At 65.3% G+C, this 56,165-nt stretch carries 56 protein-coding genes (2 of these 56 running past the window's edge); 33 read left to right on the top strand and 23 right to left on the bottom strand.

All coding sequences use genetic code 11. The annotated features are described in order from the left end of the window. The 4 genes from R4P47_RS01990 to R4P47_RS02005 form a co-directional block, all read right to left on the bottom strand. A protein-coding gene (locus R4P47_RS01990) for a CsbD family protein (protein WP_008718579.1) crosses the window boundary here: on the bottom strand, window positions 1-70 show its beginning. The gene continues 101 nt to the left of window position 1, outside the view; the window shows 70 of its 171 coding nt (coding positions 1-70); its start codon is at window positions 68-70; the stop codon falls past the left edge of the window. Window positions 71-187: 117 nt separating this feature from the next. Next, the gene (locus R4P47_RS01995; protein ID WP_068283468.1) at window positions 188-994 is read right to left on the bottom strand and encodes a transglutaminase-like domain-containing protein; all 807 of its coding nucleotides are present in this window, start codon (window positions 992-994) and stop codon (window positions 188-190) included. 83 nt (window positions 995-1,077) lie between these two features. After that, complete coding sequence (locus R4P47_RS02000) at window positions 1,078-2,097, bottom strand: LLM class flavin-dependent oxidoreductase (protein WP_317532151.1); 1,020 nt, start codon at window positions 2,095-2,097, stop codon at window positions 1,078-1,080. A 79-nt stretch (window positions 2,098-2,176) separates the two neighbouring features. After that, window positions 2,177-2,758: a TetR/AcrR family transcriptional regulator gene (locus R4P47_RS02005; protein WP_230074079.1), complete on the bottom strand. Its 582-nt coding sequence runs from the start codon at window positions 2,756-2,758 to the stop codon at window positions 2,177-2,179. A gap of 95 nt (window positions 2,759-2,853) precedes the next feature. Here R4P47_RS02005 and R4P47_RS02010 point away from each other — a divergent pair, with 95 nt between their 5' ends. The 8 genes from R4P47_RS02010 to R4P47_RS02045 all read left to right on the top strand — a co-directional run bounded on the left by R4P47_RS02010 (window position 2,854) and on the right by R4P47_RS02045 (window position 11,390). Then, complete coding sequence (locus tag R4P47_RS02010) at window positions 2,854-3,996, top strand: acyl-CoA dehydrogenase family protein (protein WP_094668771.1); 1,143 nt, start codon at window positions 2,854-2,856, stop codon at window positions 3,994-3,996. Window positions 3,997-4,047: 51 nt separating this feature from the next. Then, entirely contained in the window at window positions 4,048-5,658 is a 1,611-nt protein-coding gene (locus tag R4P47_RS02015) for an acyl-CoA carboxylase subunit beta (protein ID WP_269594282.1), read from the top strand. Then, on the top strand, window positions 5,655-5,879 hold the full coding sequence (locus R4P47_RS02020) for an acyl-CoA carboxylase epsilon subunit (protein ID WP_317783978.1): 225 nt from the start codon (window positions 5,655-5,657) through the stop codon (window positions 5,877-5,879). The genes R4P47_RS02015 and R4P47_RS02020 overlap by 4 nt, the downstream gene beginning before the upstream one ends. A gap of 14 nt (window positions 5,880-5,893) precedes the next feature. After that, a complete protein-coding gene (locus tag R4P47_RS02025; RefSeq protein WP_317783979.1) occupies window positions 5,894-7,693 on the top strand; it encodes an acetyl/propionyl/methylcrotonyl-CoA carboxylase subunit alpha in 1,800 nt (599 codons plus the stop codon). Window positions 7,694-7,703: 10 nt separating this feature from the next. Continuing rightward, entirely contained in the window at window positions 7,704-8,168 is a 465-nt protein-coding gene (locus R4P47_RS02030; RefSeq protein ID WP_068050303.1) for a MarR family transcriptional regulator, read from the top strand. Window positions 8,169-8,364: 196 nt separating this feature from the next. Further along, window positions 8,365-8,844, top strand: coding sequence for a Fur family transcriptional regulator (locus tag R4P47_RS02035; protein WP_068050305.1), 480 nt, complete (start codon window positions 8,365-8,367; stop codon window positions 8,842-8,844). A gap of 79 nt (window positions 8,845-8,923) precedes the next feature. Beyond that, window positions 8,924-11,104, top strand: coding sequence for a catalase/peroxidase HPI (gene katG, locus R4P47_RS02040; protein ID WP_317783980.1), 2,181 nt, complete (start codon window positions 8,924-8,926; stop codon window positions 11,102-11,104). A gap of 151 nt (window positions 11,105-11,255) precedes the next feature. Continuing rightward, window positions 11,256-11,390 carry a hypothetical protein gene (locus R4P47_RS02045; protein ID WP_317547513.1) on the top strand — a complete coding sequence of 45 codons (135 nt, stop codon included), beginning with the start codon at window positions 11,256-11,258 and terminating at the stop codon, window positions 11,388-11,390. A gap of 2 nt (window positions 11,391-11,392) precedes the next feature. On the opposite strand, the gene R4P47_RS02050 is transcribed toward R4P47_RS02045, so the two are convergent. Then, complete coding sequence (locus R4P47_RS02050) at window positions 11,393-12,391, bottom strand: fumarylacetoacetate hydrolase family protein (protein ID WP_317783981.1); 999 nt, start codon at window positions 12,389-12,391, stop codon at window positions 11,393-11,395. A 114-nt stretch (window positions 12,392-12,505) separates the two neighbouring features. Here R4P47_RS02050 and glsA point away from each other — a divergent pair, with 114 nt between their 5' ends. Continuing rightward, complete coding sequence (glsA, locus tag R4P47_RS02055; protein ID WP_317783982.1) at window positions 12,506-13,753, top strand: glutaminase A; 1,248 nt, start codon at window positions 12,506-12,508, stop codon at window positions 13,751-13,753. Here the strand turns inward: glsA and R4P47_RS02060 are convergent. Next, complete coding sequence (locus R4P47_RS02060; RefSeq protein ID WP_317783983.1) at window positions 13,709-14,908, bottom strand: FAD/NAD(P)-binding oxidoreductase; 1,200 nt, start codon at window positions 14,906-14,908, stop codon at window positions 13,709-13,711. The two genes, glsA and R4P47_RS02060, sit on opposite strands and share 45 nt — an antisense overlap. Before the next feature lie 49 nt (window positions 14,909-14,957). Continuing rightward, complete coding sequence (locus R4P47_RS02065) at window positions 14,958-15,380, bottom strand: hypothetical protein (RefSeq protein ID WP_317783984.1); 423 nt, start codon at window positions 15,378-15,380, stop codon at window positions 14,958-14,960. Window positions 15,381-15,584: 204 nt separating this feature from the next. On the opposite strand from R4P47_RS02065, the gene R4P47_RS02070 reads away from it, so the two are divergent. Continuing rightward, the gene (locus R4P47_RS02070; RefSeq protein ID WP_068050316.1) at window positions 15,585-16,271 is read left to right on the top strand and encodes a HemK2/MTQ2 family protein methyltransferase; all 687 of its coding nucleotides are present in this window, start codon (window positions 15,585-15,587) and stop codon (window positions 16,269-16,271) included. Window positions 16,272-16,317: 46 nt separating this feature from the next. Beyond that, window positions 16,318-16,482, top strand: a complete 165-nt coding sequence (locus R4P47_RS02075) for a CDGSH iron-sulfur domain-containing protein (RefSeq protein ID WP_149405611.1) — start codon at window positions 16,318-16,320, stop codon at window positions 16,480-16,482. On the opposite strand, the gene R4P47_RS02080 is transcribed toward R4P47_RS02075, so the two are convergent. Continuing rightward, window positions 16,464-17,471 (bottom strand): iron-containing redox enzyme family protein, encoded by a 1,008-nt coding sequence (locus R4P47_RS02080; RefSeq protein ID WP_317783985.1) that lies wholly within the window; start codon window positions 17,469-17,471, stop codon window positions 16,464-16,466. The genes R4P47_RS02075 and R4P47_RS02080 overlap by 19 nt on opposite strands. A gap of 124 nt (window positions 17,472-17,595) precedes the next feature. Between R4P47_RS02080 and R4P47_RS02085 the strand changes: the two genes are divergently transcribed. After that, window positions 17,596-18,777: a zinc-dependent alcohol dehydrogenase gene (locus tag R4P47_RS02085; RefSeq protein ID WP_149405263.1), complete on the top strand. Its 1,182-nt coding sequence runs from the start codon at window positions 17,596-17,598 to the stop codon at window positions 18,775-18,777. 80 nt (window positions 18,778-18,857) lie between these two features. Here the strand turns inward: R4P47_RS02085 and R4P47_RS02090 are convergent, their stop codons facing one another. Beyond that, entirely contained in the window at window positions 18,858-19,811 is a 954-nt protein-coding gene (locus R4P47_RS02090; protein WP_149405264.1) for a ferritin-like domain-containing protein, read from the bottom strand. Between the two features lie 213 nt (window positions 19,812-20,024). Here R4P47_RS02090 and R4P47_RS02095 point away from each other — a divergent pair, with 213 nt between their 5' ends. Then, window positions 20,025-20,417 (top strand): OsmC family protein, encoded by a 393-nt coding sequence (locus tag R4P47_RS02095; protein WP_094639042.1) that lies wholly within the window; start codon window positions 20,025-20,027, stop codon window positions 20,415-20,417. 39 nt (window positions 20,418-20,456) lie between these two features. After that, on the top strand, window positions 20,457-21,293 hold the full coding sequence (locus R4P47_RS02100) for a YihY/virulence factor BrkB family protein (RefSeq protein WP_317783986.1): 837 nt from the start codon (window positions 20,457-20,459) through the stop codon (window positions 21,291-21,293). Here R4P47_RS02100 and R4P47_RS02105 read toward each other — a convergent pair. From R4P47_RS02105 to R4P47_RS02120, 4 genes are all read right to left on the bottom strand, one after another. Further along, window positions 21,241-22,065 carry a CDP-alcohol phosphatidyltransferase family protein gene (locus R4P47_RS02105; protein WP_317547501.1) on the bottom strand — a complete coding sequence of 275 codons (825 nt, stop codon included), beginning with the start codon at window positions 22,063-22,065 and terminating at the stop codon, window positions 21,241-21,243. The two genes, R4P47_RS02100 and R4P47_RS02105, sit on opposite strands and share 53 nt — an antisense overlap. A gap of 10 nt (window positions 22,066-22,075) precedes the next feature. After that, window positions 22,076-22,309: a hypothetical protein gene (locus R4P47_RS02110; RefSeq protein WP_231893824.1), complete on the bottom strand. Its 234-nt coding sequence runs from the start codon at window positions 22,307-22,309 to the stop codon at window positions 22,076-22,078. 85 nt (window positions 22,310-22,394) lie between these two features. Beyond that, on the bottom strand, window positions 22,395-24,716 hold the full coding sequence (locus R4P47_RS02115; RefSeq protein ID WP_317783987.1) for a glycosyltransferase: 2,322 nt from the start codon (window positions 24,714-24,716) through the stop codon (window positions 22,395-22,397). Beyond that, window positions 24,713-25,639, bottom strand: coding sequence for a WcbI family polysaccharide biosynthesis putative acetyltransferase (locus tag R4P47_RS02120; RefSeq protein ID WP_317783988.1), 927 nt, complete (start codon window positions 25,637-25,639; stop codon window positions 24,713-24,715). The genes R4P47_RS02115 and R4P47_RS02120 overlap by 4 nt, the downstream gene beginning before the upstream one ends. Before the next feature lie 168 nt (window positions 25,640-25,807). Between R4P47_RS02120 and R4P47_RS02125 the strand changes: the two genes are divergently transcribed. From R4P47_RS02125 to R4P47_RS02140, 4 genes are read left to right on the top strand one after another with little or no spacing between them, the layout of a single operon-like run. After that, the gene (locus tag R4P47_RS02125) at window positions 25,808-26,893 is read left to right on the top strand and encodes a glycosyltransferase family 1 protein (protein ID WP_317783989.1); all 1,086 of its coding nucleotides are present in this window, start codon (window positions 25,808-25,810) and stop codon (window positions 26,891-26,893) included. Continuing rightward, on the top strand, window positions 26,890-27,999 hold the full coding sequence (locus tag R4P47_RS02130) for a glycosyltransferase (protein WP_317783990.1): 1,110 nt from the start codon (window positions 26,890-26,892) through the stop codon (window positions 27,997-27,999). Before R4P47_RS02125 ends, R4P47_RS02130 begins: the two co-directional genes overlap by 4 nt. Next, window positions 27,996-29,003: a glycosyltransferase gene (locus R4P47_RS02135; RefSeq protein WP_317783991.1), complete on the top strand. Its 1,008-nt coding sequence runs from the start codon at window positions 27,996-27,998 to the stop codon at window positions 29,001-29,003. Before R4P47_RS02130 ends, R4P47_RS02135 begins: the two co-directional genes overlap by 4 nt. Then, window positions 29,000-29,818 carry a glycosyltransferase family 2 protein gene (locus R4P47_RS02140; RefSeq protein WP_317783992.1) on the top strand — a complete coding sequence of 273 codons (819 nt, stop codon included), beginning with the start codon at window positions 29,000-29,002 and terminating at the stop codon, window positions 29,816-29,818. The genes R4P47_RS02135 and R4P47_RS02140 overlap by 4 nt, the downstream gene beginning before the upstream one ends. Window positions 29,819-29,906: 88 nt before the next feature. Here the strand turns inward: R4P47_RS02140 and R4P47_RS02145 are convergent, their stop codons facing one another. Continuing rightward, window positions 29,907-31,094: an esterase/lipase family protein gene (locus R4P47_RS02145; RefSeq protein WP_317783993.1), complete on the bottom strand. Its 1,188-nt coding sequence runs from the start codon at window positions 31,092-31,094 to the stop codon at window positions 29,907-29,909. A gap of 272 nt (window positions 31,095-31,366) precedes the next feature. Between R4P47_RS02145 and R4P47_RS02150 the strand changes: the two genes are divergently transcribed. Next, entirely contained in the window at window positions 31,367-32,623 is a 1,257-nt protein-coding gene (locus R4P47_RS02150; RefSeq protein WP_262498275.1) for a PucR family transcriptional regulator, read from the top strand. Next, complete coding sequence (locus R4P47_RS02155; protein WP_317547490.1) at window positions 32,620-33,348, top strand: EAL domain-containing protein; 729 nt, start codon at window positions 32,620-32,622, stop codon at window positions 33,346-33,348. Before R4P47_RS02150 ends, R4P47_RS02155 begins: the two co-directional genes overlap by 4 nt. Before the next feature lie 82 nt (window positions 33,349-33,430). Here R4P47_RS02155 and R4P47_RS02160 read toward each other — a convergent pair whose 3' ends face one another. Beyond that, window positions 33,431-33,628 carry a CsbD family protein gene (locus R4P47_RS02160; protein WP_068050352.1) on the bottom strand — a complete coding sequence of 66 codons (198 nt, stop codon included), beginning with the start codon at window positions 33,626-33,628 and terminating at the stop codon, window positions 33,431-33,433. A 122-nt stretch (window positions 33,629-33,750) separates the two neighbouring features. On the opposite strand from R4P47_RS02160, the gene R4P47_RS02165 reads away from it, so the two are divergent. Next, the gene (locus R4P47_RS02165; RefSeq protein ID WP_317783994.1) at window positions 33,751-34,212 is read left to right on the top strand and encodes a hypothetical protein; all 462 of its coding nucleotides are present in this window, start codon (window positions 33,751-33,753) and stop codon (window positions 34,210-34,212) included. Window positions 34,213-34,279: 67 nt separating this feature from the next. Here R4P47_RS02165 and R4P47_RS02170 read toward each other — a convergent pair whose 3' ends face one another. The 3 genes from R4P47_RS02170 to R4P47_RS02180 form a co-directional block, all read right to left on the bottom strand. Then, window positions 34,280-34,828, bottom strand: coding sequence for a Dps family protein (locus R4P47_RS02170; protein ID WP_032397614.1), 549 nt, complete (start codon window positions 34,826-34,828; stop codon window positions 34,280-34,282). A 78-nt stretch (window positions 34,829-34,906) separates the two neighbouring features. Continuing rightward, entirely contained in the window at window positions 34,907-35,974 is a 1,068-nt protein-coding gene (locus R4P47_RS02175; protein ID WP_269594305.1) for a TerC family protein, read from the bottom strand. A gap of 353 nt (window positions 35,975-36,327) precedes the next feature. Continuing rightward, entirely contained in the window at window positions 36,328-37,542 is a 1,215-nt protein-coding gene (locus R4P47_RS02180; protein WP_094686563.1) for a PucR family transcriptional regulator, read from the bottom strand. Between the two features lie 111 nt (window positions 37,543-37,653). Here R4P47_RS02180 and R4P47_RS02185 point away from each other — a divergent pair, with 111 nt between their 5' ends. The 7 genes from R4P47_RS02185 to R4P47_RS02215 all read left to right on the top strand — a co-directional run bounded on the left by R4P47_RS02185 (window position 37,654) and on the right by R4P47_RS02215 (window position 45,072). After that, window positions 37,654-39,261 (top strand): ABC transporter substrate-binding protein, encoded by a 1,608-nt coding sequence (locus R4P47_RS02185; RefSeq protein WP_317547488.1) that lies wholly within the window; start codon window positions 37,654-37,656, stop codon window positions 39,259-39,261. A 44-nt stretch (window positions 39,262-39,305) separates the two neighbouring features. Then, the gene (locus tag R4P47_RS02190; protein WP_317784070.1) at window positions 39,306-40,259 is read left to right on the top strand and encodes an ABC transporter permease; all 954 of its coding nucleotides are present in this window, start codon (window positions 39,306-39,308) and stop codon (window positions 40,257-40,259) included. Next, window positions 40,252-41,070 carry an ABC transporter permease gene (locus R4P47_RS02195; protein ID WP_149405276.1) on the top strand — a complete coding sequence of 273 codons (819 nt, stop codon included), beginning with the start codon at window positions 40,252-40,254 and terminating at the stop codon, window positions 41,068-41,070. The genes R4P47_RS02190 and R4P47_RS02195 overlap by 8 nt, the downstream gene beginning before the upstream one ends. Continuing rightward, window positions 41,067-41,978 (top strand): ABC transporter ATP-binding protein, encoded by a 912-nt coding sequence (locus R4P47_RS02200; RefSeq protein WP_317547486.1) that lies wholly within the window; start codon window positions 41,067-41,069, stop codon window positions 41,976-41,978. Before R4P47_RS02195 ends, R4P47_RS02200 begins: the two co-directional genes overlap by 4 nt. Then, on the top strand, window positions 41,975-42,610 hold the full coding sequence (locus tag R4P47_RS02205; RefSeq protein WP_317547485.1) for an ABC transporter ATP-binding protein: 636 nt from the start codon (window positions 41,975-41,977) through the stop codon (window positions 42,608-42,610). The genes R4P47_RS02200 and R4P47_RS02205 overlap by 4 nt, the downstream gene beginning before the upstream one ends. A gap of 123 nt (window positions 42,611-42,733) precedes the next feature. Further along, window positions 42,734-44,176 (top strand): amino acid permease, encoded by a 1,443-nt coding sequence (locus tag R4P47_RS02210; RefSeq protein ID WP_068050370.1) that lies wholly within the window; start codon window positions 42,734-42,736, stop codon window positions 44,174-44,176. After that, on the top strand, window positions 44,173-45,072 hold the full coding sequence (locus tag R4P47_RS02215) for a universal stress protein (protein ID WP_149405280.1): 900 nt from the start codon (window positions 44,173-44,175) through the stop codon (window positions 45,070-45,072). The genes R4P47_RS02210 and R4P47_RS02215 overlap by 4 nt, the downstream gene beginning before the upstream one ends. 4 nt (window positions 45,073-45,076) lie before the next feature. Here R4P47_RS02215 and speB read toward each other — a convergent pair whose 3' ends face one another. Next, window positions 45,077-46,036 carry an agmatinase gene (gene speB / locus R4P47_RS02220; protein ID WP_149405281.1) on the bottom strand — a complete coding sequence of 320 codons (960 nt, stop codon included), beginning with the start codon at window positions 46,034-46,036 and terminating at the stop codon, window positions 45,077-45,079. 111 nt (window positions 46,037-46,147) lie between these two features. Here speB and R4P47_RS02225 point away from each other — a divergent pair, with 111 nt between their 5' ends. From R4P47_RS02225 to R4P47_RS02235, 3 genes are read left to right on the top strand one after another with little or no spacing between them, the layout of a single operon-like run. Then, window positions 46,148-46,786, top strand: coding sequence for a helix-turn-helix domain-containing protein (locus R4P47_RS02225; protein WP_149405282.1), 639 nt, complete (start codon window positions 46,148-46,150; stop codon window positions 46,784-46,786). Further along, a complete protein-coding gene (locus R4P47_RS02230; RefSeq protein ID WP_149405283.1) occupies window positions 46,783-47,619 on the top strand; it encodes a carbon-nitrogen hydrolase family protein in 837 nt (278 codons plus the stop codon). Before R4P47_RS02225 ends, R4P47_RS02230 begins: the two co-directional genes overlap by 4 nt. Beyond that, window positions 47,616-49,301: a flavin monoamine oxidase family protein gene (locus tag R4P47_RS02235; RefSeq protein WP_300525160.1), complete on the top strand. Its 1,686-nt coding sequence runs from the start codon at window positions 47,616-47,618 to the stop codon at window positions 49,299-49,301. The genes R4P47_RS02230 and R4P47_RS02235 overlap by 4 nt, the downstream gene beginning before the upstream one ends. On the opposite strand, the gene R4P47_RS02240 is transcribed toward R4P47_RS02235, so the two are convergent. Both R4P47_RS02240 and R4P47_RS02245 read right to left on the bottom strand, forming a co-directional pair. Beyond that, window positions 49,217-50,002, bottom strand: coding sequence for a YoaK family protein (locus R4P47_RS02240; protein WP_317547483.1), 786 nt, complete (start codon window positions 50,000-50,002; stop codon window positions 49,217-49,219). The genes R4P47_RS02235 and R4P47_RS02240 overlap by 85 nt on opposite strands. Window positions 50,003-50,030: 28 nt before the next feature. Continuing rightward, entirely contained in the window at window positions 50,031-51,527 is a 1,497-nt protein-coding gene (locus R4P47_RS02245; RefSeq protein ID WP_317547482.1) for a PucR family transcriptional regulator, read from the bottom strand. A gap of 131 nt (window positions 51,528-51,658) precedes the next feature. Here R4P47_RS02245 and gabT point away from each other — a divergent pair, with 131 nt between their 5' ends. Then, window positions 51,659-53,023: a 4-aminobutyrate--2-oxoglutarate transaminase gene (gene gabT, locus R4P47_RS02250; protein ID WP_317547480.1), complete on the top strand. Its 1,365-nt coding sequence runs from the start codon at window positions 51,659-51,661 to the stop codon at window positions 53,021-53,023. Beyond that, window positions 53,023-54,474 carry an NAD-dependent succinate-semialdehyde dehydrogenase gene (locus tag R4P47_RS02255; protein ID WP_317547479.1) on the top strand — a complete coding sequence of 484 codons (1,452 nt, stop codon included), beginning with the start codon at window positions 53,023-53,025 and terminating at the stop codon, window positions 54,472-54,474. The genes gabT and R4P47_RS02255 overlap by 1 nt, the downstream gene beginning before the upstream one ends. Window positions 54,475-54,562: 88 nt before the next feature. Here R4P47_RS02255 and R4P47_RS02260 read toward each other — a convergent pair whose 3' ends face one another. Together R4P47_RS02260 and R4P47_RS02265 are read right to left on the bottom strand one after the other, a co-directional pair. After that, entirely contained in the window at window positions 54,563-55,591 is a 1,029-nt protein-coding gene (locus R4P47_RS02260; protein WP_317547797.1) for a Glu/Leu/Phe/Val family dehydrogenase, read from the bottom strand. A 249-nt stretch (window positions 55,592-55,840) separates the two neighbouring features. Beyond that, window positions 55,841-56,165, bottom strand: partial view of an Lrp/AsnC family transcriptional regulator gene (locus R4P47_RS02265; protein ID WP_149405290.1) — the 3' portion only. It continues 155 nt past the right edge of the window; 325 of the gene's 480 nt are visible here — the last part of the coding sequence; the start codon falls outside the window, past its right edge; it ends in the stop codon at window positions 55,841-55,843.

A 56,165-nucleotide genomic window follows, 5' to 3' on the forward strand; every position in this document is an offset into this window, starting at 1 on the left:
CGCCCACAACCTCCTTGGCCTTGCCGATGGCGTCTTCTGCAGCGTTCTTGGCCTTGTCGATGAAGCTCATGGTGTTGCCCTTTCAGGTGGCTGTGATTGTTGGTAACGGATACTTAGTCGGTTTCCGCCCCTGAAAGCAAACGCCGCTGTGATGTAGCTCATATCGCCGCAGTGTTCGCTCGGAGCATCAGGTGAGAGAGACCAGCTCGGTGATGTCGTCCTGAGGCAGCTCGCCGTCGACGACAGCGGTCACGACCGAACTGTTCAGGGTGATCGCACCCTTGTGGTTGTCCAGGAATGCGGTGTCGGCAGCATCGCGACCGACCGAGATTCGCACCAGCGTCGAGCGAGGGGCGAGGCAGGTGGCATCGACAACACGCCACTGGCCGCCCACGAACGCCTCGGCGACGGCGTGAAAGTCCATCGGATCGCAGCCGGGTGCGTACACCGCCACCAGCCGAGCCGGAACGTTGACCGCACGCAGCATGGCGACCACGAGGTGCGAGTAGTCCCGGCAGACACCCTGTCCGGCGAGCAATGTGTCGACGGCTCCGTCGATCGGATCGCTGCTTCCCGGAACGTAATTCAGACGTGCGCCCACCCATGCGGAGATCTTCGCCAGCAGTTCCTCGGAGTCCGCGTAGTCGCCGAATTCGGTTGCGGCGAACCCGTAGAACTTGTCGGCCTCGGCGTACCGGCTCGGCCGGAGATAGAGCGACATGTCGTAGTCGGTGACCGGAGCCGGGGTGGTGTTGCCCAGAATGGTGGCGTCGTACGAGACCTGCAGATTGCCGACGTCGGCAGGCATGACGTGGATCCGGTTGCCGTGCGGTCCGCTCACTTCCTTGGCCTCGATGGGGTTACCGTCGAGGACGAAGGACAGTGACTCGGTGACCGTCGTACCTGGGTGCGGTGCGACTGCGATCTGGAATTCGAGCGTGGTGGCTGCGGTGATGTCTACATCGAGGCGCGCGGATACGTCGCGTTTGAGCATGGGAACTCCTGGCAGGTGGGGTGGGTGAACCTGCTGCCAGTACCCACGTTCACCGAAGCCAAACGCCGCTGCTCAGCAGGTGATCAACGCCACCCCAGGGCGGGAGCGACGTCGCGCAGCAGTGTCTCGAGCAAGTGAGCGCAGTAGTCGACGCCCAGTTGGTTGGGGACGGTGAGCAGCAGAGTGTCTGCGGCAGCGATCGCTTCGTCGGTGGCCAGTTCCTCGATCAGCCGGTCGGGCTCGCCCGCGTAGGTCTTGCCGAACCGTGCTTTGCCGCCGTCGAGGTAGCCGACTTGGTCGTCGCCGGTGCCCTCTCGGCCGAAGTAGGCCCGATCGAGATCGCTGACGATCGGAAAGATGCTGCGGCTCACGGACGTTCGCGGTGCGAAATCGTGGCCTGCATCGCTCCACGTCTTGTGGAATCGTTCGATCTGCTCGGCCTGCAGTTGATGGAACGGCACACCGGTGTCTTCGCTCAGCAGTGTCGAGCTCATCAGGTTCATACCCTGGCGCGCGGTCCACTCGGCGGTCTCGCGAGTTCCGGCACCCCACCAGATGCGCTGACGCAATCCGGGGGAGTGCGGTTCGAGGCGCAGCAGTCCGGGTGGGTTGGGAAACATCGGTCGTGGATTGGGCTGCGCGAAGCCCTTGCCTTCCAGGAGGTCGAGGTAGATGCGGGTGTGCTCACGCGCCATATCGGCATGATCCGAACCGTCGGCGGGTGCGTAGCCGAAGTAGCGGTAACCCTCGATGACCTGCTCGGGCGATCCCCGACTGATGCCGAGTTGCAACCGTCCGCCGGAGATGAGGTCGGCAGAGCCCGAGTCCTCGGCCATGTAGAACGGGTTCTCGTACCGCATGTCGATGACGCCGGTGCCGATCTCGATGGTGCTCGTCTTGGCACCCACGGCGGCGAGCAGGGGGAACGGCGACGCGAGTTGGTTGGCGAAGTGATGGACGCGGTAGTACGCGCCGTCGGCACCGAGCTCTTCGGCTGCGACCGCGAGGTCGATGGACTGCAGCAGCACGTCCGACGCAGACCGTGTCTGCGACTGTGGGGATGCCGACCAATGTCCGAAGGACAAGAATCCGATCTTCTTCATCACGCGCTCTTTCGTTGAAGGATCAACTAAGTTCACAGTACTGCAGCGTGTGTCGAGGTGGATTCATTCCCGGCTCCCGCTAGGCGCCGATTCCAGCGGTCAAGAGCTTGGCCAATTCGAGATAGGCGTCGCCGTCGCTCAAACCCGTCAGGCGAAACACCTCACGCGTCTGGATGCGCACCATGACCGAGGAGGCGACATCGCCGACGAATGCGGCGTGCACGTCTCGTACTTCACCGCTGGCGACGCCCTCGCTGATCAACTCCTGAACACGCCGAGCGGCGATCGCGGTATTGCGTTCGTACACCGAACGAGCGGATTCGAGAGATGCCAGATCGGTCATGAACTGCTCGGACGCCGATTCCAGGGCCGCGCCGACGGCGGTGAGATACGTGGTGATGCGATTGCGGGTGCCGTCCACCTCGGCGACCGCGTTCTCGACCTGGGTGGTCATGGACTTGAAGTAGTGCACTGTGGCACCGCCGACGAGCTGATCCTTGCTCGACGCCAGTGTGTACAGCGTGGACTTGGAGCATCGGAGGCGGGCCGCGATGGTGTCGAGCGTCAGGTGGGCGAAGCCCTCTGCCAGAAACAGGCTCACGAGCTGGTCGAAGAGCTCGGAACGGCGTGCCGTGGCGTGCGAGGTCACGGGTGCGTTCACATCAGGGATGGTACTGCATCGCCTTGTGCAGTACTGTGCATCAGTACTGCGGATCATCCGGCAGTACTGATCCGAACTTCCCGGAGGTTTTCCACGTGCCCGTCGATCGTCTGTTGCCCACTGCCGAAGCGCGCGACCTCATCGCGCTGACCCGCGACGTGGCAGACAAGGTGCTCGACCCGATCGTCGACGATCATGAGCGGCGTGAGGCGTACCCGGACCATGTGTTCGCCACCCTGGGTGAGGCAGGACTGCTGAGCCTGCCGTACGCGGAGGAATGGGGCGGTGGTGGCCAACCGTACGAGGTCTACCTCCAGGTCCTCGAAGAACTGGCGTCGCGCTGGGCGGCAGTGGCCGTTGCAGTGAGCGTGCACGGTCTGGCCTGCTATCCCGTGATGGCCTTCGGTACCGACCAACAGAAAGCCGACAAGCTTCCCGACATGCTCGGTGGGGCTCAGATCGGTGCCTACTCGTTGTCCGAGGCGCAGGCCGGTTCGGACGCTGCCGCACTCAGTTGCAAGGCCACCCCGACCGAGGGCGGCTACACGGTGAACGGTTCGAAGGCGTGGATCACGCACGGTGGAGTGGCCGACTTCTACAACCTGTTCGCCCGAACAGGCGAAGGATCCAAGGGGATCTCGTGCTTCCTCGTTCCGGACGGAACCGACGGCCTGAGCTTCGGTAGGCCCGAGGAGAAGATGGGGCTGCACGCCGTCCCGACGACCTCGGCGCACTACGACAACGTGCACGTCCCCACCGAGTGGCGAATCGGTGCGGAGGGGCAGGGGCTGCAGATCGCCTTCAGCGCGCTCGACGCCGGACGGCTCGGAATCGCCGCTGTAGCAGTGGGAATCGCCCAGGCGGCACTCGATGACGCGGTGAAGTACGCCCAGGAGCGTACGGCGTTCGGCAAGAAGATCATCGACCACCAGGGCCTCGGTTTCGTATTGGCGGACATGGCGGCCGCGGTGGACTCCGCCCGCGCCACCTACCTCGACGCCGCCCGTCGGCGTGACGCCGGACTTCCCTACTCGCGCAACGCCTCCGTGGCAAAGCTCATCGCCACCGATGCGGCCATGAAGGTGACCACCGACGCGGTGCAGGTCTTCGGCGGCTACGGCTACACCCGCGACTTCCGCGTCGAGCGATACATGCGCGACGCCAAGATCACCCAGATCTTCGAGGGCACCAACCAGATTCAGCGTCTGGTGATCGCCCGATCGCTCGCAACCAGCTGACATCAGAACCCACTCGACACGCCCGAACAAGCAACCGTAGGGGACACCTTCATGACCACGACCGAACCCGATATCCATACCACTGCGGGTAAATTGGCCGATCTTCGTAAACGTCTCGCGGTTGCGGAGATTCCGTCCGGTGAGGCAGCGGTGGACAAGGTCCACGCCAAAGGCAAGCTCACCGCCCGCGAGCGGATCACCGCGTTGCTCGATGAGGGCTCGTTCGTCGAACTCGACGCCCTGGCCCGGCACCGCTCCCAGAACTTCGGGCTCGGGGACAATCGGCCCTTCGGTGACGGTGTCGTCACCGGCTACGGCACCGTCGACGGCCGCGATGTGTGCGTGTTCTCCCAGGACGCGACCGTCTTCGGTGGCTCGCTGGGCGAAATCTACGGCGAGAAGATCGTCAAGGTCATGGACCTGGCCGTCAAAACCGGACGCCCCCTGGTCGGAATCAACGAAGGCGCCGGAGCCCGCATCCAGGAAGGCGTCGTCTCCCTCGGACTGTACGGCGAGATCTTCCACCGCAACGTCCGCGCCTCCGGAGTCATCCCCCAGATCTCGGTGATCATGGGACCCGCCGCCGGCGGGCACGTCTACTCCCCGGCACTGACCGACTTCGTGGTCATGGTCGACGGCACGAGCCAGATGTTCGTCACCGGACCCGACGTCATCAAAACCGTCACCGGCGAGAACGTCACCATGGAAGAACTCGGTGGCGCGCACACCCACATGGAAAAATCCGGGGTCGCGCACTACGTCGCATCCGGCGAACAAGACGCCCTCGACTACGTCCGCGACCTCCTGTCGTATCTACCGTCGAACAATCGCGCCGACGCTCCCCGCACCGCACCCTCGGACCCGATCGCCGGGTCCATCGAAGACAATCTGACCGCCGAGGACCTCGAACTCGACACCCTGATCCCCGACTCACCGAACACCCCCTACGACATGCACGAGGTCATCACCCGGATCCTCGACGACGACGAATTCCTCGAAGTCCAACAAGGCCGGGCCCGCAACATCATCGTCGGGTTCGGGCGCATCGACGGCCGATCGGTGGGAATCGTGGCCAACCAACCCACCCAGTTCGCCGGAACGTTGGACATCGATGCTTCCGAGAAAGCAGCCCGGTTCGTGCGGACCTGCGACTGCTTCAACGTCCCGATCATCACCCTGGTCGATGTTCCCGGGTTTCTGCCCGGCACCGGGCAGGAATACAACGGCATCATCCGACGCGGCGCGAAACTGCTCTACGCCTACGGCGAAGCGACCGTCGGGAAGATCACCGTCATCACCCGCAAAGCGTACGGCGGCGCGTACGACGTGATGGGTTCCAAGCACATGGGAGCCGACGTCAACCTCGCCTGGCCGACCGCGCAGATCGCCGTCATGGGAGCCTCCGGCGCCGTCGGGTTCGTCTACCGCAAACAGTTGCTCGAAGCCGCCAAGAACGGGGAGGACGTCGACGCCCTGCGCCTGAGGTTGCAGCAGGAATACGAAGACACCCTCGTCAACCCCTACATCGCCGCCGAACGCGGCTACCTCGACGCCGTCATACCCCCCAGCCACACCCGCGGCCAGATCGTCACCGCACTACGACTACTCGAACGCAAACAAGTCACCCTCCCACCCAAGAAACACGGAAACATCCCACTATGAACGAAGCGAATCATGCTGCGGCGTCTGTCAGTTGGTCGTTTCGCGGAAGTCCGACGGACGCCGAGATCGCTGCTGTCGTTGCGGTTTTGACTGCCGCGCAGCCGTCGGTGGCCGAGGAGTTGCCGGCCCCGATCGATCTGTGGGGTCGCCCGGAAGACATGCATCGCTACGGACTCAACAGTGCCCCAGCTCTTTTCGTCAATGCCCGATATGGCCAGTGAAGGAATTTCAGTACATGACTACCTCGACTTCCCATAAGAAAATCTCGAAGGTTCTTGTCGCCAATCGTGGTGAGATCGCGGTGCGGGTGATCCGGGCTGCGGCCGATGCCGGGTTGGCCAGTGTCGCTGTGTACGCCGAACCCGATGCCGACGCCCCGTTCGTCCGTCTGGCCGACGAAGCGTTCGCGCTCGGCGGTCAAACCTCCGCGGAGTCGTACCTGGTGATCGACAAGATCATCGACGCAGCCACCAAGTCCGGGGCCGACGCCATCCACCCCGGCTACGGATTCCTCTCCGAGAACGCCGACTTCGCCCAAGCCGTCATCGATGCCGGCCTGATCTGGATCGGACCGTCCCCACAGTCCATCCGCGACCTCGGCGACAAGGTCACCGCCCGCCACATCGCCGCCCGCGCCAAAGCACCCTCGGTCCCCGGCACCTCCGAGCCCGTCAAGGACGCCGACGAAATCCTCGCCTTCGTCGACGAACACGGCCTACCCATCGCGATCAAAGCCGCGTTCGGTGGCGGCGGACGCGGCATGAAAGTCGCCCGCACCCGCGAGGAAATCCCCGAACTGTTCGACTCCGCCACCCGCGAAGCAGTCGCGGCGTTCGGGCGCGGAGAATGCTTCGTCGAGCGCTACCTCGACAAGCCCCGCCACGTCGAAGCTCAGGTCATCGCCGACCAACACGGCAACGTCATCGTCGCCGGCACCCGCGACTGCTCCCTGCAACGCCGCTTCCAGAAACTCGTCGAAGAAGCACCCGCCCCGTTCCTCACCGACGCCCAACGCAAAGAAATCCACTCCTCCGCGAAAGCCATCTGCCTCGAAGCCGGCTACTACGGTGCCGGCACCGTCGAATACCTCGTCGGCCAGGACGGCCTCGTGTCGTTCCTGGAAGTGAACACCCGTCTGCAGGTCGAGCATCCCGTCACCGAGGAAACCTCCGGCATCGACCTGGTGCTGCAGCAGTTCAAGATCGCCAACGGTGAAGAACTGTCCATCACCGACGATCCCGAACCGCGGGGGCATTCGTTCGAGTTCCGGATCAACGGCGAAGACGCCGGACGCGGCTTCCTACCCGCACCCGGACCGGTCACCACCTTCCGTGCGCCGTCGGGACCCGGTGTGCGCGTCGATTCCGGTGTCGAATTCGGCTCGGTGATCGGTGGCCAGTTCGACTCGATGCTCGCCAAGCTCATCGTCACCGGAGCGACCCGCGAGGAAGCCCTCGCCCGTTCACGTCGAGCGCTCGCCGAATTCGATGTCCAAGGACTTGCCACGGTGATTCCGTTCCACGCCGCGGTGGTCTCCGATCCGGCGTTCATCGGCGACGGCGACTCCTTCTCGGTGCACACCCGGTGGATCGAAACCGAATGGGACAACCAGGTTCCCCCGTTCACCGCCGGACAACCCATCGACGACGACGAGGTACTGCCGCGGCAGTCCGTGGTCGTCGAGGTCGGTGGCCGACGTGTCGAGGTCTCCCTGCCCGGGGAACTGTCCCTCGGCGGCGGTAACGGCGGAGGGCCTGCGGGCGCGGTACGGCGTAAGCCCAAAGCCCGCACCCGTGGTGGTGCCGGAGCAGGTGCCGCATCCGGAGACTCGGTCACCGCACCCATGCAGGGCACCGTGGTCAAAGTCGCCGTCGACGAAGGCCAAACCGTCGACGCCGGTGACCTCATCGCCGTCCTCGAAGCAATGAAAATGGAAAACCCCGTCAACGCCCACAAAGCAGGCACCATCACCGGCCTGACCGTCACCGCAGGCGACGCCATCACCCAAGGCACCGTCCTCGCAGAGATCAAGTAGGGGGTGTTCGATGACTGCCCTCGCTGAATCGTTCGACGGTGGTAGCTCTCCGGTGCATTCGACCGAGCTCGAAATCGTGTCCACGGTGCTGCGTATGGCGTCGGCCGCGCGGGTTCGTCTGGCAGAGGCACTGGACGCGCAGGGGCTCAGCTGGGCGAGGTACGAGGTACTGGAACTGGTGTGCAGACGAGGGCCGATGTCCTACAGTGCGCTGTCGCGGGAGCTGGTGCGACACCGGACGAGTATCACCGCCACGACGGCAAGTCTGGTCGAGGCGGGGCTGCTGGCGCGGAGCGTCAATCCGCGAAATCGGCAGCAGTACATGGTCGAGGCCACCGACTCGGGGCACCGCGCGGTGACGCGGGCCGAGCGTGCGCTCGAGCGCGCTCGGTCGAGGATGGCTGTCGATGCCGATTCTGCTCGGACGCTCGAGGTGTTGCGCGGCATCGAGAAGCAGTGGAACGGAAGGCGCTGATCGAGGCCGCACAGGTGCGGCCGTCTCCGACCCGGCCTGGGATCGGGTTCGAGGCCACGGGGGAGTGACCGACAAACGAACAGTGGGAGTCGTGTCGGCTCCGAGGTGACGCGTCGAGCGTCGTTGCGGTCGACATTCGGCGAATTCGTCTGCATACTTGACTTTGTCCAGAAAAGCGGAGGATAGTATTGCTGTGATGCCGATCTCACCGTACGCGGAGCTGTTACGCACCGCCGACATGCGCGTGACCCGTCCGCGGGTCGCGGTGCTCGAGGTCGTCGGATCCAATCCTCATGCAGACACCGACACGATCCTCGGGCTCGTGCGATCGGTGCTGCCCGAGGTGTCGCGGCAAACCGTGTACGACGTGCTCAATGCGTTGACCGCGGCGCGCCTGGTACGGCGAATCGAACCGGCAGGATCTCCTGCTCGGTACGAATCTCGTGTCGGCGACAACCATCACCACGCGGTGTGCCGCTCCTGCGGTGTCATCGCCGACGTGGACTGCGCGGTCGGCGAAACGCCGTGTCTCACCGCATCGGACTCCGTCGGTTTCACGATCGACGAGGCGGAAGTCATCTACTGGGGCTTCTGCGCACAGTGTTCGGCTGCTCGAGGGCAGTCGACAGCTCCTGTTTCGTTCCCTCCCGGTTCTCGAACACAGCAGAGTTCGTGAATCGACCTCGATCACAGCCCGATCGTCACACTTCGGAAGGAAGCACGTGTCACAAGATCACACAACACGCGAAAAAGAGATGAACGAGGATCAGCCACAGGAGTCGGGTGGCAAGTGTCCGGTCATGCACGATTCGATGCCGATGCCCGTCGAGGGTGGCGGCAACCGCGAGTGGTGGCCCAAGGCTCTGAACCTCAAGATTCTCAAGAAGAACCCGGCCGTCGGCGACCCGATGGGTGCAGATTACGACTACGCCGCCGAGTTCAACTCCCTCGACCTCGCCGAGGTCAAGCGCGACATCGAAGCCCTCATGACCAACTCGCAGCCCTGGTGGCCTGCCGACTTCGGTCACTACGGCCCCTTCTTCATTCGCATGGCGTGGCACGCCGCAGGCACGTACCGCAAGCAGGACGGGCGCGGTGGAGCCGGAGCGGGCATGCAGCGCTTCGCCCCCCTGAACAGCTGGCCGGACAACGCCAGCCTGGACAAGGCTCGTCGTCTGATCTGGCCGGTCAAGCAGAAGTACGGCCGCAAGCTCTCCTGGGCCGACCTGATCGTGCTCACCGGCAACGTGGCCATCGAGTCCATGGGTCTGCCGACCTACGGCTTCGCCGGCGGACGCGTCGACGCCTGGGAGCCGGACGAGGACGTCTACTGGGGCCCCGAGCAGACCTGGCTGGGCGACGAGCGCTACAACGGCGACCGCACCAGTCTCGAAAACCCCTTGGCCGCAGTGCAGATGGGTCTTATCTACGTCAACCCCGAGGGCCCGAACGGTAACCCGGACCCCGTGCAGTCCGCACTGGACATCCGCGAGACCTTCGGCCGGATGGCCATGAACGACATCGAGACCGCGGCACTCGCCGTCGGTGGGCACACGTTCGGCAAGACGCACGGTGCGGCGGATCCCGACGAGCACATCGGTGCCGAGCCCGAGGGTGCACCCATCGAGCAGATGGGTCTGGGCTGGAAGAACAGCTACCAGAGTGGCGTCGGCGCGGACGCGATCACCAGTGGTCTCGAAGTCATCTGGACCCCCACGCCCACTCAGTGGGACAACAGCTTCCTCGAGACGCTGTACGGATTCGAGTGGGAGCTCCACAAGAGCCCCGCAGGTGCGCACCAGTGGCGCCCGAAGAACGGCGAGGGCGCAGATCTCGTTCCCGACCCCGCCGATCCCACCAAGCGTCGCCACCCGTCGATGCTGACCTCCGACATCGCGATGCGCGTCGACCCGATCTACGAGCAGATCACCCGTCGCTGGCTCGACCACCCCGAGGAGCTCGCAGAGGAATTCCAGAAGGCGTGGTTCAAGCTCACCCACCGTGACATGGGCCCGGTCTCGCGTTACCTCGGCCCCGAGGTTCCGGCGGAGCCCCTGCTTTGGCAGGACCCGATCCCGGCCGTCGATCACGAACTGATCGGTGAGGCGCAGATCGCCGAGCTCAAGAAGACGATCCTCGACTCCGAACTGACTCAGCAGCAGCTCATCTCGGCTGCCTGGGCCGCGGCGTCGTCGTTCCGAGTCAGCGACAAGCGCGGCGGTGCCAACGGTGGCCGTCTGCGCCTGCAGCCGCAGGCAGGCTGGGAGGTCAACGAGCCCGACGAGCTCGCACAGGTCATTCGTGTGCTCGAGGGAGTCCAGCAGTCGTTCTCCGGAACGGTGTCGTTCGCCGACCTCGTCGTTCTCGGTGGCGTCGCAGCACTCGAGCAGGCGTCGGGTGTCAGCGTGCCGTTCACGCCGGGCCGCATGGACGCGACGCAGGAGCAGACGGACGTCGATTCGTTCTCCGATCTCGAGCCGAAGGCCGACGGTTTCCGCAACTTCCTCGGCAAGGGTCAGAAGCTTCCGGCCGAGTACTCCCTCGTCGATCGGGCGAACCTGTTGTCGCTCAGTGCACCCGAGATGACCGTGCTCGTCGGCGGACTGCGTGTGCTCGGAGCCAACTTCGGAAAGTCGTCGCACGGCGTCCTGACCGACAAGGTCGGAACGCTCACCAACGACTTCTTCGTCAACCTCCTCGACATGGGCACCGAATGGGTCCCCGCCGCGGAGGAAGGCATCTACGAAGCCAAGGATGCGGCGACCGGTGAGAAGAAGTGGACCGGAACTCGCAACGACCTGGTGTTCGGATCGAACTCCGAATTGCGCGCTCTCGCAGAGGTTTACGCCTGCGACGACGCCAAGGACAAGTTCGTCGCGGACTTCGTCGCTGCCTGGGACAAGGTCATGATGCTCGATCGCTTCGAGCTGGCTTAACTCTCTCGACCGAACTCGAAGTTATGGATGGAAACCGTGCTCGATCCATCCATAGCTTCGAGTTCGTCGTTATCGGTCCGTTATCTTTCGTTGCCGATTCGTGTCCTCGGTCCCTGATTCGCTGAAATTTGCGAGCGGCAAGCTACAAGACATGACACACGACGAGGTGGCGGCAGGAGCCGTCGACCACAACATGGACGAACCACGCAAGGGAGCATCCGGCTTCGGATCGTTCCTGGAGATGTTCCAGGATGCCTCCACCGACAAATCCGATACCGAGCGCTGAGTTCAGCGAGTCCCGATCGTGTTGGTGACCGATCCGATCCGTTGAATACTCAGCTCGACGCGATCGCCCGGGGCGATCCATCGGTCGAGTTCCAGGCCGCATCCGCGCGGAAGCGTGCCGGACGTCAACAACTCACCGGGGTAGACGTTTTCGCCGCGGCTGGCGTATGCGAGAGATTCGCCGGCCGAGTACCGCATACCGGCGGTGCCGGTCGTCGACCACAGTTCCTCGTTGACGGTGACGGTGGCCGTCAACGAATCCAGATACGGCGTGATGTCGTCGGCGGTCACGATGTCGGCTCCCATGGAGCTGGCGAAAGTCTTGGTCTTGACCACCGGACCGAACGGGGTGCGACGCTGCTCCTCCCACTGGGTGTCGCGGGCGCTGATGTCGTCGAACACCACGTACCCACCGATCGCAGCAGTGGCCTGCCGCTCGGATACGTCGCGGACGGGCCTGGTCACCACGGCTCCGAACTCGAGCTCGAAATCCAGTGCCCGGCTGTAGGACGGCCACTCGACCGGAGCTTCGTCGGCTACGACGGTGAGGTGGTTGCCGGTGTAGTAGACCGGATGGTCGTCGAACCCAGGCCCCGGACGGAGCGCCGGAAACGTCGATCGAGTGACGGCCTCGAATCCGCGGATGAACGGGAGAGCTTTCGGGAGGTTGCGGCGAACCAGGTTGTGCGCGGCCAGATCCCAGTGAGCCTCCCAGCCGAGGAAGCAGCGAAGCGACGCCGGGACCACCGGAAGGGTCGGTGCCGGTCGGCCGATCACCGCGACTCCCTCGGACACGGCGCGCTGCACCACGGCAGAGGCCGCGTCGCGCACGCGTTCGCCGGCATCGAGAAACCCGAGCACGGTGCGGGTGAGCGGGCGGAGAGATTCGTCGGCACCCAATGTCGACACCGCGGTATCGAGGTCGACCCACGATCCCGACTCGGGTGCGTACACGGCCAGACGATCTGTCGAGTCGGCAGCGATCAGGCGTCGCAATCGCACGTCAGGAATCCGATCTTTGCGGGAGGGGGCCCTACAACGGTTGAGGAACCAGGAGTGTAAGCGGCAGTACGGCCGTGATGTCAAGACCTGTTCGCCGAGGACTAGCGTGGACACATGAGATCGCCTGTTCCCGAATACCTCGCCTCCGTGTTGGAGGACTGCAGACAGTTCGACGGAGGGACGGTGACCGAGGGGAACCCGGTAGTGGCCTCGGCGGATCCCGACACGTTCGCGGTCGCACTCGCCACCGTCGGGGGATCGCTGCACGGAGCGGGCGACACCGACACCGAATTCTCGATCCAATCGATCGCCAAAGCGGTCGCGTACGCTCTCGCCATCGAGGACAACGGCATCGAGGCGCTGCTCGAGGCCGTCGACGTCGAGCCGTCGGGAGACTCGTTCAACGAGATATCCCTCGAAGCGGAGACCGGAAGACCGCGGAACCCGTTGATCAATGCCGGTGCGCTGGCGGTGCATTCGATGATTCGAGGCCAGGGAAGCGAAGAGCGTGCAGGGCGATTGACGGACCTTCTGAGCCGGATGGCCGGCCGCGGACTCTCCGTCGACCGTCAGGTGTACGAGGCAGAACTCGAGTCCGACGACCGGAACACCGCGATCGCGCACCTGTTGAAGTCGGTCGGCCATCTCGGAGCCGAGCCCGCCGATGTCGTCGACGGTTATGCACGTCAGTGCGCGGTGACCGTGACCTGCAACGATCTGGCCCGGATCGCCGCGGTGTTGGCGAACGGTGGGAAGGATCCCGGCACGGGCGAACAGGTGGTCGACCCGGCGATCGATCGACACGTGTTGGCGGTCATGGCCACCTGTGGAATGTACGACGGCAGCGGCAGCTGGCTCGCGTCCGTGGGTATTCCGGCCAAGAGCGGGGTTGCCGGGGCGATCATCGGTGTGTTGCCCGGTCAGGTGGGGATTGCTGTGCTGTCTCCGAGGCTGAACGAGCACGGCAACAGCGTCCGTGGGGTGGCGGTGTTCGAGAGGCTCTCGCGCGATCTGGGTCTGCACATGATGCATGTGGCACCCAGCGGCGAATCGGCCATCCGCAGCGTGACCGAGGCGGAGGGTGTGACCACAGTGGAGCTGCAGGGTGATCTTCGGTTCGCGGGTGCCGAGGCGATCATCGCCCGGATGGTCCACGGTTTCGGCGAAAATGACAGTACGACAGTCGATTTCAGTGAGGTACGGGCAATCGACGGCACGGCTCGACGGCTCCTGGATGATGCGTTTCGCGCCCTGGAGGACGACGGTCACCGGGTGGTCGCCCGTGACCCCGACGGGTTCATGGGCTCGCCCGATCGGTCAGAGTCGGCCGGCGAGAATCATGTTCCAGTAGGACAGCGGTAGGCCGTAACGGTCGAACGCCCAGGCGGAGCGCCGGGGTTTCAGCGGATCGACGAACGACGGCAACGACGGCGTCAGGGTGCCGGTGCGATCGAACTCGGCAGCGATCAGGCGGTGTGCATCGACCGGGATGGGGGCCACGGTGTAGCCGTCGTACTCCGACAACGGCGTGCCGCTGCGCGCTGCGATCACATTGTCGACGAGAATCGAAATCTGTTTGCGCAGTGCGCCACCCGAGGAATCGGTGTCGATGGCTGCGCCGTCACCTGCGGCCCAGATCTCCGGATGGATCCGGTGGCGCAGAGTTCGTCCGTCGATGTCGACGACACCGTGCGAGGAAGACCCGGTCAGGTTCGATTCCTCCAGCCACTTCGGACCGCGGAACGGCGGTACGAGGTGCAGCATGTCGTAGCCGAGCCGCTCGTCGATGCCGTCGTGGTCCGTGACCGTGATGTGTCCGCTCTCCGGGTGCAGTGCCGTCACCGCAGTGCGGGTCAGAATGCGCACGCCGAGCTCGCGTAGTCGTGCGATCACGATGCTGTCGAGTTGCGGCACACCCAGTAGTCGGTGTCGATCCACCACCAGCGTGATGTCCATTCCCGGCATGCGGCCGGTGCGGGTCCAATGGTCTGCCGCGAGGAACAGCGGCTTGAGGGTGGTGCCGGTGCACCCGACCGGTGGCCGCGGCACGGTGAACACCGCCCTGCTATGGGCTGGCAGATCGCGTACCAGCTGCCAGGTGCGTTCGGCTCGGTCGAGGTAATTGCTGGTGACGGCGGGGGATCGGAGCGCGGCCCACACTCCGGGCAGCGCGTCGGTGTCGACGACGAGACCCTGTCCGAGCACGAGATCCCGGTAGCCGTACTCGGTGCCCGACGCGCAGCGCACCAGACGATTCACCGGGTCGATCGCTGTCGCCGAGTCCTCGAGCCAGACGCATCCGGTCGGGATCACCGAACGCTGGGTGCGCTCGGCCTCGGTCAGAGCAGCTTGACCGGAGCCCACGTACGAGAGCAGTGGGCGATAGGTGTGCACTTTCTTGGGTTCGAGCACCGCGACGTCGGAGATGCCCTTCTTCAGCAGTCGTGCTGCCGCGCTGATGCCCGCGTTGCCGCCGCCGACGACGAGCACGTCGTAGGTCGTGTTCGGGGTGGTCACAGAGACACCTGCCGCGCTTCGGTGCGTGCCCTCGTCGTCATCGAACGGATCACCGGGTGTCTGCTGTCGGCGCGAGCACGGATCCGGTCGTCGATTCTCGTACCTCGACTCGATCGGGTACGAGACCGATGCCGGACTGCTGCAGTGCCGGCGAAAGTATCACTGACAGTTGCTGATTCCACCGGCCGAGTCGGATGGCGGTGGCGTCGAGTACGGAGTGGACACCGGCCGAGGCTCCGGCCACCGACGACAGGTCGAGTATCAACGCTCGCCCGCGCTCGGCCGCTTCACCGAGCGTTTCGGCCAGGAGGGGGACATCCGAGTCGCCGATCGTGCCGGTCACTCGGACGACGATGTCGGAACCCGCGCTCTCGTCGACCGACAGCATCATCTCGGTATCGAAGCTCTGCGAGGCGTTCAGCGACGGAATCACTTCGGCGAGCGGGGGCGTGATGGACGGTACGACGATCATGAACACACTCCTGAGCAGCCGAACTCCTCGCCCGGCGCACGGGGGGAATCGACAGTCGACATTCGGGGACCGCGGGCTACTCCTCAACCACGCTCCACAGGACTACCCGGGGTGGGGTGTTCGTAAGCCTCGAAACGGCAACGGGTTTGACTGCGGGTCCGACGGGAATACGACAACGATCGCGACACCGTGGGAGGCACGCCGATGACGACAGCCGAATCCGATTCCATCCGAGCATTGACATCCGTGCACGCCGATCCAGGGGTGTACGAACCGCAGGAGGATTCGCTTCTGCTGTGTGACATCGCCGCCACGACGGGCATCGTCCCCGGCGCGCGAGTGTTGGACATGTGCACCGGCAGTGGTGCCGTGGCGATCACTGCCGCACTGTTGGGTGCGCGCGAAGTGGTGGCATTCGACATCTCGCCCCGCGCTGTCGACTGCGCCGAGCGGAACGCGCGCTCGGTAGGCGTCGAGGTGGACGTCAGGTTGGGTTCCCTGGCAGAGGCCGCCGAGCTCGAACCGTTCGACGTCCTGCTGTGCAATCCCCCGTACGTGCCGTCCGAGCTTCCTCCGACGGGGATGGGCCTGCACCGCGCCTGGGATGCGGGCGAGGACGGCCGGACGGTGCTCGATCCGCTGTGTCGCGCCTCGGCCGACCTGCTCGCGCCGGGTGGCGTGCTGCTCGTCGTCCATTCGGAGTTCTCCGGCCCCCACCGCACCGTGAGAATGCTCTCCGACAACGGATTCTCGGTGACGGAAGCGGGCCGGCAGACCATCGATTTCGGGCCTGTGATGCACCGGCGCGCAGAATGGCTGGAAGCTCGCGGAGCATTGGCTCCGGGGTGCCGAACAGAGGAGTTGGTGGTCGTTCGTGGCGACAAGCGATGACGCGGCAGGTGCGCGCACCACGGTGAGAATCGTCCGCGGCGGACCGATGCTGATCGACGGACCGGTGAACATCGAACTCGACGACGGTACGCGGGTGGAGTCGGATCGCTTCGTCGTCGCGGTGTGCACGTGTCGGCGCAGCAAGAACTACCCGCTGTGCGACACGAGCCACCGCGCCAAGCGGCGACCCTCTCAGTCCAGCGAGGACTGACCGGCAGACCACCGTTTCATCACGTGGTCGGCGAGCTCGTTCTCGACGAAATCCAGCGCACGCATTCCGAACACCACATCTGCCTCCAGTTCGGGCTCGTGGCGGAGGAGCGTGCCGACCACATCGTGACGTAGTACCTGCTCGTGCACGGCGTCCGCCTCGACGTGCTCGGCGTAGAACGCGATGCATGCTGCGGGGGCATCGAGCCTCTGCAGTCCCTGGACGTAGCGCTGTGAGCCCGGAGACGAGGTGATCTCTGTTGCCGCGAGGTGGCCCACGGTGGCACCGCGCAGACCACGGTGCAGGCCGAAGAGCGACATGAGATTGACCCACGCCAATGTCTGCGCCGGGACGCGGTCGACGTACCCGAGGTACGTTGCATCGAGGTCGGCGGCCACCATCGATTCGGCCCACAGATGCTGGTGCAGGCGGTCGCCTTTGCCGCCGCCGTACTCGTCGAATTCCACTGCTACGTAGGAAGCCTTGGTCTGACCCGTCAAGCGGGGAATGGCCCAGGCATGCGGATCGGCTTCCTTGAGGTGGTAGACGGATCGGTGCACGAAGTATTCGCGCATCTGCTCCCATGACCCCTCGTCGCGCAGGAACCAGGACGGGCCGGTTCCCGAAGTGGCCTCGATGGACAGTGCGTCCATCTCTGCAACCGCGTCGGTGCCGGGTTCCACGTTCTCCCGTACGTAGGCCAGGAAGGCGGATTCGAGAGCTCCTCGCAGTCGAAGGAGTTCGGGATCCCATTCCCAGGCGTCGGCGACACCCTCGAATCCGCGGTAGTGCAGTTCGTAGCAGATCAAAAGTGACAGTTGCACGTCTCGTGACGTGGGATCGACCTCGGTCGGTGTCGGCATAATCTCAGTCCCGTTCGGCTCACCCGCGGTCAGGCGCCGAGTGATGGCATCGGAGATCGGCCCACAGGGAGTGGGCAGCGCAGGGCAGCGGGCGGTGGACGGATCGACTGAGAACAACGCGGTCATAGTGGTGGCTACCCGCTGACGCTCGGTACCAACCACTCACGACCTCTGTGTTTGTGACCTGTCACAACAGGCAATGCGCAGTGCACGACATCGAACTTCGAGGTCGTTCCATCGGAAGGACCATATGCGCGCAGTGACCTGGCAAGGCAAGAGGAAAGTCGGCGTGGACACCGTTCCCGACCCGCGGATAGAACTGCCGACAGACGCGATCGTGAAGATCACGACGACCAACATCTGCGGTTCGGACCTGCATTTGTACGAAACACTCGGTGCCTTCATGGACGAAGGTGACATCCTCGGCCACGAGCCGATGGGCATCGTCGAGGAAGTCGGTTCGCAGACCGGCGATCTGGCAGTCGGAGACCGAGTGGTCATCCCGTTCCAGATCTCCTGCGGGCACTGCTACATGTGCGATTCGAGCCTCTACACCCAGTGCGAGACCACGCAGGTGCGCGAGCAGGGAACGGGTGCAGCACTGTTCGGCTTCTCCAAGCTCTACGGGCAAGTTCCCGGCGGTCAGGCCGAGTACCTCCGCGTCCCGCAGGCGCAGTTCACTCACATCAAAGTTCCGGAGGGACCTCCGGATTCGCGATTCGTCTACCTCTCCGACGTGTTGCCGACCGCATGGCAGTCCGTCGAGTACGCGGCAATTCCCGACGGGGGATCGGTGACCATCCTCGGACTCGGGCCCATCGGAGACATGGCAGCGCGCATCGCACAGCACAAGGGCGCGCGAGTGATCGCCGTCGACCTCGTACCCGAGCGACTCGCCCGCGCCGCAGCGCGGGGAATCGAGACGGTGAACCTTGCCGAGCACAGCGGTGGCGTCGGCGACGTCATCCGCGAGATGACCGACGGCCGGGGCACGGACTCGGTCATCGATGCGGTGGGTATGGAGGCGCACGGATCGCCGGTCGGCAAACTCGCACAGCAGATCGTCGGAATGCTTCCGGACGCCGTGGCCGCGCCGATGATGCAGAAGGCCGGTGTCGATCGACTCGGCGCGCTGTACTCGGCAATCGACATCGTCCGCCGCGGCGGAACCATCTCGATCATCGGGGTGTACGGCGGCATGGCCGATCCGCTACCTCTGATGACCATGTTCGACAAGCAGATTCAGCTCCGGATGGGGCAGGCGAACGTCAAGAGATGGGTCGACGACATCATGCCGTTGCTCGGTGACGACGATCCCCTCGGCGTCGACTCGTTTGCCACACACGAGCTTTCGCTCGAGGAGGCTCCGCATGCGTACGACATCTTCCAGAAGAAGCAGGACGGTGCCATCAAGGTGCTGTTGAAGCCCTAGAGACGTCCTTCGAATACAGCGATGCGGCCCGGAAGTTCACGGGCCGCATCGGTATTCGCAGAAGGATCAATCCATCTTCGTCAGTCGATGGAGATGACGTCCTTGGCGATTGCTGCCACGCGCGTCTGTCCTGCGGACACGACTCCGTGGCGGTTCTTGTGTGCCTCTTCGTACGTCACGACGGTGCGAACGTCGGTCGGGTTGGTGAGGTCCTTGATGGCGGCGACGGCGTCCGAGACGTTCAGGTCGTCGTAATCCGCGATCGGCAGCTCGTCGGCGTCCAGGGTTCCGCTGGCCGACCGCGCGGTGTGGATTGCGTCGGCGACGGTATCGACGCCCTCGCTGCGGGTGACGTCCTCGGCTGCTTCGAGTGCTGCATCGCGACTTGCCGTCAGCGTCTTGACTGCCACGTCACCGGCGTGAGCGCCGCGGCCCAGAAGTCCGGCGAGGCGGTCCGGGGTAGCGCGAGCTGCGTCCAGTGCACGGTCGAGACCGCGAGCCGACCAGGTTGCGGGCGCGTTGACGATCTTGACCGCGGTGCCTGCGGCGGCCTGGAACGGGGTGCGACGCAGTGCTGCGGGTCCGCCCAGTGCATCTTCCGCGAGGACGGTCTCGAGCCATTCCACCGTGGCGCTGTGCGCCGTGGCCAGCCGAGTCGCCAGAGCGACGACGGTGGGCTCGTTCGCTGCGGTGGCCAGAGCCTTGATGTACTTGGCGCGGCCCAGCAGCTGCTGCTCGAGGGCGAGATCGCCCAGCAGGGCCTCGTTGAACGGCTGTGCTTGCTCGGCCACTGCCTTGACTGCGGCGAGCGTGCGTCCCAGGAACGGCGACACGAGATCGGGCAGTCCGCCGAGTCCGCGAAGGGCTTCCTCGATGGCTGCGGCGCGGTCGCGACCGTTCGCGGCGTTCTGGGTCAACTCCCGGCGTACCGCCTCGGTGCGCGCCTGAACGACGCGAGTCTCGGCGATCTGGATTTCGGTGTTCGTCAGCTGCAGTGCGACACGCAACTGGGCGATCAACGTCGATGTGCTCATGGTGCTCCCCTTTCGGTCGGGTGGTCGATTTACTCTGGCCGATGCCTGTGGGTCACAGCGTGATGCTCGGCCCTGATTGCAGCATTACCCGTCGGTAGGTTCGACCAAACTGATGTGTTCGATATGTGAACAGCGACACGTACCCGTCGGCCTCGTCCCGCAGGTGCGGAACCTGACGGTTTCGATCGGCTGCCGACTGGACATCCGACATCGATGAACACCGAGCTGTACACAGCAACTGTCTCTGCCACCGCGACGGGAGTCACCTCCGACGACGGGGTGCTGTCCCTCGGTGTGCGCGAACCGAAGCAACTCGGGGGGCCGGGGGAGCACACCAACCCGGAACAGCTGATGGCCGCCGCATTGTCGAGTTGCCTGGTCGAATCTCTGCGTATCGCGCTCGGAACCGTCGGGGGCAGCGTCGACGAGCTTGCAGTGAAGGGCACCGTGGTGCTCACCGACTCCGACGCATCCGGCTACGACGCGACGTTCGCACTCGCGGTATCTCTTCCCGGTACCGACGACGCCGAAGCAGTGTTGGCGCAGGCGACCTCGATCTGCCCGTTCCTCAAGGTCATCGACGGAGTGGAGGTCACCCTTGAATGACCCGTCGACGGGTGCCCTGTACTTCGGTGCCCGCACGAGATGACCTCGATACGCACCAGGGCAGCGCGGGGAGTCGAGGCGATCAAAGCCGGGTTCTCCCGCGAGGACACCACCTTGATCGCGGGCGGCCTGACCTTCTACGCCGTCATCGCCGTGGTGCCGCTGTTGCTCCTCACCATCCGCGCCTGCGCTCTGCTGGTGTCGGCCGACTGGGTGCGCGGTGGCTTCGACGCCATGTCGGCGTTGTTGCCCGACGCCCTGGGTGCTCGCGCGGCCGTGGACGGACTGGCTACTGCCGGAATCGAACTCGGCCCGATCGGCGTCCTGATCGCCATCTTTCCCGCGACGTTCTACGGGGAGGGCCTGCGCCGGGCGATCGTGCGGTTCGCTCCGATCCGGGAATCGTTCACCGGTTGGCGGGGTCGGCTGGCGATGGTGCCGTTCTTCGCCGCAGCGCCTGTCTTGCTGGCAGGCGTCCTCTGCGTAGCGCGGTTGCTCGAAGCAACGACCGGTGGCGGCGGAATCGGTGCCATGGCGGCGCGCGTGTTCCTCGGCTTCAACTGCCTGTGGGTGATCCTGTCCGTCCCCTTGGCATGGACCTATCGCGTGATTGCGCCACGTGCGGTGGGCTGGCGGGCGTTGATCGTCGGATCACTCGTCACCTCGTCCATCGTCACCGGGTTCGTCCACGGATTCATCTTGTTCCTGGCGATACCGGTGGACCTGGGTGCGCCGTTCGGAGGCCTCACCGCGATCGGCGGTGGAGTGGCAATGATGTTGTGGATGTTCGTGTTCCATGTACTGGCTCTGGCCGGCTGGCTGGTCACTGCCGAGTTCGATCGGCCCGTCGATGCAGCCCGAACATCAACTGCATGAACCCGACGACTGCGAGCGCGCACGTCACCGACATTCCGATCGTCGCCGATGATCCGGCGGCGGCCGGAGCGGCACCGGCGACCGTCGCCGTGACCGCAGCCGCGATCACCCGCGAGGGGCGCTCCCACACCGTCAGAAAACCGACATCCTCGATGCCGGAACCGACCGCGCGGGCACGGGCCATCTCGTGCAGCATTGTCGTCACACCGACCGCGAGGACGAGCGGCATCGGTGCTCCGAGCGCAAGACCGCTCGCCAGGAGCAGCAGGTCGCTGCAGCGATCGGCGACGGTATCGAGCAGGTACCCCCACTGAGTTTGGGAGCGACCGATCATCGCGACCCCACCGTCGATACCGTCGAGCAGGCCGGAGATCACGATCAGCACAGCCGCGATCAGTGGTGCCGAGGTGCCGGGGCGAGACAGGGCCACTGCTGCTCCTGCCACGACGACGGCGGTCAGCGTGACCGCGTGGGCGGATACGGACGCGCGGACCAGCGGCGCGCTCAGCGCATAGACGACGCGAAGCCAACCCGAGACCAACCCGGAAGCAGAAGGATCGATGCCGTTGTGCAGCGTCGACCACGTCGACAGATACTCCTCGCGAGTCGCCGGACGTACCGGCACACCCTGCTGCTTCGACGTACTGCGCTGATTGACCATCGAGAACCCTTGCTCGGCACTGACTGAGAGGAACTCGACGAGCAGGTGACCGGCGATTGCGCGTCGAGACTTCGATGCGGAGTACCCGCCCGCGGCGTTCTCAATCCGCACCGCAGCCGGACTATCGGTCGTCGTCGGAGTTGCTCGCTCTCCGCCGCGCTTTCAGTCGCGAGATCTTGATGCCCACGGCAGCGAGCACGATCAGCCAGCCCGAGATCAACACTCCGCCACCGACGAACGCCGCACGGCGCAGAGGATGTTCGTCGGCGTACACGTAACCGACTGTGCCCCAGATCAATGCGATGAGGGCGATGATCGCCATCATCCAGAGCATCGAATACAGCGTTCTGTTCATTGTTCACCCGACCTTGCTGTTACGTCGTCCCCGACGAGCGCGGACATCCATTCTTCCATCAGTGGCCGCCGCACCGTATTCCCCTTCACCAGGACAGATTCGGTTGATGTTCACCGGTCGAGATCCCGAATTCGACGGCCGTGCGGTGCATGTGCCCGAAGAGACCTTCGGCCGTATCGAGCCGATCACGACCGAGCGCATCGGCCCACCGCGCCGCGCGCGCACTCGACCGCGAACTGCGACACTCGACGACACCGCAGCCGCCGACGTCCACGGTCATGCGATCGGCACCGGTTACCAGCATTCGGCGCAGAGCGTGCTCACCGAACAGTACGAGTCCGTGGACGTGTACGACCATGTGGCTGCGGCCGGTGTCGCCGGGCCGACCCAGATGGACCCGTGGGTCCACGTCGCCCCACTGCTCTCGCAACGACGCCGCGTCCGAACCGTCCAGCCACACCGCGCAATCTCGCTCGCGCAGAACGGAACCGACCGTGGCGAGCAGCGAGGCAGAGCTGTGTCCGGCGCACTCGACGACCACGACGATCTCGGGCACGGCGTAGACGAGGCCGTGAGTGCGAGCCGCCGGGTCGGTGATGCGCGAGGACAGCATCAGCGCTTCGAGATTCTTGCGTTCGCGATCCCCGCCCGTCCGCTCGGCCCATTCGGGTCCGTCGTGCCAGGCGACCGCTCGGGGCAGGTGCGCCAGGACGGCACCGGCGTCGTAAGCGCGATGCGCGAACTCCCAGTCCTCTCCGCCGTAGCCGACGAAGGTCTCGTCGAATCCACCGATCTCCGAGAACAGCCTACGGCTGCACGACATGACGGCGCTGATGATGAACCGGTACGAACGCCGATCGGCATCGAGCAGGTCTCGCGAGCGGGAATACCCGTCCCGAAGCCACCCCGGCTCCGACAACTCCGGTGGTCCGGAAAATTCGCCGCCGAACCACCCGGCCACGTCCTCGGCGGACCAGCCCGTCAGATCGGCATGGCGTCGCCGGCCCACGGCGAGAGCATCGGGAACCGCCCCTGTCAGCCGTACCGATTCCGCGATGTAGCCGGGTTCGGGGACGGTATCGGCGTCCAGAAAACACAGAATCTCCCCGTCGGCCACCGATGCGCCGAGGTTGCGTACTGCCGCCGCACGGAAGCCGAGATCGTCCTGTCGAACGACGGTGATGTCCAGGTCCGTCCGGAAGCCGTCGACGTCCGGTGCTTCGGGGGACCCGTCGTCGGCCACGATCACCTGGAGCAGCGAGGCCGGGTAGCTCTGCAGTGTCAGCGCGGTGAGTACGAACTCCAGCTGACGCTGCTGGCGAAAGTACGGGATCACCACGGACACTCGCGGTTCCCGATCGACCGGCTCGGCGAGATCCCACCGATTGCCCGGAACCACCCATCGGCCGTCGGGTAGCTGGTCTGCCGTTCGTTCGCACTGTTCGTCGAACAGTGCGCGATACAGCACGGCTGCTTGCTCGAGAGTGGGGTAGGTGACCACGTCGCGGTTCTGCCAGGTCCTGTCGGGATGGCGCAGAGCCTGCGCCATCGCAGACGCGAGGCCGTCGACCGAATTCTCGTGAATCCACAGCGCCCCGGGGGAGTTGGTCTCCATTTCCTCCACGTACCGACCGCGCGGGACCAGTGGTCGACGGCCGGCCGCGATCCAGGAATTGATCGAACCCGATGCCGACACGTGTCGGTGGAACGCGACGGGAATCGCGATAGACCGCAGGATCTCGTTCAGCTCTGCATCGGGAACGAAACCGGTCGAGGTGAACGATCGGCCGAGTTGCTCTGCAGCACGGCCGAGTTCCTCGATCATGGCTTCGTGGCCCGGTGATGCGGACCCGATCGAGAGAAAGTCGACGTCGGTGTCCAGCGACGTCATGGCATCGAGCACCTCCTCGTGCCCTTTGCCCGGGTAGACGAATCCGAGTACGCCGACGAGTTTTCGCGGGGTGACGCGGTCTTCGGTTCGTGGCTCCGCGCGTCCGATCGGAAGCGGGATCACCCGAACGTCGTCTCCCCCCTCCAGGACGTCATCGAGCAAAAGCCGCTCGTGCATGCTGGAGACGACGACGGCAGCGGCGCAATCGGCCACCCGCCGGTAGCACTTCTTCCGCGCCTCGAATGCGTGGCCGTCGGATGCCTGCGGGACATCGTGCATCGTGACGGTGATCGGTGCGCGGTGCCGCTGCGCGAAGGCGACGAAAGCATCCGCTGCCGCCTCTGCAGTACGGCCGAACAACCGGTCGGTGAAGTGCACGTGGGTCGCACTGTCGAGGGGGAGCTGTTCGAGATCAGATATCACCGGACTGTCTGTGGCGGAGGCCAATTCGCGCGCACAGCGGACGACACCGTGCTCGTCGGGCCCCATGACGAGATGAAGTACCGTCCCGGTCACGGTGCCAGCTCCAGGGTTCGGATCAATTCGGCGTGACGTTCGAGCGCAGCATCGACGAACTCGGGACGATCCGCGTACCACTGCAGGTGAGCGCGATGGACGGAATCCGGCGACATTGCAGCGCCGTCCACCGACCAGTTCGGCCGCGAATCACCCTGCAGGCCCAGAGCATTCAGCACTCGCCCCTCGACGGGCGCGCGAACGCCGCCGAGCAGTTCGCGTCCCGGATCTCGCACCGTGCTCCCGGTCCCCAACTGATCGAGTATCCGCTGGGCGAGAGCGCCGAGGACCACGTTGGTCGCATGGTTGATCGTGTGGGTGGCGTCGATCCCGGCATCTGCGAACAGGTCGGAGGCAACGATGTCGGTGTCTCGGCGTTCGCGTCGGCGCAACTCGTCGAGGCTCGCCTCGGCTGCCTGTCGCAGACCGTCGTCCGAGACCGGTCGATCCCAGTCCTCATCGCCGCCGAGGCCGCGACGGGCGGCGAGAATCGTCCGTAAGTCGTGGTACGGCACCATGTTCGGGACGGCAGCGGGGTCGCTCGGGTGTCGAACGATGACCTGGAAGGGGTGCAGCCCCGCGTATCTCAGTACCGGCCACCGGACCACGGTGGCACCGGGTGCGAGCGCGTCGGCGAGATCGGGTACCCCCAGTGGCAGCGACCGATAACCGGCTCGAACCGGCTGGGTGAGCAGCACCGACGCCTGGCGCACGAGGCGGTCGACGTGGGGCAGGTCCGAGGCTTCCAGCTCGTGTACGGGAGGGATGCGTACCGTCCGCAGCGGCATGGCCGGGTCGGAACCGAGGAGGATACGCAGTGCCTCGGCCTGGCAGTTTCCCCAGACGAGCAGAAGCGGTCCGTCCTTCTCGGCGTCGTCCGCCAGTCCGTAGAATTCGCCGTAATGGCGGGTGCGACCGTCCATGCTTGCCCCGACGTCGTGTGATCGTTCATGTTGGACCATTCTCTCGTCAACGTAGACCCGGCGGACGGGCTTCGCCAACCCCGATTGAACCCGGCACCAACTGGGTACAGGCTACGTATCGCGTGTCGGGACCAGGCACGATCCACCTGCCTGTACCCGAAGGAATTCATGATTCGCGTTGCATCGGTTCCGTCCTCGCACGCCTATGTCCGACACCTGCAGCCCGTCGTCGGTGCCGCCCCACACGAGATGTCCGTCGACCCGGCGGTGATCGTGCTGCCCGATCCTGCCCCGGTAAGAGTCGACGTACCCGGCCAGTGGTGGCCCCCACGACTGCTCGATGCTCGGTGGCTCGCCGAGCAGACCGACGTGCACTTCGACGTTCTGCACGTGCATTTCGGGTTCGAGTCCTTCACGGCCGACGAACTCACCCGCACCGTCGAGCATCTGCGCGCCCACCGGCAGCCGTTGGTTCTGACGGTTCACGACCTGCACAATCCCCATTTCGCGGACAGCGCCGATCACCTGCGACAGTTGGACGTACTGGTTCCCGCTGCCGCCGCCGTCATCACCCTCACCGCGGGAGCCGCTGCCTGGATTCACGATCGGTGGGGTGTCGAGGCAACAGTGGTGGACCATCCGCACGTCGTGCCGCTGGAGCGGATGACACTGCCGCGCCCGGAGTCGGACTCGTTCGTCATCGGCGTCCACGCCAAGAACCTGCGGTCCAACATGGACCCGCTGGCTGTGATGGATGCCGTGGTCGAGGCCGCACGATCGCTGCCCGACGCCACTGTTCGGTTGGACATCGACCAGGACGTGTTCGAGTCCTCCAGCCATTGGTACAGCCCGACGGTCGGCGCAAAGTTGCTGGACTACACGAGTTTTCCCGATGTCGACGTGCGCGTGCACGAACGTTTCGACGACGACGCGCTGTGGGACTATCTGTCGTCGATCGATGTCTCGGTGTTGCCGTATCGATTCGGAACACACTCGGGCTGGCTCGAGGCCTGCCGCGATCTCGGTACCGCCGTGGTCGCGTCGGACTGCGGTTTCTACGCAGATCAGGCCCAGGTGCACAGTTTTGGAATGGGAATCGATTCGTTCGATCCCGACACCCTCGTTGCTGCCGTGCGAGCAGCGCACGCCGATCGAACGCCTGCGGTCGATTCGGGCGTTCGCGCGGAGCAACGACAGCGAATCGCAGCAACTCATGCCGCGATCTATTCAGCAGTGACAAAGGAGATGCGTTGAACGAGAACCCACTTCGCATCGCGGTGTTGGCGTCGTCGAGTTTTCCGGTGGCACAACCCTTCGCCGGCGGTCTGGAGGCGCACGTCTACAACCTGGTGCGCGCGCTCACCGAGCGTGGACATCAGGTGAGTCTGTTCGCTGCAGACGGATCGAGCGTCGACCTGGACGCGACGATGTTGCCGGTCCGAACGTTGGATCTGACGCCGATCTCGATCGCCGACGTGGCGATCACTCCCACCGCGATCCGTGAGCATCACGCGTATCTGGCGGTGATGTTGGAACTGGCCGGGACGCTGTCTCGGTCGTTCGACATCGTGCACAACCACAGCCTGCACTACCTGCCGCTGGCGATGTCGGCGACGCTGTCGGTACCGATGGTGACGACACTGCACACACCTCCGTTCGCGTGGCTGGAGTCCGCGGTTGCGTTGGCTCCTCCGGGTGCCAACACCTTTGCCGCCGTCAGCGAGTTCGCCGCCTCGCAGTGGGCCGATGTCACCGCCGGAACCGTCGTCATTCGCAACGGAATCTCGTTGGAGGACTGGCCGTTCGGTGCCGGGGGCGACTACGTGGTGTGGTCGGGTCGGGTGGTCCCGGAGAAGGGGCTGCACCTGGCCATCGCGGCCGCGAAAGAAGCAGGGCGCTCGCTGCGTATCGCCGGTCCGCTGAGCAATCTCGAGTACTTTCACGAGTTCGTCGAACCCATGCTCGACGAGAACATCCGGTACGTCGGACACCTCGATCAGCCCGCCCTGGCGGCGTTGGTGGCAGGTGCCGAGGTCGCGCTGGTCTCGCCGGTCTGGTCCGAGCCGTACGGCCTGGTGGTGGCAGAAGCGCTGGCCTGCGGTACTCCCGTCGCCGCGTTCGCCAGGGGCGGCATACCGGAGATCGTCGACGGCTCGTCGGGAGTGCTGGTGGCTGCCGACGACGTACACGGCCTCGCCGCAGCGATCCCCGCGGCGGCAGCGCTGAGGAGGTCCGACGTCCGGGCCCGGGCCGAGAAGGTGTGCTCGATGGGCCGGATGGTGGACGAGTACGAGGCGCTGTATCACTCGACTCTGGCCGCAGCGGTCGACTCGGTAGACCACCGACTCGCGATCGCATGATCGGCTACTACGCGCACCACCACGGGGTCGGTCACATCACCCGTTCCGACGCTATCGCACGGTCGATGGCCGAGCCGATGACGGTGTTGTCCTCGCGTGCTCGACCGACAGCGCATGCGGCGGCCGAGTGGATCTCGCTTCCTCTCGACGTGGACGACTCCGTGGAAGGCAATGCGGCGGTGGACAGTTCGGCTGGAGGGGTGTTGCACTGGGCTCCCCACGACGTGGACGGTCTGACCGAACGGATGGCGATCATCGCGGAGTGGGTGGCGCGCGAGCGACCGCGGGCGGTGGTGGTCGACGTATCGGTGGAAGTAGCGATGTTCCTGCGGCTCATGGGTGTTCGCGTGATCGTGATGGCGATACCGGGGGAGCGGAATGATCCGATCCACAACCTCGCCTACCGGGCGGCGACCCACATCGTCGCACCGTGGTCGCGCGAGGTCTACGACCCGACCTGGCTGCGCCCCTTCGCCGAGAAGACCACCTATGCAGGCTCGATCAGCCGGTTCGCCGAACGCGAGCGAGACACTGCCCACGCCGATCCGACCGTGGTGGTTCTCGGTGCCGCCGGTGGCACGGCGCTGACCCGAGACCTGGTGGACTCGTGGTCGGCGGTGGACGGCCGCTTCGAGTTCCGCGCACTCGGCGTCGCAGGCGGCGACTGGATCGACGACGTGTGGCCGGTGCTGTGTTCGGCGGCACTCGTCGTCACTCACGCCGGCCAGAACGCCGTCGCCGACGTCGCCGCCTCGGGCGCGCCGGCCATCGTCGTGCCGCAGGCCCGACCCTTCGACGAGCAGCATGCCACCGCCGCGGCGCTGGCGGGCGGACCGTTCGCCGAGGTTCTCGGCTCGTGGCCGTCCGTCGCGCGTTGGCATGCTGCAGCCGATCGCGCTTTCGAAATCGGTGGCCGTCGGTGGTCCGCATTGTGTACGGAGGGCGCACCCGCCCGTGCCGCCAGGGCGATCGAGCAGGCCGCACCTCGAACGGCGCGACAGTGAAGGCCGTCGTCGTCACCGTGGTGTCCGGTCGACACGAGCACCTGGCCGCTCAGGTGCGCGGTCTGAGTGCATCGGAAGAGCAGGTCGAACACGTCGTGGTCTCGATGGGCGACGATGCGATCGTCGACGTGCTCGCTCGATCGGGTTCGGCGGCGACGTGCATCGACATGCCCCCGCAGACCCCGCTGCCGCTGGCCCGCGCCCGCAATCGAGGCGCGGCCGCAGCAATCGAACGTGGCGCGGAACTGCTGGTGTTCCTGGACGTGGACTGCATTCCGGACCCGAACATGATCGAGCAGTACCGCCGTGCGGCAACGCTGCCCGGCAACGAGCGATCCTTGCTCTGCGGCCCGGTGACCTATCTGAAAGAGAAGGACATCGGTGCGGAGGGCAAGGCTCTGACGTTGCTGACCGCACCGCACCCGGCGCGGCCGAACCCGCCGGTCGGCACCGTCGAGCGCGGAGACAACTTCGATCTCTTCTGGTCGCTGTCCTTCGCGGTCGGGGTAACGACCTGGACCGAACTCGGCGGCTTCTGCGAGGACTACACCGGCTACGGCGGTGAGGACACCGACTTCGCAGCCACCGCGGAGGCGTCGCGCATGGGGTTGCGGTGGGTCGGTGGGGCGCACGCCTATCACCAGTTCCATCCGGTCTCCGATCCTCCGGTGGAGCATCTCGACGACATCGTCGCCAACGCGCGCACGTTCTTCGACCGATGGGGGCGGTGGCCGATGATCGGATGGCTCGACGCCTTCGCGGCTCGCGGCCTCGTCGAAATCGACGGCTCCGGGATCCGCCGCACGGCCGGCTGATTCGCTCGGACCGGCAGGGCCCCGCGCAACAGTGAGGGCGATCGGCCTCCGCAGCCGATCGCCCTCACCGAGGTTTGCTCGCCGGTGACTAGCCGCCGGTGATGGGTGAGTTGAATGCACACGGGATGGACCTCGTGGGGAAGCCCTTCGGATCCAGTGCGTTCTTCACGATGCCGATCGCGCGAGGCGAGACCGAGATCGACAGGTGGTCCGACAGATCGATCTCGCAACCGTTCTGCAGGGTGACGTTGTTGACGGTGGCACCGGGTCCGGCGGTGAGGAACGTCGTCTTGTACGGGGTGACGACCTCGTCGTACTTGGTGCCGATCACGGTGTACTTGATGCCGGGGTCGGTATCACCGCCCACTGCCAATCCCTTGACCAGATCCGAGTCGATGACCTGGTCCGAGGCGGCGGGTCCGGCGATGGCCCCGACGACGCCGAGTACGTTCAGGCCCAGGTTGTTGATCGTGCGACCCAGAGTGCCGATACCGACGAGTGTGGTGCCGTGGTTCGACCCGGCGACGCTGACGACGGTGTTGACCTTGTTCTTCGTCGGGTCGGCCGGGTTGGCGCCACCCTCGAAGCGCAGGTACTGGCGGGTCACGAGTCCACCCTGGGAATGGCCGACGATGTCGACCTGAGCGGACCCGGTGGCGGCGCGCACGGCGTCGATGTAGGTCGCGATCTCCTTCGCGCTCGACGCAACGGATGCCGTGCCGCGCAGCGACTCGAGATTACCGACGATGCTCGAGTCCCGGTCGCCGTAGTTGAGCGCGAAGATGCAGTAGCCCTCTTTCTTCAGCGCAGGCGACATCCGCGCGAAGTTGTTGTAGGCGTTCTCCCACGTGCCGTGCAGCAGCACGACCGGACGTGGATGCGCTGCCGACGGCTTGCAGTTCCAGTCGTTGGCACCCTGAGGTGCGACATTGGGGTTGACGATGCTGTACAGGAATCCGGCCAGGAAGTTCTTCTGCTCCGGTCCGTAACCCGTGGTCTCGGTCCGTGGGTCGTAGGTGATGGTCGCGGGAGCGGCGGATTCGATGTTGGGCTGGGCGATGCCCTGGTCGGCGGCCTTGGGGGAAGCCTCGGTCGGGCCGGGCGGAACGACCGTGTCGCCCTGCACGGTGGCGGGCGGAGCAGGTGCGGTGGCGGGCTGTGCCTGTGCTGCGACACCGGTACCGAGGGTGAGTGAGCACGCCATTGCGGCGATCATCGCGGCGCGCACCGTCGTTGCCTTCCGCGTCGTACGGGAGGTGGACCGAGAAGTGGTCATGGAGCCTGACTTTCGACGAGGGTTGTTGGACAAGGCGGAACAGTAAGCGCGGATTTCGGTGATTCTCGTTCTCCTGTCGGGCGTTTGGAATCTGCCCGTAACCGCCGAGTCGTATGTGAGAGATCGTCACAATTGAGCACCGACGACCCGAATCCGAACCGACTGCCGGATACATTCGGAAAAACAATCCCCAGGTTTGATTGGTGTTCTACAGTTCGTAGGGGGGAAACAAACCTGAAGTAGGTTTCGAGGTTCGAGGGGTGGGGTCTTCGGTGACGGCAACGGAAAGCGTGCACGTGTCGCAGGAGGAATACGTCAGTGGACGACGGGCGTCCGATCGTCTGCGGACTCCGAGGGAGACTGCCGCACGCATGCTGGATCAGTACTTCGGCGAGCCCGAGGACACACCACCGCCGCGTGAGTGCGCCCGCGGCGAACTCGACGACATGACGACGACCTGCTGCGAACTGGCGACCGGAGTACTCGAATCCGGGCGGCTACCGATACCCGGTGCGATGGACGTCTTTCGCGACGCAGCGACCCGGTGGGCCCGAGACGGCGTACCGCTCGGCCGTATCCAACATGCCGTCAACGAGGGCTGCGCACTGGCTGTGCGACAGGCACCGCGCCCGGGCGACGGGGGTGCCGACGATCGACTCGCCGACGGAACCGTCTTGGTCATGGAACTGTTGGACGTCGTCACCGCGGCCGTGTCCGATGCCTACCTGACGGAATTTCGCACGCTGGCTCAGAACGGTCCCCGTCACGACGTGGAACTGCTGGACGCGCTGTTGACCGGTGACGGCACGGCTCGCAAGATCGCCGATCGGATGGGAACGCTGCTCGCCGAGGATTATCACGTTGTCGCCCTGCACTTTCCGGCCCATGCCGACGAAGGTGGCCGTCGGATCGACGCGGCGATGATGGCGGCTCGAAAACTGCGAAGAATCCACACCGCGCTGGCCACATTCGACGCGGACTGCGTGCCCATCGCGTCGATCAGTCCCACCGGCGGAACCGTCCTGCTGCCCGATGTCCCCGGCGTCGACGTCGGCGACTTGATCGATCGTCTGGCCGACGCGGGTCAGGTGGCGGTGACTGCGACAACCGGGTCGGCCGCGATCGACGACATCGCCGCTACCGCGCCTCACCTGTACGAACTGCTGAGTCTCGTGCGTCGGCTCCGATACGCACCAGGGACGTACCGGATTTCGGATCTCGTGTTCGAGTACCAGGTGAGCAGACCGGGCCTCGGGCGCAAACACCTTGTGACACTGATCGATCCGCTGCGTGATTCGGTCGACCTGTTGCCGACGCTGCAAGCATTCGTCGATTCGGACTCCAACCGAAAGAAGACGGCCACCTGGCTGACGGTGCATCCCAACACCGTCGACTACCGTCTCAAAAGGGTGGAGCAGCTCACCGGACTCGATCCGATGAAGCCGTCCGGACTGCGAAGACTGCACGCGGCTCTGATCGCCGACCGCCTCGAGGCCCGTCGCGTTCCGGTGGACGAGCGATCACTGTGACCGCGCCGGACGGCGCGGTGCTCGCAGCATCGGCGGCGCTCGATTCGGTGGAATCCGTGGCCGCTCTGTTTCAGCCCGTCGTCGAACTGGCCACCGGGACAGTCGTCGGATACGAGGCTCTGGCCAGGTGGCCGTCTCCGAGCCTGGCCGTGCCCGAGGACGTGTTCGCGCTGGCGAGAGAGCGCGGACTGGTGGGTCGCGTCGACGTCGCGTGTCGCGCCGCCGCGCTGCGGGCGGCGCGTGAACGCGCCTACTCGCGTCGGGTGCGTTTCTTTCTCAACATCGAGCCGGGCTGCTTCGCCGACGAACGCGACGTCGACATCCACCTCGACGCGATCGGTGACGACCTCGACGTCGTCCTCGAGATCACCGAACGAGACCTCGACCGCAACGTGCCGTTGCTGATGGCTCTGGTTCGAGGAGCCCGCGCTCGCGGCATATCGGTGGCCATGGACGACGTCGGTGCCACGCCTGCAACGTTGGCGCTGTTGGCCTCGGTCGCGCCGGACATCGTCAAACTCGACGCGTCGATCGTGAGGTCCCCGTACCGCTCACGCGCCGCGATACGGCAGGTGCGCGCCTACGTCGGTTCGAGCGACGCCGTTCTGCTGGCCGAAGGAATCGAAACCCGCAGGCATCTGCGTCGCGCCAGGTCTCTGGGAGCAACCCTCGGTCAGGGCTGGATGTTCGGACGTCCCATGCCGCTGCCGAATCCGCCGATCTGACGAGGGACCGGGAACGACGAAACCCCGCACCCTCGACGGCCGAGGCCTGGGTGCGGGGTTTCGTTTCGACCGATCGAGACGATCAGTTCTTGAACTTGTCCTTGATGTTGCCTGCGGCGTCCGAGACGTCGTCGCCGACCTGCTTGGTCTTGCCCGACGCCTGATCCTTTGCGCCTTCGGCAGCAAGATCGTCGTTGTCGGTCTTGTGGCCGATCTTTTCCTTGGCTTCGCCCACGAGCTCTTCTGCCTTGTGCTTTGCCTTGTCGATGAAATCAGCCATGGTGAACTCCTCGAAATCGATTGTCTATCCGTTCACGAGTAGCTATACCCGTGATCGACGTCGGTAATCACGAACTGCACGTGCGGCGGGTTCTGCCGGCCCGATTCGGGTAATCGACGCCCATGGACCCAGATACCGATATGCATTCCGCCCCCGATATGCCCTCACCCGAACACCGGCGCCCGAGCGGAGTGGACGATGCGACCGTGGCCGCGGTGGGAAAGTTGTCCGAGGCGCTCGAGTGTGTGGAGCGGGCCCGGGGACACCTGTACTCGTTCCACCAACTGATGGGGCATTCGGACCTGCTGTTGGGTGAGGCCGTCGAGGCACTCGCCGAGGCAGATCACGACGCGATCGCGCAGCGGATCGACACGGACATGATCGGCAGAAACATCGCACCGGGGCGTTGGACGTTCCAGCTCGTCGAGGAATTCGACGACGGATACTGGGGCCCGTTGCGCGAGCACGAGCGGGCCGTCCGAGACGAATTGCTCGACGGACGTCGCCACGTGTTCGAGGCCGAGATGAAGGAGAAGCGTCGAACCCACGGCCGCAGCGGGCACGAAGCGAGACCGTCCGACTGACGCCGGCCCATGAAAAAGCACCGACCCCGCCGGTTGACGGCGAGGTCGGTGCGTAAAGCGTGAGTGTCTAGCCTGCTTGCTTCGCCGCGTCGACCTCGCTGGTCGCGTTGGCGGTCGAGAGCTGACCACCGGAGTTCTCCAGGTGTGCCCGCACGAACCAGTGGAAGAGTTCGAGCTGCGCGCTCTGGCCGATGAGCATGTCCTCGGTCACCGGGTCGATCTCGCCGACCTCTTCGATGTTCTTCCGAGTGGTCTCGATGACTCCCGTGTAGACCAGGTCGAGTGCACCGAGGTGCTCGATGGCCGTCGCGCGACCAATCGAGTAATCGTCCCAGCTGCGCTCGGAGACGATGGTGCCCGGGGTGCCCTTGGCCGAGGAACCGAGGGTTGCGATGCGCTCGGCGACGTCGTCCGCGAATCCGCGAACTGCTTCGACCTGCGGGTCGAGCATCTCGTGTACCGAGATGAAGTTGGGACCGACGACATTCCAGTGAATGTGCTTGAGGGTCAGGTGGAGATCGTTGTAGGCGTTCAGTCGATCCTGAAGGATCGCGGCGACGCGCGCGCCCACTTCCGAGGTGAGTCCGGGAACGGTGTACGAGTTCTTTTCAGCCATGTGCAGTGATTGCCCCATCCCCCTGGAACACAAACATGCCCCGCCGAATCGAATCGGCGGGGCATGTGTGGTGAAGGGTCAGGGCTTGTCGAGTCGCGGTGAATCCGTGCTCGACGTGCCGGTCGGCGAGGTGCCGGCCGAGGAGGTTCCGTCCGTCGGATCGACGATCGGGCTGTCGGCAGCGACCTTGTCGATGGCGTCTGCGTCGTCCTCCTTCGGGGGATTCTTCAGGCTCAGAATGATCGAGCCTGCCAGGACCACGATGATGACCACCAGGCTGACCAGCGAGGGAATCTCGGGGATCGAGGTACTGATCACCTTGTGTCCGGCCTGCAAGATCAGCTTGACGCCGATGAAGGCGAGGATGATCGCCAGTCCCTTGGACAGGTAGTGGAACTTCTCGAGCAACCCTGCGAGCAGGAAGTACAGGGCGCGTAGACCGAGGATGGCGAACGCGTTCGAGGAGTAGACGATGAAGGGGTCGTCGGTCACCGCAAGAACTGCCGGAACACTGTCGACTGCGAAGACCAGGTCGGCGGCCTCGATGGCCACCACGACGGCGAGAAGCGGCGTGGCCACTCGCTTGCCTGCTTCCTTGACGAAGAACTTGGTGCCTTCGTATTCGTCGCGGACAGGAATGATCTTGCGAAGCAAACGAACTGCGATCGAGGTGCTCGGGTCGTACGAGTCGTCCTCGTCCTTCATCAGCTTGTATGCGCTGTAGAGCAGGATGGCGGCGAATACGAACAGAACGGCAGCGAACTTGCTGACGATGGCCACACCGGCGGCCAGGAAGATCGCGCGGAAGACGAGGGCACCGATCACACCGAAGAACAGCACGCGGTGCTGGTACTCACGGGGAACCTTGAAGTAGCCGAAGATCAGCGCGAAGACGAAGAGATTGTCGACGGACAGACTCTTCTCCAACAACCAGGCCGTCGTGTATTCGACGCCGGCCGTGGTGCCCAAGGTGAAGAACACCACGATGCCGAAGATGATGGCCACGCCGACCCACAGTGCGCTCCACCATGCGGCTTCCTTGAAACCGATGATGTGGGCACCGCGGTGTGCCAACAGGTCGATGGCCAACAGGATCAGGACGACGGCACCGAATGCCGCCCATGCCCACCAGGGGACGACGTTCATGAACGGCCACCTCTATTCGTGAATTTGCTGCCGAGTTGCTTCAACTTCGCCTGATTCTCGGGCTTGGTTGCGTACCGACGTGCTTGGTCGATCATCTTCTTGCCCTGTGGGCTGCGAGCGAACGATGTCAACTTCTGTGTCAACGACGCCATCTTCACACACTCCTTCTCGTTCTCGTCTGTCTTCGTCTTGCCGTTTTTCCGGCCGTACGTTCGGGCCTGGGCGGAAAATACTGCGTCTTTCCGCGACTACTCCAGTGTGACTGTTCGCTTTCCTGCAGGCATGGTCGTTTTGCGGACACGTTTCGACCGATTTCGTTGCCGGGTTACGGCAAGTTCAGCGGCCCCGCTGAGTCACGACGACGAGCCGACCTCGGGCCAGTCGAGCAACTTCGCTCCGAGCACCGCCGTGTGCAGCGCGAATGCCTCGACGGGGTTGCCCACATTTTGCCCGGTCAAATCCTTTATTCGCGACAACCTGTAGGTCACCGCCCGTACCGACAGATGCATGCGGCGCGCGGTGGATGCAGTGTTCGCACCGGTGTCGAAGTACACCTGCAACGTCTCCAGCAGTGGACCCGCGCCGCCTCGCGCGCTCAGCAACGGTGTCAACAACGTGTCGACCAGATCGGCGATCGCCGCGCGATCGCTGATCAGGACGCGGTAGACGAGCAGATCACGAGCATCGACCACCGATGCGTCGAATCCGAGCGAGGCTGCGAGATCGAGTGCGTCGAGGGCTTCCCGGTACGACGCCGCGACACCGACCGCCCCGCTGCGTGGGCGGCCGACCCCGATCTGCGTCCGGCCGTATTCCCCCTTACGACGTAGATCGACCGATTCGCTCGAGGTCGATGTGGACGTACCGAGGGCCCGTCCCACCCGGTCGAGGACGTGGTCGACGGCGACGAGGTCGGGTGCCGGGAACACCAGGATCAACCTGTCCTGCTTGGTGGCCACGAGCAACTCGGCGTCGCCCTTGCTGCCCTGCACACTGCGTTCGACGAGGGTGATGGCAGAGCTGGCGTCGGTGAAGGGCTTGGTCGACGTCACCACTGCCACCACATGAGGACTCGACAGATCGAGGCCGAACGTTTGCGCCCGCCCGAGCACCCCGGCGACATCGGAGGTGCCCGAGAGCAGATCGTCGACGAATTCACGGCGGGCGAGCACCTCGGCTCGCACGAGAGTGCGCCGGGCGAGCTGGAATCCCTCGGCCAGTTCGGCCACCGCGTCGTCGACCGCGCGCAGCATCACCTCGCCTGCGGTGACGACCCCGGCCGGGTCCTCCGCGGCGGCGACGACAGCGGGTAGTTCGCGCCACAGTCGCCACGCCGAGCTCAGGTACAGATCCAGCAATGCCCGCAGTGCGACGCCCGCGCGGGCAGCAGCATCACCCTGCGCTCGGAACTCGTGCAGCTGCGGGCGGCTCAGTGGGACGCCGGCATCGACGGCGTCGGCGAGGACTTCGAGGAAGCTGCCCAGCAGAGCGACGTCGAGTCCGCCGGCGTCCGAAGCCGACTGCGCAGCGACGGAATCGAGCGGTAGCGCGTCGCGCTGTGTGGCCATGTGTGTCTTGCTCCTCGTCGACTCCCATCATCGTAAGTCGCCGAAACCGATCGGTTACACGGGTGTGGAAGCATCGTCGCGCGCGACTCGGCGTTCGACGAAGGTAGGTAAATGACACGATTCGGCTCGGTGACCGTCGTCGCGATCGTGTGCGTGCTGTCGGTCAGCGCGTGCTCTGCACCGTCGCAATCGGGAGCGGCATCGGCCGATGCACTGGTGTTGGCCGACGGTTACGAACTCGGCGGTTTCAACCCGGTCGCCGGGTACGGTGCCGCGGGCGAGGCGAAGATGTACGACGGGCTGGTGCGCATCGGCGGCGGCGACGGTCTGCCACCGCTCGAACCCGCACTCGCAGTCGAGGTTCCCACGGCGAACGACGACGCGACGGTGTGGACGGCGACACTTCGCGAGGGAGTGGTCTTCTCCGACGGGTCCGCGTTCGATGCAGCCGACGTCGTCGCCACCTACGAGGCGATTCTGGATCCGGCATCGGCGTCCGAGGCGAGATCGTCGTTCGACATGATCGACGAGGTCGTCGCGATCGACGATTCGACCGTCGAATTTCGACTTGCCTATTCGTACGCGCCGTTTCCGACGAAGTTGCTCATCGGAATCGTCCCGTCGGAAGCCGTTGCGGAACCCGGGCTCGCCGCCGAATCCCCACTCAACCGCGCACCTGTGGGAACCGGCCCCTACGTTCTGGTGGATCTGTCGCCGGATCGAGCCGAATTCGAGGCCAACGACGACTACTGGGGCGGTGCGCCCGAGGTGAAGAAGCTCACCCTGCTGTACGTCCCGGACGACAACACCAGAGCCCAGCGGATGGCGGCGGGCGACATCGACGGGACGAACCTACCGCCGCTTCTCGCGCAGAGCCTGGACGGACGCGAGGGAATGTCGTTGTCGTCCAATGTCTCCGCGGACTGGCGGGGTGTGTCGTTGCCGACGAACTCACCGGTCACCGGAAACCGGGACATGCGTCTCGCCCTCAATCTCGCCGTGAATCGACAGGCGATGACGGACGGGGTGCTCGGCGGATACGGCCGACCGGCGGCCACACCCGTTCCGCCGGTGTTCGGCGACTCCTACGAACCGACTGCGGTGTTCGAGTACGACCCGGCCGCGGCCCGGCAGATCCTGTCCGACGGCGGCTGGATCCCCGGTCCCGATGGCATTCGCACGCGTGACGGACAGCGCGCAGAGATCACCGTGATGTACAACTCGACCGATACCGTGCGTCGAGATCTGGCGCAAGCTTTCGCGTCCGACGCGGTGGCGGTGGGGGTCGAGGTCACCCTCGAAGCACTGTCGTGGGACCGGATAGACCCCAGGATCGGCGTGGATTCCACGATGCTCGGTGGCGGAGAAGAGCCGTTCGATGCCGATACGCAGGCATACCGCACACTCGACTCGTCGTTCGTCGCGCCGGGCGTCGGAAGTGTCTACGACAACGCGGCCGACTACTCGAACCCGACGGTCGACGCCGCCCTCGACACCGGCAGGCGCAGCCTCGACCCTGCGGTACGCGCGGAGGCGTACCGGGAGATGCAGCGCGCCTACGTGGCCGATCCGGGATACGTCTTCCTGGTCTTTCTCGACCACACGTACGTATCGAAGGATTCGGACTGGACGATGTCCGGCCCGGTACTCGAGCCGCACTCCCACGGCGTCACGTGGGGTCCGTGGTGGTCGTTGCAGACGTGGACTCGCGCGTCGTGACCGTCGATCGACGGCACGCCACGACTTCGCGCGGCATCGGAGCGATGGTGCGCCGTCGACTGATGCTGCTGGTTCCGGTGTGCGGTGTCGTCTCGCTCGGTCTCTTCGCCGCCGCAGCGGTGTCCCCGTTCGACCCGCTCGTCGGGTACCTCGGAAACCGATACACGACGACGACGGAGGCGGACAAGGCGTCGATGACGGTTGCCCTCGGCCTCGATCGGCCGTGGTTCGTCGCCTACTGGCAGTGGTTGCAGGGCGTCGTGACAGGAGATCTGGGTCAATCGCGATCCTACGGACAGCCGGTGAGTCAGGTTCTGGCCGAGCGTATTCCGTGGACGATGTTGTTGGCGGGAGTCGCGCTGTCGGCCGCGATTGCGATTGCGTTCACGGTCGGCATCGCTTCCGGCATTCGTGCCGGCGGCCGGTTGGACCGCTTCGTCGCCGCCGCGTGCGTCACCGTTCAGGGAGTGCCGCCGTTCGTGCTCTCGCTCGCCGCAATTGCGGTGTTCGCGCTCGGTCTTGGATGGTTGCCCGTGGCCGGACTCTCCGACGGCGGCAGCGATCCCACCCTCGGTGGAGTACTCCGCCATCTGCTGCTGCCCGCGTCGGTTCTGGCTCTGTCTCAGGTTCCGTGGCTGCTGTTGTCGGTTCGCGAGTCCATCGTGTCCGCGCGTGGCGAGGACTTCGTGGCAGGTGCGGTGGCTCGCGGCATTCCCACCGCCCAGATCACTCGCCGCCACATCGTGCCCGCCGCATCGGCCCCCTTCGTCAACGTCGTCGGAGTTCGACTGCCCGAGTTGGTCGTCGGGGCAGTACTGGTGGAAGAGATATTCGGGTGGCCTGGCGTCGCAGGAGCTGTCGTGCAGTCGGCACGCGATCTCGACATGCCGTTGCTGGCCGTGCTGACTCTCGGAACCACTGTCGCGGTCATGCTCGGCTCTCTGCTCGCCGACGTACTGGTCGTGCGACTCGATCCGAGGGTGCGTGCGGATGGATAGGCGAACGGCGATCGCGAGCGTGGCCCTCGCCGCTCTGACCGTGTACGCGGTAGCGGTCCCCATGCTCGCGGGGGTGGACGATCGCGTCGTCGACTTCTCGTCGGCGAGGCTGGGGCCCTCGGCGCAGCATCCGTTCGGCACCGACTCGGCCGGCCGAGATCTGTTCGTGCGCAGCGCATCGGCCATCGGCACATCGTTGCTCATCGCGGTGGCCTGCGCGGCACTGGCGACGGTCCTCGGCTGCGTCGTCGGCCTGGCCGCGGGGGTCTGGGGTGGGCGGGTCGATCGCATCGTCATGCGCAGCACCGACGCCGTCAACGCGCTGCCCCACCTGTTGCTCGGCATCGTGATCGTGGCGATGTTTCGCGGTAGCGTCGTCGCCATCGTGGCGTCGATCGCGTTGACACACTGGACCCAGGTGGCTCGCATCGTGCGCTCGGAGATCCTTCGGTTGCGCGAGCGAGAGTTCGTCGACGCGGCAATTCTGGCCGGGGCCAGTCGTTTTCACGTGGCAACTCGACACTTCGTTCCTGCCGTTCTACCCCAGGCCATGATCGCCGTCGTCCTGTTGCTCCCGCACGCGGTGTGGCACGAATCGACGCTGTCCTTCCTGGGGTTCGGGCTGCCTCCACACGAGCCGAGCCTGGGTACCCTGCTCGAGGAAGCCCGCAGTTCTCTGCTGCTGGGGAGTTGGTGGACCTTGGTGTTCCCCGCCGCGATACTGCTTGTCGCCACGCTGTCCGTGGCCGTACTGGGTTCGGCACTACGGACGCGGGTGACGCCGGCGCGTCCGTCGGAGCTTCGCCTGTGACCCGGGGTCTGTCCGTTCGAAATCTGACCGTTCGCATTCCGATCGGTCGACGGTGGGTGCATGCCGCCTCCGATGTCGATCTCAAGGTTCCGGTCGGAACCGTGACCGCTCTGGTCGGCGAGTCGGGCTGCGGCAAGTCGATTCTCGCGGCGACGGTGATGGCGATGTTGCCGGTCGGAACGACCGTGAACGGATCGGTCCTGGTCACCACCGCGGAACGGGAATTCGACGTGACGAGTGCGGCAGGGTTTCGGGGCAGGGACGTCGCGCTCGTTCCGCAGTCTGCGGCAACACATCTCACGCCGACTCGAACCGTCCGATCGCAACTGGACGAGACGATCGCCGCACACGGAGGTCCGTCGACGTCCGATCGGCTCGCCGAGCGGGTGGGGCTTGCTCCGGCACACCTCGATCTCCATCCACATCAGCTCTCGGGTGGAATGGCTCAGCGGGTCGCTCTGGCCGGAGCGCTGGCCGCGGATCCCACGGTGATCGTCGCCGACGAGCCCACCTCCAACCTCGATCGCGCGGCCGTCGACCACGTGCTCGGGCTACTGCGGGCGTGCGCGGACGACGGCGCAGCGGTACTGCTGATCACCCACGACCTGTCGTCGTTGATCAGGACGGAGGTCGCCGATCGCATCGCCGTCATGTACGCCTCGCGTCTCATGGAAACGGGACCTGCCGCGTCGGTGCTCGAGAATCCCCTGCACGACTACACCCGGGACCTGCTGGACGCGCTGCCCTCTCGCGGGATGACTCCGCTCCCGGGATCGCCGCCCGAGTTGACCGACCTTCCCGACGATTGCGTCTACCACCTCCGCCGGCCACTGTCTCCACACTCCGGTGGACCCACGGAAATGGTGATGGTGGGCGCGCGGTCGTACCGAACGAGAGTGCACCGATGAGCCTGGACGCGGTGGCCGTGAGCGCCGGCTACCCGGGTGGCCCCGATGTGTTGACACAGGTCAGCGTTTCGGTCGAACCGGGAACGATCACGGGGCTGACCGGCCCGTCCGGTAGCGGAAAGACAACCCTCGCGAGAGTGCTTGCGTTGCTGCAGAAACCCCGAACCGGATCGGTGCTGCTCGACGGGACCACGGTGCGTGGCGTCGGGTATTCGGTACCTGCGACGTCACGCGCACAGATCGCGCTGCTGTTCCAGTCTCCACGGCAGGCGACCGATCCACGGATGACCCTGCGCTCGATCATCGAGCAACCAGCGGTCATCGCCGGGCGCTCGGTCGATGTCGCGGATCTGGCAGAGCAGGTTGGCCTGACCGCCGACCTGCTGTCCCGTCGCCCACACCAGGTCAGCGACGGGCAATTGCAGCGCGCCTGTGTCGCACGGGCGTTGGCGCAACGGCCGCGCTATCTGATCTGCGACGAGGTGACGTCGATGCTCGACGCGGCGACGACGGCGTCGATCGCCAGATCGGTCGAACGACAGGCCGTCGACGGCGGACTCGGTGTGCTCGTGATCAGCCACGACGAGGATCTGTTGGACGCTCTGTGCTCTTCCGTGCACCGTCTGAGCTGAGAACCACATCGAGAACTCGCGGAGACGAGCGAGCCGGTTCGGTGTGCGAATCACTCGATCGGGGAGCAGAATCAGCCGAACCGGTTGATTCGAGAGTTTCTCTCCACGTTGGGAGTCGCCCACATGACCTCGTCGAACAGACCTGCATCGAGTCTGCGATCGCAACTGCTTCGCAAGAAGCCGATCGTGGATCCGGACCAGCAGAGCAGTGGCGGGTTGGAACGCACCATCGGCACGTTTCAGCTGACGATGTTCGGCGTCGGTGCCACCATCGGTACCGGCATCTTCTTCGTCCTGTCGCTCGCGGTTCCCGAAGCCGGTCCTGCAGTGGTGCTCTCGTTCCTGGCCGCGGGTATCGCGGCCGGCCTCGCAGCCATCTGTTACGCCGAAATGGCATCGGCGGTACCGGTTTCGGGCTCGACCTACTCCTACGCGTACGTGACGATGGGCGAGGTGGTCGCGATGGGTGTCGCCGCCTGCCTGTTGCTCGAGTACGGAGTGTCCAGCGCTGCCGTCGCCGTCGGGTGGAGCGGGTACCTCAACGAGTTGTTGAACAATCTCTTCGGCTTCACCATCCCGCACGCGCTGTCCGCTGCGCCGGGTGACGCCGATCCCGGCATCATGAATCTGCCTGCGGTCGTGCTGATCGTGCTGTGCGCCGTTCTGCTCATTCGCGGTGCGAGCGAGTCGGCGGCCGTCAACGCAGTCATGGTCGTCATCAAACTCGGCGTGCTGGCTCTGTTCGCGATCGTAGGATTCACCGCCTTCGACTCCGGAAACTTCTCCGACTTCATGCCCCTGGGCGCAGCAGGTGTGACCGCGGCCGCCGGCACGATCTTCTTCTCGTTCATCGGACTCGACGCGGTGTCCACCGCGGGCGACGAGGTGAAGGATCCGCAGAAGACCATGCCGCGGGCCATCATTGCGGCGCTGATCGTCGTCATCGTCTTCTATCTCGTCGTCGCCGTGGCCGCCCTTGGCACTCAGCCCTGGACCGACTTCGCCGGCCAGGAGGAAGCCGGGCTGGCGGAGATCCTGCGTAACGTGACCGGGCAAGCCTGGCCGGCAACGATTCTGGCTGCAGGTGCGGTGATCTCCATCTTCTCGGTGACCCTGGTGACGATGTACGGGCAGACTCGCATCCTGTTCGCCATGGGCCGAGACGGCATGCTGCCCAAAGCTTTCGCCAAGGTCAGTCCTCGTACGCACACCCCGGTCAACAACACGATCGTCGTCGCCGTCGTGATCTCGATCCTCGCCGCGTTCATTCCGCTCGACAAGCTGGCGGACCTGGTGTCGATCGGCACCCTCGTCGCATTCATCGTCGTGTCCATCGGAGTGATCGTGCTGCGCCGCTCGATGCCCGATCTCGAGCGGCCGTTCAAGGTTCCGGGATACCCGGTGACTCCGGTGCTGTCGGTCCTCGCGTGCCTGTACATCCTGTCCGGGCTGCACTGGACCACGTGGTTCTGGTTCGGGCTCTGGCTCGCGGTCGTGTTGGCGTTCTACTACTTCTGGGGTCGGCACCATTCGGCATTGCGTGGTGCAGGGCAGGACGCGCGATGAGCGTGCTGATCGCGTTCGCACCGGGGAAGGGCAGCGTCGGTGCCCTCGATCTCGGTGCCCAACTCGCTCGGTCGACCGGTGCCGACATCGACGTGGCGACGGTGGTTCCCAAGCCGTGGTCGACGCCGTCGATGGCCCGCGTCGATGCCGAGTTCGCGGATTGGGCGGCGGCAACGGCAGCCGAATCCGAGGCGAAGGCGCGGCACTATCTGCAGGAGAAAGCGCCCGATATCGCCGCGTCGTTCCACCGCCTCGCGCACCGCTCGGTGTCGACGGCGTTGACCGATGCGGCGGACAGTCTCGGGGCCGCGGTTCTGGTTCTCGGCTCCTCGGGCGACGGCGCACTCGGGCAGGTCGTCGTCGGGTCGACCGCCGACAAACTGCTGCACTCGTCGCCGGTGACGGTGGCGCTGGCCCCGCGCGGCTATCGCGTGCGCGAGCGCACGACTCTGACGCGGATCACGTGCGCGTTCTCCGGTGACAGCGAGGCCTCGCGCGTGGTGGGCCCCACCGCCGAACTGGCCAGGGAAGCAGGCGTTCCGCTTCGTCTGGCGTCGTTCGTGGTCCGTGGTGCGACGATGTACCCGCCAGAAATCGGGCTACGAGCCGAGGACGACGTCGCCGCCGAGCTGTCCCGGGGGCTCAGCGAGGCGCTCACCGCAGCAGTGGACGACGCGGTTGCGGTGGGACTCCCGGTCGATCGGGTGACGACCGAGTTGGCCTCGGCCGGCAGTTGGCGCGAAGCCCTCGACGAACTGCACTGGCAGGACGGCGAAGTACTGACCATCGGATCGTCCGGGCCACTGGGACCCATCGCTCGGGTGTTTCTCGGTTCCCGGGCAACGAAGATCATCCGTCATTCGCCGGTGCCGATCCTGGTGCTGCCGCGGCGGTGACGTCCTATCGGTTGAGGGCGAGAACCGACAACAGCTCGTAGGCAACATGAGCCGCAGCGATTCCGGTGATCTCGGCGTGGTCGTAGGCCGGCGCGACCTCGACGATGTCGGCGCCGACGACATTCAGGCCGACGAGTCCGCGCAGAGTGTTGAGCAACTCTCGGGACGTCATGCCGCCGGCTTCGGGAGTGCCGGTGCCGGGCGCATGTGCTGGGTCGAGAACGTCGATGTCGACCGAGACGTAGACCGGGCCGCCGTCCAGACGTCTGCGCATCCGCTCGACGATGCTGGCGACACCGTCGACCTCGTAATCGTCGGAACGAATCACCTGGAAGCCCAGAACTCGATCGTCCTCGAGGTCCTGCTCGCTGTAGAGCGGGCCGCGAATGCCGATGTGCTGCGAGCGTTCGAGGTCGATCAGGCCTTCCTCACTGGCTCGTCGAAACGGGGTTCCATGGGTGTAGGGCGCACCGAAGTACGTGTCCCACGTGTCGAGGTGAGCGTCGAAGTGCAGCACTGCAATCGGTCCGTGGTCGCGGGCGAGCGAGCGCAGAATCGGCAGTGCGATGGTGTGATCGCCGCCGAGGGTCAGAACCGAGGAGCCGTCGGCGCGCAGGTCGGTCACCGCGTCGTGCACCGTGGTGAGCGCCTCGGTGATGTCGAACGGATTGACTCCGATGTCGCCGAAGTCCGCAACTTGCTGGCGGGCGAACGGCGAGACCTTCAGGGCAGGGTTGTAGGGCCGCAACAGTTTCGAGGCAGCACGGATGTGCCCGGGACCGAAACGTGCGCCCGGGCGGTAACTCACGCCGGAATCGAACGGGACGCCGAGGATGGTCACGTCGGCGCGGGACACCTCGTCGAGGCGCGGGAGCCGAGCGAACGTGGTGGGCTCGGCGTAGCGGGGGACCTTGGTCGCGTCGACCGGACCGATCGGTGGGTGCTCGGGACTGCTCGGGTTCATCGAGAATTCCTTCCGAATTTCACAGAGTCCGGTGACAGTGGAGTCGACCAGTTCGCCCGGCAAGCGTTACTCTGATGCACGATCTTGTCAACACGAGTTTCCTGAGAGGCGATGACGGTGTCGATTGCTGCTTCGGTCGAGAACGACGCGCCACGTATCGGCGCGCGACTGAAGGAAGCACGCATGAAGAAGCGGCTGACTCTCGACGCCCTCGCCGATACCTGCGGGGTGACCAAGGGGTACCTGTCCAAGCTCGAGCGCGATCAGGTGAACGCATCGGTCGCGTCGTTGGTTCGGGTCTGTGCTGCGCTCGACGTTCCGGTCGGCTCCCTGTTCGACGACGCCCCCGCCGGTGAAGTGGTGCGCGCGCAATCGTTGCCGCGCATCATGTTCGGGGGAACGGCGATGACGGAGTATCTGTTGACCCCGGTCGGGGAGCGGCGGGTCCAGGTACTGCTGGGGGAGATCGAGGAAGGTGGCGGCAGTGGCGCGGAGGCGTACACCCTGCCGTTGGACGTCACGTTCGTACACGTGCTGTCCGGCGAGGTTCGAGTGACCTTCGAGGAAGATCCAGGCGGTGCCTTCGGCGGCGACGACGTGCTGCTCGGACCGGGCGATGCGTTCACGTTCTCGCCGCGACGCCCGCACAGTTTTCGCAGCGACAGCAGTGGTGGTGCCCGGGTCCTGTGGGTGCTGGCGCCCGCGCTGCCCGAAGAGTTGCACAACAGGAAACCGGAGTTTCTCTCATGACGGTCATCGTGTCGCTGTTCCAAGGGCCGGAGTTCTCCGCCGACGTCGAGGCCAACCTGTCGGCGATCGATGCCGCGGCGCGCAGCGCAGCCGAAGCAGGGGCGTCGATGCTGGTGACCCCGGAAATGTCGGTGAGCGGCTACGACATCGGGGATCTCGTGCGCGAACGAGCCGAAACGTTCGACGGTTCGATCTTCGAGCGCATCGCCTCGATCGCGCGAACACACGGTGTCGCGATCGTGTACGGATACCCCGAACTCGGTCATTCGAATCACGGGGGCGAGCCTGTGTTCAACGCGGTGCAGGTGGTCGACGCATCCGGACGATCGGTCGCGCGTTATCGCAAGACGCACCTGTTCGGGGCCCTCGATCGCACTCACTTCACCCCGGGGCCGGACCTGCTGGTGCAGTTCGACTTCGGCGGGCTGCGGTGCGGTGTACTCACCTGCTACGACGTCGAATTTCCCGAAGCCGTTCGCGCGCACGCCGATGCCGGCACCGAGTGGTTGATCGTTCCCACCGGTCTGATGACCCCATTCGAGATCATCGCCACTCACGTCGTTCCCACGCGGGCGTACGAGAGCCAACTGTTCATCACCTACGTCAATCGCTGCGGCACCGAGGCGAGCCTGAGGTATTGCGGGCTGACCTGTGCCGTCGGGCCGGCTGGCAACGACCTCGCGCGAGCCGGTGAACACGAAGAACTGCTGACCTTCGAGCTGGATCCGGCCGAGCTCGCTCGATCGCGTGCGGTCAACACCCATCTGGCCGATCGCCGTACCGACCTCTACCCGACAGGACCCTCACGGGCCGAGCAGGAGACCGACCGATGACCACACCCGTCACCCCGGACAGCGCAATCGCATCCGAGGACGACCAGCCGCTCACGATGTTCGGCCCGGACTTCCCGTTCGCGTACGACGATTACCTCGCGCATCCGGCCGGCCTGGGGAGCATTCCCGACGCGGCCCTCGGTACCCGGGTCGCCGTGATCGGCGGCGGACTCGCCGGTATGGTCGTCGCCCATGAATTGCTGAAGCTCGGCATGGAACCCGTTGTGTACGAATCGGATCGGATCGGCGGCCGGATGCGCTCGGTACCGTTCGACGGGCATCCCGGTGTGGTGGCAGAGATGGGCGCGATGCGTTTTCCGCCGTCGTCGACCGCGCTGTTCCACTACCTCGACGCCGTCGGGCTCGAGACGACACCGTTTCCGAACCCGCTGGCCGAGGTGACCCCCAGTACGGTGATCGACCTCAAGGGCGAGAGCCACTACGCACGCAAGCTCGACGATCTCCCGCCGATCTTCGCCGAGGTCGCCGACGCGTGGAACAGGACGCTCGAGGAACACGCCGAGTTGATTCCGCTGCAGCGTGCCATCCGCAGGCGAGACGTGGCCGAGATCAAGCGGATCTGGAACGAGCTGATCGTGAAGTTCGACGATCAGACCTTCTACGGCTTTCTGGCTGCGTCCGAGCACTTCTCGTCGTTTCGGATGCGAGAGCTGTTCGGCCAGGTCGGTTTCGGAACGGGCGGATGGGACACCGACTATCCCAACTCGATCCTCGAGATCCTTCGCGTCGTCATCACGGCAGCGGACGATCACCATCGCGGAATCGTCGGCGGCTCACAGCAACTCCCGATGCGGTTGTGGACCGACTCGCCGGCGAGCATGGCGCACTGGCCCGCAGGCACATCGGTCGCGTCACTGAACGGCGGCACCACGATGTCGCGCGTCACCGAGATCAGACGCACCGACGGCGGCACCACGATCCACGACGATCGCGGCAACATCCGCACCTACGCCGCCGCCGTCGTGACCGCCCAGAGCTGGATGTTGCTCAGCAACATCAGATGCGACGACGACCTGTTCCCCATCGACCACTGGACCGCCATCGAACGCACCCACTACATGGGGTCGACCAAGGTGTTCGCACTTGTCGATCGGCCGTTCTGGAAGGACAAGGATCCGGTCACCGGCCGCGATCTGGTGAGCATGACGCTGACCGATCGAATGAGTCGCGGCACGTACCTACTCGACCAGGGTGAGGGCAAGCCCGGGCTGATCTGCCTGTCCTACACGTGGTCCGACGACTCGCTCAAGCTGCTGGCCCTGGATCCGACCGAGCGGATGAACATCATGCTGCGATCGCTGGAGGAGATCTATCCCGGTGTCGACTTCCGCAGTCACATCATTTCCACGCCGGTGACTCTGTCCTGGGAAACCGAACGCGATTTCATGGGCGCATTCAAGGCGAATCTGCCGGGCCACTATCGATACCAGGAAAGACTGTTCACCCATTTCGTGCAGCACGATCTCGAACCTCGACACCGGGGGATCTTTCTCGCCGGCGACGACATCTCGTGGACGGCAGGGTGGGCCGAGGGAGCCATTCACACCGCACTCAACGCGGTGTGGGGCGTCGTGCATCACTTGGGCGGTTCGTCGGCAGACGGCAATCCGGGACCGGGTGATGTGTTCGAGTCGATTGCTCCGCTTCGGTTGGGCGACTGACCTTTCGGAGACAACGACCTGGGTGTTCGCTCGTCGAACACGAACAGTGCCAGAGCGGCGGTCAGCATCACGGCTGCGACCCAGATCGCCCGTAGCCCGAACAGCTCGACCGCGACTGCGCCGAGCAGCGCCCCGCCGAAGAATCCGGAGATCACCGCGCCGAACCGTCGGGCGCGGATGCCGGCCTCGAGATCGTGTTCGACCACCCGATGGAAAGCCGCCATCGCCATGCTGCGGAGATTGCCGGTCGTCATCGTGGTGTTGAACGGCGAATCGACCAGCACACGAAAGGTGGTCACCTGCACGCCGGCAACGTGAGCGAGGATCACCGAGACCACTGCATCGGGGACGGTGGCCGGCAGCAATCCGACGACGAGGACCACGAGGATCTCGAACACCAGCACCGCCCGCACCGGTCGTCGGACGATCCTCGCAACCGCGGGCAGCGCGATGAATTCTGCGGTCGCGACCCCCAGGACGAAGGCCGCCAACGGCGGTAGGAACGCGAGCGCTTCGACCCACCGGCCGGCGGCGACATCGACGCCGAGCAGCACGACGTTGCCGGTCTGCGCGCCGGCGAACACGCCGCCGCGGGTGATGTAGGTGTACGCGTCGAGGAATCCACCGACTGCCGCCAGCAGTACTCCGAGTCGAACCGATTTCGCAGTGGCGACGGCAATGTGGGGCTGCGGCGTGCTCATCGAGAAATACTGACACGATTGCCGATGTTCACGATGTCGCGGCAAGCAGTGAAAGCAACAATTCCGCCCGCACCCGCGCCGACGTCAGATCGACCGACAGTAACTCTTCGCATCGGGTGATCCGGTTTCGCAGCGTGTGGCGATGAACGGACAGAGTCGCCGCAGCGGTCTCCCAATGCCCGTTCGCTTCGAGAAAAGCCCGAAGCGATCCCACCAGATCGGCGGTGTGGGTGCGGTCGTACTCGGACAGCACTGCAATGGTCACGGCGGCCATGGCACGCAACGATTCCTGTACCGGCTCGGAGGCCAACAGCATCGATCCGGTGAATTCGACGATCCGATCGCCAGAGCCGGCCGCTGCGCACGCGAGCGAAGCCTGCTTCAGAGCGACGGGAGTCTCGGTGATGGGGAGGCTGGAACTGAGGCCGACGCGCACCGACCTCGGCAGTGAATCGAACAGTCGGGCAACGACATCGGAGTCGTCGCTACCGCGGAACAACACCACCACACCGGTGTCGGTCTGCCGAGTGAACGTGGGCCGCGCCCTGGCTCGGCACTCGGCATCGATCGCCTCGACGATGCGCTCGGACGGTCCGCGGACAACGGCGACCCTGATGCGAGAGTCGTCGTCGGCGGCGTCGACGAGATAGCTCGGTAGCGCGGTGCCGTCGGGGGAGGGCAGATGGCCGTCCAGCAACAATCCGAGCGCGAGCGTGTTGAGTCGCGACTGCTCGGCGCGCAGCCGCGTGGGCTTCTCGAGTTCGAGGGTCACCAGAGACACCGCGTGCCCGAGCAGGATCTGCTCGACGCCCGTCACCGGGCCAGCGGTGCGAATCGCGAGAAAGCTCGACGCCCCGCCGGAGATGGCGACCGAATGCAGAGTGACGGTGCACCCCGGTTCGCTGACCGACACCGTGGCCGGTGACGACGACGGGCGAATGCTGCGGGCGACGTCGCGGGCGCGCTCTACGAGATCGGCTGCGGCGGCGGGATGGAACGATTCGGTGCGATTGCCGATCAGCGCCACCGATGTGGACGTGGCGACGGCCAGTTCGCGAACGATCGCGTCGACGCCGCCGTGCAGTGCTGCCCTCGTGATGCGGGTCTGGACCGACGCCGCACGCAGAACCTGCTCGTATTCCTGCTCGGCTATGCGTTTCATGACCGCTCTGATGACGGCGGCGAACGGGATGTCGTAGGGAACCTCCACGACAGGAAGCCCGACATCCTCGGCGGTGTCGAGAATGTGACGGGGAATAGTGCTGTGGGACAACCCGACTCCGAATCCGAGACAGGCGACACCCGCGGCCGCCAAGGTCCGGACGTAGGTACCGAGGGCCGGGCCGTCGGCGTCGAAGCCGAGTCCGGTCGTGAGAATCAGTTCACCGCCCGACAGCCACGGACTGGGATCGATGAGTTCGGTCGCCTGCGCGAAGGTGATGGGCGCAGCGCTGCGCTCCGGTCCGCCGCGGTGACTCAGGCGAAGGTGTTGCTGCCTCAACAGCCAGGACATCTGCACGCTCACCGATCGAACTGTAGCGGCAGAACTGCCGAAATGGAGTGCAATGTGCCGTCGAGGTGTACGAAATGGCGTCCGGCCGTCGTGCTCGTCGAGTCGCATACTTGCACGACAAGCCCACACGAAAGGTGCGACCCATGGCCTCGATCGAGTACCGACTTCCGCAGGAGCGCAAGATCGTCACCGCCTTCCCCGGGCCGAAGTCGGCGGCGTTGGCGCAGCGGCGCAAGGCCGTCGTCGGTGCAGGCGTTGCCTCGACGCTGCCGGTGTACGTGGCCGACGCGGACGGTGGCGTCGTGGTCGATGTCGACGGGAACTCGCTGATCGACCTCGGGGCCGGAATCGCCGTGACCACCGTCGGTGCCTCGAACCCGGCAGTTGTTGCCGCCGTGCAGGATCAGGTCGCACACTTCACCCACACGTGCTTCATGGTCGCGCCGTACGAGGGCTACATCGAGGTCGCCGAGAAGCTGGCCGCGTTGACCCCGGGCGATCACGACAAGCGCAGCGTCCTGTTCAACAGTGGTGCCGAGGCCGTCGAGAACGCCGTGAAGATCGCACGTCACGCGACCGGGCGGTCCGCTGTCGTCGTGTTCGACCACGCGTACCACGGCCGCACCAACCTGACGATGGCACTGACGTCGAAGTCGATGCCGTACAAGAGCGGATTCGGGCCGTTCGCTCCCGAGGTCTATCGAGCGCCGATGTCGTACCCGTTCCGCGAAGGTCTGAACGTCGACGGTTCCGCGGTGACCGGTGCCCAGGCTGCGGCGCGAGCGATCTCCGTCATCGACAAGCAAATCGGTGCAGGCAATCTCGCGGCCATCCTGATCGAGCCGATTCAGGGTGAGGGCGGCTTCATCGTGCCCGCAGAAGGATTCCTGCCTGCACTGGCGGATTGGGCACGTGAGAACGGCGTCGTCTTCATCGCCGACGAGGTGCAGTCCGGCTTCACTCGGACCGGGGCCTGGTTCGCCAGCGAGCACGAGGGCGTCGTACCTGATCTGATCACGATGGCGAAGGGCATTGCGGGCGGAATGCCGCTGGCCGCGGTCACCGGCCGTGCCGACCTGATCGATGCCGTGCACCCCGGTGGGCTCGGTGGCACGTACGGCGGCAACCCTGTCGCCTGCGCCGCGGCCCTGGCGTCCATCGAGCAGATGGAGACACTCGGTCTCAATGCCCGAGCGCGCGACATCGAACGCATCGTGTTCGAGCGACTGAATGCGTTGAGTGCCGAGTTCGGCATCATCGGTGAGGTGCGTGGCCGCGGAGCCATGCTTGCGCTCGAGCTCGTGCTACCGGGTGGGCGTGAGCCCAACCCGGAGGCCACCAAAGCCGTTGCGGCGGCGGCACTCGAGGCCGGAGTGATCGTGCTGACGTGCGGCACCTACGGCAACGTCATCCGGTTGCTGCCGCCCCTGGTGATCTCCGACGAGTTGCTCGATGATGCTTTGACCGTGCTCGAAGACTCGCTTCGCACTGTGGCGCAGGGGAACTGATGGATGCTTACGATCTGATCTCCTCGCTGCCCACCGATCTCTGGCTCGGTGGTGTGCAATCGCCTTCTGCGTCGGGCGCACGATTCGCCGTGCTGAACCCGGCGACCGGCGACGAGCTGACCACAGTCGCCGACGCCACCGCGGCCGACGGCATCGCCGCGCTCGACCTTGCCGCCGAGGCGCAGCCGGGGTGGGCGGCGACGCCCGCTCGTGAGCGAGCCGAGATTCTGCGGCGCGCCTTCGACCTGCTGCAGGAGCGTGCTGCCGACTTCGCTCTGCTGATGACGCTCGAAATGGGAAAGTCGTTGGCGGAGAGCCACGGTGAGGTGAAGTACGGTAGCGAATTCCTGCGCTGGTTCAGTGAGGAAGCCGTTCGGATCGGTGGCCGGTTCACCCCCGCGCCTGCGGGTAACGGCTCGATCCTGGTCACCAAGTCGCCGGTCGGCCCGGTACTGGCGATCACCCCGTGGAACTTTCCGTTGGCCATGGGCACACGCAAGATCGGGCCGGCACTGGCCGCGGGCTGCACCGTCATCGTCAAACCGGCCGAGGACACCCCGCTGACGATGCTTCTGCTCGGACAGGTGTTCGCCGACGCCGGGTTGCCGAGCGGTGTGCTGTCGATACTTCCCACCTCCGACGCCGCCTCCGTCACCGGACCGTTGATGGACGATCCGAGGCTGCGGAAGATCACGTTCACCGGTTCGACCGGAGTAGGAAAACTGTTGGTGCGCAACGCTGCCGACAGGCTGCTGCGGACGTCGATGGAACTCGGTGGCAACGCTCCGTTCATCGTGTTCGACGACGCAGACATCGACGCCGCTGTCGACGGAGCGATGCTGGCCAAGATGCGCAACGGCGGCGAGGCGTGCACGGCAGCGAACCGCCTGTACGTCGCGAACTCCGTGCGTGAGGAATTCACCGCGAAGTTGACGGCGCGGATCGAGGCATTGACGGTCGGTCCTGGTGATCGGGAGGGGACCGACATCGGGCCGCTCATCAACGACAAGCAGCGTCGAACGGTCACCGCCCTCGTCGACGACGCCGTCGCGAAAGGCGCACGGGTGCGCACCGGCGGAGCCGCGCCCGAGGGGCCCGGATTCTTCTACGCGCCGACGGTTCTCGACAGCATCCCGGGCGACGCGAATCTGTTGCAGGACGAGATCTTCGGCCCGGTCGCAGCGATCGTCGGATTCGATACCGAGGACGAGGCCGTGGCCGCAGCCAACGACACCAGGTACGGGTTGGTGGCGTATTTCTACACTGAGAGCCTCGACCGCGCCCTTCGGGTGTCGGCGGCACTGGACACCGGCATGGTCGGGGTCAATCGCGGTGCGATCTCCGACGCCGCCGCCCCGTTCGGTGGTGTCAAGGAATCGGGCTTCGGACGCGAGGGCGGGTCGGAGGGCATCGAGGAATACCTCGAGACCAAGTACATCGCGCTTCGGTGAGGGTGCACATGGCGCTCCACTCCGCGGCCTGTGGCGCGGGTATCGCCGATTTACGACAGGGAGTGGAGCGTCGTGTGCAGGCCGCTGGTCAGTTCCGCGCGGCGGCGATTCGATTCTCGGCCAGACGATCTGCCGCGGCTCCCAGCAGGATGCCCTCGGTGCGGGCGATGGCGAAGATGCCGGCGACGGTATCGCGGATCTTGCCGATCGTGGCCATCACCTCCGCCGAATCCTTGCCGCGCAGTTCGCCTTCCACCTGGATCAGGCCACCGGCGTTGGCGACGTAGTCGGGTACCCAGACGATTCCGCGCGCAGCCAGCATGGCTTCGACATCGGGTGTGAGGAGTTGGTTGTTCGCTGCGCCGCACACGATGGACGCCGACAACCGGGCCACCGAGGACGCGTCGAGAGTGGCACCCATGGCGCACGGGGCGTAGACGTCGATGTCGGCACCGATTATGTCGGATCCGACGGTGACACCGGGGAAGTCGGCAACGATGCGATCGAGGGCGGGCGCGTAGGAGTCGCTGACGATCACCTCGGCACCGGCATCGCGAAGCAGGGCGACGAGGTTGTAGCCCACTTTGCCTGCACCTTCGACGCCGATGCGCTTTCCGGTCAGATCGTCCGAGCCCCAGGTCGATTCGGCTGCGGCCAGAAGAGAGAGAAAGACTCCGAGCGCGGTTTGAGGGCCGCTGTCGCCGGTGCCGCCTGCGGTGGTGTTCTTGCCGACGACGTGCGCCGTCTCCTCGGCGATGATGTCGAGATCGTCGCTGTTGGTGCCCACATCGCCTGCCGTCACGTACGTTCCGCCGAGCGAATCGACGAACCGGCCGTACGCGCCCAGCAGAGTCGGGGTCTTGATGGCGTTCGGGTTGCCGATGATCACCGCTTTACCGCCGCCGAGATCGACTCCCGCGACGGCCGCCTTGTAGGTCATTCCCCGGGAGAGCCGTAGTACATCGGTCAACGCATCCTGCTCGGATGCGTAGGGGTAGAAACGAGTTCCGCCGAGAGCGGGTCCCAACGCAGTGGAGTGGACCGCGATGATCGCGCGCAGCCCGGTGTCGGGATCCTGACAGAACACGACGCGTTCGTGTGCGGAGTCGCGCGGCATGTCGGGGCGATCGAAGACGCCCGTCGGCAGGGGATCGTTCGGGGTGGGTACGACGGCGGGGCGGTCGGCAACGATGGACACAGGCAGTCTCTTTCGGTGATGAGGCGGCGGTACCCGGAAATGGATGGTGTCCGGGAACATGTCCGTCGAAGAGTGCCGTGAACGTGCACGCTGGTCAACCACCGTCGCCGAGAACGTGCATGTTGCACTGTGGCGCGTGAATCGATTCGGCAGAGCTGGTCTGCCTGCTCAGCGTCGGCCTTCCTCGGCGAGCTGCTCGAGCAACGGCTTGGTGCGGTACTGGATCAACTCGCTCATCGCGATGGACATGTTGGTGCGCTCGACGCCGGGGATATCGAGGATGAGGCCTGCGATGCGATACAGGTCGTCGGCGTCGACTGCGGCGATGCGAATGTGCATGTCCGCAGCACCGGACAGTCCGAACACCTCGAGCACTTCCGGAATGGTGCGCAGGTGCTCGGTGACCGCAGCCAAGGTGTGCTGGTTGACCTGAGCTGTGACGAATGCTTGCAGCGGGCGGCCGAGAGATTTCGGTGGAATGCGGTGATCGATC

It is taken from the genome of Rhodococcus sp. IEGM 1370 (assembly GCF_033142325.1).
GTDB lineage: Bacteria > Actinomycetota > Actinomycetes > Mycobacteriales > Mycobacteriaceae > Rhodococcoides.

Bases quoted from the DNA above. Each gene is read 5' to 3' on its own strand.
- speB (WP_149405281.1), bottom strand. From the start codon at position 46,036: ATGAACCCGAGCAGTCCCGAGCACCCACCGATCGGTCCGGTCGACGCG.
- R4P47_RS02230 (WP_149405283.1), top strand. From the start codon at position 46,783: ATGACGGTCATCGTGTCGCTGTTCCAAGGGCCGGAGTTCTCCGCCGAC.
- R4P47_RS02000 (WP_317532151.1), bottom strand. From the start codon at position 2,097: ATGAAGAAGATCGGATTCTTGTCCTTCGGACATTGGTCGGCATCCCCA.
- R4P47_RS02120 (WP_317783988.1), bottom strand. From the start codon at position 25,639: ATGGACGGTCGCACCCGCCATTACGGCGAATTCTACGGACTGGCGGAC.
- R4P47_RS02195 (WP_149405276.1), top strand. From the start codon at position 40,252: ATGGATAGGCGAACGGCGATCGCGAGCGTGGCCCTCGCCGCTCTGACC.
- R4P47_RS02075 (WP_149405611.1), top strand. From the start codon at position 16,318: ATGCTGATCGACGGACCGGTGAACATCGAACTCGACGACGGTACGCGG.
- R4P47_RS02030 (WP_068050303.1), top strand. From the start codon at position 7,704: ATGACTGCCCTCGCTGAATCGTTCGACGGTGGTAGCTCTCCGGTGCAT.
- R4P47_RS02260 (WP_317547797.1), bottom strand. From the start codon at position 55,591: ATGCCGCGCGACTCCGCACACGAACGCGTCGTGTTCTGTCAGGATCCC.
- R4P47_RS02235 (WP_300525160.1), top strand. From the start codon at position 47,616: ATGACCACACCCGTCACCCCGGACAGCGCAATCGCATCCGAGGACGAC.
- katG (WP_317783980.1), top strand. From the start codon at position 8,924: ATGAACGAGGATCAGCCACAGGAGTCGGGTGGCAAGTGTCCGGTCATG.
- R4P47_RS02135 (WP_317783991.1), top strand. From the start codon at position 27,996: ATGATCGGCTACTACGCGCACCACCACGGGGTCGGTCACATCACCCGT.
- gabT (WP_317547480.1), top strand. From the start codon at position 51,659: ATGGCCTCGATCGAGTACCGACTTCCGCAGGAGCGCAAGATCGTCACC.
- R4P47_RS02225 (WP_149405282.1), top strand. From the start codon at position 46,148: ATGACGGTGTCGATTGCTGCTTCGGTCGAGAACGACGCGCCACGTATC.
- R4P47_RS02205 (WP_317547485.1), top strand. From the start codon at position 41,975: ATGAGCCTGGACGCGGTGGCCGTGAGCGCCGGCTACCCGGGTGGCCCC.
- R4P47_RS02145 (WP_317783993.1), bottom strand. From the start codon at position 31,094: ATGACCACTTCTCGGTCCACCTCCCGTACGACGCGGAAGGCAACGACG.
- R4P47_RS02085 (WP_149405263.1), top strand. From the start codon at position 17,596: ATGCGCGCAGTGACCTGGCAAGGCAAGAGGAAAGTCGGCGTGGACACC.
- R4P47_RS02165 (WP_317783994.1), top strand. From the start codon at position 33,751: ATGGACCCAGATACCGATATGCATTCCGCCCCCGATATGCCCTCACCC.
- R4P47_RS02160 (WP_068050352.1), bottom strand. From the start codon at position 33,628: ATGGCTGATTTCATCGACAAGGCAAAGCACAAGGCAGAAGAGCTCGTG.
- R4P47_RS02065 (WP_317783984.1), bottom strand. From the start codon at position 15,380: ATGATCGTCGTACCGTCCATCACGCCCCCGCTCGCCGAAGTGATTCCG.
- R4P47_RS02035 (WP_068050305.1), top strand. From the start codon at position 8,365: ATGCCGATCTCACCGTACGCGGAGCTGTTACGCACCGCCGACATGCGC.
- R4P47_RS02015 (WP_269594282.1), top strand. From the start codon at position 4,048: ATGACCACGACCGAACCCGATATCCATACCACTGCGGGTAAATTGGCC.
- R4P47_RS02110 (WP_231893824.1), bottom strand. From the start codon at position 22,309: ATGAACAGAACGCTGTATTCGATGCTCTGGATGATGGCGATCATCGCC.
- R4P47_RS02175 (WP_269594305.1), bottom strand. From the start codon at position 35,974: ATGAACGTCGTCCCCTGGTGGGCATGGGCGGCATTCGGTGCCGTCGTC.
- glsA (WP_317783982.1), top strand. From the start codon at position 12,506: ATGAGATCGCCTGTTCCCGAATACCTCGCCTCCGTGTTGGAGGACTGC.
- R4P47_RS02210 (WP_068050370.1), top strand. From the start codon at position 42,734: ATGACCTCGTCGAACAGACCTGCATCGAGTCTGCGATCGCAACTGCTT.
- R4P47_RS01995 (WP_068283468.1), bottom strand. From the start codon at position 994: ATGCTCAAACGCGACGTATCCGCGCGCCTCGATGTAGACATCACCGCA.
- R4P47_RS02080 (WP_317783985.1), bottom strand. From the start codon at position 17,471: ATGACCGCGTTGTTCTCAGTCGATCCGTCCACCGCCCGCTGCCCTGCG.
- R4P47_RS02215 (WP_149405280.1), top strand. From the start codon at position 44,173: ATGAGCGTGCTGATCGCGTTCGCACCGGGGAAGGGCAGCGTCGGTGCC.
- R4P47_RS02090 (WP_149405264.1), bottom strand. From the start codon at position 19,811: ATGAGCACATCGACGTTGATCGCCCAGTTGCGTGTCGCACTGCAGCTG.
- R4P47_RS02025 (WP_317783979.1), top strand. From the start codon at position 5,894: ATGACTACCTCGACTTCCCATAAGAAAATCTCGAAGGTTCTTGTCGCC.
- R4P47_RS02180 (WP_094686563.1), bottom strand. From the start codon at position 37,542: ATGGCCACACAGCGCGACGCGCTACCGCTCGATTCCGTCGCTGCGCAG.
- R4P47_RS02100 (WP_317783986.1), top strand. From the start codon at position 20,457: ATGACCTCGATACGCACCAGGGCAGCGCGGGGAGTCGAGGCGATCAAA.
- R4P47_RS02255 (WP_317547479.1), top strand. From the start codon at position 53,023: ATGGATGCTTACGATCTGATCTCCTCGCTGCCCACCGATCTCTGGCTC.
- R4P47_RS02190 (WP_317784070.1), top strand. From the start codon at position 39,306: ATGGTGCGCCGTCGACTGATGCTGCTGGTTCCGGTGTGCGGTGTCGTC.
- R4P47_RS02095 (WP_094639042.1), top strand. From the start codon at position 20,025: ATGAACACCGAGCTGTACACAGCAACTGTCTCTGCCACCGCGACGGGA.
- R4P47_RS02240 (WP_317547483.1), bottom strand. From the start codon at position 50,002: ATGAGCACGCCGCAGCCCCACATTGCCGTCGCCACTGCGAAATCGGTT.
- R4P47_RS02070 (WP_068050316.1), top strand. From the start codon at position 15,585: ATGACGACAGCCGAATCCGATTCCATCCGAGCATTGACATCCGTGCAC.
- R4P47_RS02170 (WP_032397614.1), bottom strand. From the start codon at position 34,828: ATGGCTGAAAAGAACTCGTACACCGTTCCCGGACTCACCTCGGAAGTG.
- R4P47_RS02045 (WP_317547513.1), top strand. From the start codon at position 11,256: ATGACACACGACGAGGTGGCGGCAGGAGCCGTCGACCACAACATGGAC.
- R4P47_RS02125 (WP_317783989.1), top strand. From the start codon at position 25,808: ATGATTCGCGTTGCATCGGTTCCGTCCTCGCACGCCTATGTCCGACAC.
- R4P47_RS02020 (WP_317783978.1), top strand. From the start codon at position 5,655: ATGAACGAAGCGAATCATGCTGCGGCGTCTGTCAGTTGGTCGTTTCGC.
- R4P47_RS02185 (WP_317547488.1), top strand. From the start codon at position 37,654: ATGACACGATTCGGCTCGGTGACCGTCGTCGCGATCGTGTGCGTGCTG.